We start from the raw sequence: 54,599 nt of genomic DNA on the forward strand, positions 1-54,599 counted from the left end.
GCAGCCGGGGCCCGCCGGAGAGCGGCCCGACCAGCGGCAGGCGTCCGCCTGGGGCGCCGATCCGAGGGTCCCCGCGGACACCCCGTCCCAGCCGGCCGGGCACGCCGCCCGTACCGACGGCACGGCGTCGATCCCGCCGGCCGAGGACGAGCCCGACCCCAGCGGGACCTTCATCTTCCGCCGTCCGGTCCCGGGTCCCGCGGCCGTCCGGGACTCCGGCACCATGACGTTCCGCCAGGTTCCGGGACAGGGGCAGAACCCGGCCCAGGAGCGGAACCCGGGCCAGGGCCGGCAGCCCGGCGGGCCGGCGGCCTCCGGCCCGGACGCGGGCGGTGTCACCGGCACCTCCGGCACGCCTGGTTTCGGCCCGGCTGTCATGGGCCCCGGTGGCCACGCCTCCGGTGCTGCCTCCGGGAGCTTCGGTATCCAGGGGCCGGCCGTGGCGCCGCAGGCGGGGCCGGGAGGTGCCGGTGGGTCCGGTGGCGCGGATGCGCAGGGCCCGGCCTCGGGCCCCGGCTTCGGTGCCGGGAAGGCCGCCGCCGCGCGTGCGGCGGGCGCACAGACCCCGCAGGCGCCCCAGGCCCCGGCAGCCGCGGCCTCTGCCGTACCCCAGCAGTCCGTACCCCAGCAGGCCGCACCCCAGCAGGCCGTACCCCAGCAGGCCGTACCCCAGCAGGCCGTACCCCAGCAGGCCGTACCCCAGCAGGCCGTGCCGCAGCAGTCGGCAGCCCGGCAGCCCGGCGGCTCCGGCACCCCGCTGACCGCCGGGCCCGGTGGCGGCCAGGCCTCCTGGGCGCAGCAGGTGCACCGGCTGGCCGGGGGAGCGGACGAGCAGCCCGTGGCACCGTGGAAGCCGCCGGTCGAGGACCCGTTCCAGGCGGTGGCCCGCCGGCAGTCCGAGGCCCGCCCGGCCGGCCTCGGCAAGCGGTTCGCCGCCCGTCTGATCGACAACCTGGTCCTCGGCGCCGTCACCGCGGCCGCCGCCGTCCCGCTCGGCACCCAGGCGGTCGAGCACATCCAGGACAAGATCGACGAGGCCAAGCTGTCCGGCCGCACCGTCACCGTCTGGCTGATCGACGGCACGACCGGCACCGCGCTCGGCATCGTCCTGGGCGTCCTGCTGGTCTTCGGCGTGCTCTACGAGGTGCTGCCCACCGCCAAGTGGGGCCGCACGCTCGGCAAGAAGCTGTGCGGGATCGAGGTCCGGGACATCGAGGGGCACGAGCCGCCGGGGTTCGGCGCGGCCCTGCGCCGCTGGCTGGTCTACAGCGTTCCCGGTCTGCTCGGTATCGGCCTGCTCGGTGTGCTGTGGTGTCTGTTCGACCGGCCCTGGCGCCAGTGCTGGCACGACAAGGCGGCCCACACCTTCGTCGCGGACTGACGCGGACCGGCGAGGCCCCCGTAACCCGTACGGCCGCCCGCCGGATGCGGAGCCGGTGCGTTCGCGGTCCACTCGGGCACATGAGCAGTGAACCGCCCCCCGGCTCCGGCGCGGAGCCCCCCGAGGACGACCCGTTCAGGAAGCGGCCCCCGTCGGACCAGGGGGCGGGCTCGCCGTACGACAGTCCGTACGGCGACCGCCAGCCCCCACCGCCCGGCGGCGGACAGCCGCCCCCCGGCGAGGGCGGGCAGCCCCCGCCACCCTGGGGAGGACAGCAGCCGCCCCCCTACGGCGGCGGTGAACCCCCCGGTGGCGGCGGCCCCTACGGGGGCGGGCCCTACGGCGCCGGCGGCCCCTACGGCGGCGGCCCGTACGGCGGCCCCGCAGACCCCCTCGCCGGCATGCCCCCGCTCGCGGACAGCGGCAGGCGCACCCTCGCCCGCATCATCGACATGATCCTCGTGGGCATCGTCGTCTGGCTGGTCACCTGGCCCCTGGGGGTGCACCAGTACGACGTGAACGGGAACCGGATGGAGGTCGGCCGGTCCCTCTGGCAGTCCTTCGTCGCCGCCGTCCTCTACGTCGCCTACGACACGATCATGATCGCCAAGTCGGGGCAGACCCTCGGCAAGAAGTGGCTCAAGATGCGGGTGGCCAACCTGAACGACGGTGCCACCCCCTCGACGCAGACCTCGCTGATCCGCGCCCTGGTGCTGTGGCTGCCGTTCGCCTTCTGCTGCGCCTGCGTCTGGACGGTGATCTGCGGCGGCTGGAGCTACTTCGACAAGCCGTACAAGCAGGGCCTGCACGACAAGGCCGCCAAGACGGTGGAGGTCGACACCCGCTGAGGCGCGCGGGGTGCTCGTACGCCGGCGGCGGGTCCGTGGATGCCACGGGCCCGCCGCTCACGTGTGCGCCGTTCAGAGCGTGGTCGGGACCCGCTCGCTCTCCCGCGCGGGCTCGGCGGACCTCACGACGGTGCGCGCCCTGGGCAGGGGCACCGTCATCGCGACGAGCAGCCCGAGGGCGAGCGCGGCCAGGGCGATGAAGGCGATCGCGAGGCCCGAACTCGCCTGCGACAGCAACAGCATGGCGAGTGTCGACAGGATCACGGTGCACGAACCGTAGGCGAGCTGTGCGGCGGTCGGACGAGGCATGGCAATCGTGTCCTCGGAACATCTCGGGGGATTCGGGGTGCCGTTCGACTCTCTTCGCGGTGCATGCCCGAGCAGCGCGCCCGGTAAGCATGACCTAACCCACGGTACCGGTGCACAGGGGGCGCACGGAGTCATGGGGTCCGGGAAGCGGACGGTCCCACGCGCCGTCGAACGACACCCTCGGGCGTTCGTAAAGCGGACCTCGACTCCGCATAGTGCACTTGTCCTGCTCAAGTCAAGGTCTGTATTTTCTTCTAAACCTCTAGTCAAATGACGTCACTTGATACACGCGTTGAACGTGCGCGCACGGAACTCTCCATCAAATGGGAACCCCCTGTCCGTGTGCGCGGCGCGGGGGAGGAACTCAAGTGACCAGCAGACCCTGGACGTTCAGAGCCGCCGCCATAGGTGTGGCGCTCGCGACGGCCTCCGCCACCTACGCGACCTTCGCGGTCGCCGAGGCGAGCACCCAGGCCCCGTCGGCAGCCGCGAACCGGCATGACCCGGCCCCGGTGAAGCAGAAGGCCCACGACCTCGACGGCCCGCTGAGCAAGACGCAGCGCGCCCAGCGTCAGGAGGCCCTGAACCAGCTCATAGCGGGCAAGGCGAAGGCCAAGGACCGCAACGGCTCGAAGGTCGTCCAGCTCAAGAGCAAGAAGGGCGACAGCAAGTACGTCGAGCTGAGCCGGGAGAAGACCGACAAGATCTTCACCATCCTGGTGCAGTTCGGCGACCAGACGGACCCCAAGTACGGCGGCACGGCCGGTCCGCTGCACAACGCGATCGCCAAGCCGGACCGCAAGAAGGACAACTCGACGGCCTGGCAGCAGGACTACAACCAGAAGCACTTCCAGGACCTCTACTTCGGCACCGGCTCGAAGTCGGAGTCGCTGAAGAAGTACTACGAGAAGCAGTCCTCGGGCCGCTACTCGGTCGACGGCGAGGTCTCGGACTGGGTCAAGGTCCCCTACAACGAGGCCCGTTACGGCAACAACGCCTGCGGCCAGACCAACTGCTCCAGCGTGTGGAACGTCGTCCGCGACGGCCTCACCGCCTGGGTCGCCGACCAGAAGAAGGCCGGCAAGTCCGACGCCGACATCAGGGCGGACCTGGCCAAGTACGACCAGTGGGACCGCTACGACCACGACGGCGACGGCAACTTCAACGAGCCCGACGGCTACGTCGACCACTTCCAGCTCGTGCACGCCGGTGAGGACGAGTCCGCGGGCGGCGGCGCCCAGGGCACGGACGCCATCTGGGCGCACCGCTGGTACGCCTTCGGCACCGACGCCGGCGCCACCGGCCCCAGCGACAACAAGCTCGGTGGCACGCAGGTCGGCGACACCGGTGTCTGGGTCGGCGACTACACCATCCAGCCGGAGAACGGTGGCCTCGGTGTCTTCGCCCACGAGTACGGCCACGACCTCGGTCTGCCGGACGAGTACGACACCGCCGGCGGCGACAACTCCACCGGCTTCTGGACGCTGATGTCCTCCGGTTCCTGGCTGGGCACCGGCAAGGAGTCCATCGGCGACATGCCGGGCGACATGAACGCCTGGGACAAGCTGCAGCTGGGCTGGCTGAACTACGACACCGCCAAGGCGGGCGTCAAGTCCTGGCACAAGCTGGGCGTCGCCGAGTACAACACCAAGTACCGCCAGGCGCTGGTCGTCTCGCTGCCGAACAAGGCCGTGAAGACCGAGATCGTCACCCCGGCCGAGGGCGCCACCCAGTGGTGGAGCGGCAGCGGCGACGACCTCAAGAACACGCTGACCCGCTCCGTGGACCTCACGGGCAAGACGTCGGCCGCCCTCACGCTCGACGGCTGGTACGACATCGAGTCCGAGTACGACTACCTCTACACCGAGGTGTCGACCGACGGTGGCTCCAACTGGACCGCCATCGACGGCACGGTGGACGGCCAGGCCATCCCGCGTGACGCCTCCGGCAAGCCTGCCCTGACCGGCTCGGTCGACAGCTACAAGAAGCTGTCGTACTCGCTGGACGCCTACGCCGGCCAGAAGGTGCAGCTGCGCTTCCGCTACCAGACCGACGGCGGCGTGGCCCTGAAGGGCTTCACGGCCGACGAGATCACGGTGACCGCCGACGGCACGCCGGTGTTCTCCGACAACGCCGAGTCCGCGGACGCCGCTTGGACCGCCAACGGCTTCTCCCGTGTCGGCGCGTCCTTCACCAAGGACTACAAGCAGTACTACCTCGCCGAGAACCGCCAGTACGTGTCGTACGACAAGACCCTCAAGGTCGGCCCGTACAACTTCGGCTTCTCGTCGCGCCCGGACTGGGTGGAGCACTACCCGTACCAGAACGGCCTGCTGATCTGGAAGTGGGACACCTCCCAGGCGGACAACAACACCAATGTCAACGGCCACCCGGGCACCGGTCTGATCCTGCCCGTGGACGCGCACTACAAGGCGCTCAAGTGGTCCGACGGCACGCTGCTGCGCAACCGGATCCAGGCCTACGACTCGCCGTTCGGCCTGGACGCCACGGACGGCATCACGCTGCACAAGGCGGACAAGGCGCTCAAGATCAAGTCGCAGAAGGGTGTGCCGGTCTTCAACGACCACACCAGCACCTACTACGACGCGTCGAACCCGACCGGTGGTGTCAAGATCACTGACACCAACACCAAGATCAAGATCGTCAAGCAGGGCCACGGTGGCTCGACGATCGAGCTCGAGGTCGGCCCGGCGGTGAAGTAGCGGATATATCCGCAGGTCAGAAGCGTATCGGCGGTGACCCCCTGGCGGGTCGCCGCCGATCGTGTTTAGGTGCGTCCTGTGGCTCGCTTATTGACACCGACCGAAACGGGGATGTGACCGCATGGCCGCAGGAGGCTTCAGCAAACTACCGAACGGCACGGTGGTGGTGGCACTCAACCTGCCCAGCCCCAGCCCGGCCGGCGGCTCCGCCGGGGTACGCGTCCTGGTGCACGCCCAGAACCGCGCACGAGCCCTGACCAGGCTCCGCAACCTGGGCCTGCGCGCGATCTACCTGCGGGGCAACGCCGCCCCGCCGACCCCGGACGAGATCACGGCGGTGCTGCACCATCCCGACGGCCTGATATGGCGCACGGCACCGGACAACGGTGTCACGGTGACCGAGCTGTGGCATCCCATCCGCGCCCTGCTGCGCGGACCGGCCGTGGCCCAGCGCGGCTGAGCACCCCGGACGGACAGCGGACGGGCGGAGCGACCTGGGGCCTGTCGTCCGGATCGAGCCCGGCCTGATCCGGACGGAAGACCCTAGCCGCCGACCATCGGCTTGCCGGTGAGCTCCACCCCGGCCTCGCGCAGCTCCTCCAGGGCCCGCTCCGTCGTCTCCGGGGCGACGCCCGCGGTCAGGTCCAGGAGGATCTGCGTGCGGAAACCCTCCCGGGCCGCGTCCAGCGCGGTGGCCCGTACGCAGTGGTCGGTGGCTATGCCGACCACGTCCACCTCGTCGATGTGCCGGGCGCGCAGCCACTCGGCCAGCGGGACGCCGTTCTCGTCGGCGCCCTCGAAGCCGCTGTAGGCCGCCGAGTACGCGCCCTTGTCGAACACCGCGTCCACCGCCCCGGAGGCGACGGCCGGTGCGAAGTTCGGGTGGAAGCCGACCCCCTCGGTGCCCGCGACGCAGTGCGCGGGCCAGGAGTGGACGAAGTCGGGGTCGTCGGCGAAGTGACCGCCGGGCGCGATGTGGTGGTCGCGGGTGGCCACCACATGGCGGTACCCGGTGCCCCCCGCCTGCCCGATCAGCTCGGTGACGGCGGCGGCCACGTCGGCGCCGCCGGCCACCGCCAGGCTGCCTCCCTCGCAGAAGTCGTTCTGCACGTCTACGACGATCAAGGCGCGGCGCATGGTGGGTGTCCTTCGACTGTCCGGTTGAGTGATCGAGCCTGGAGACTTCGCGGTCCCCGCGGGAGGGGGTCGACGGGCGGGGGAGCGGGGGCCGTCCTGCTTTAGCTACCCGAGAGACCCTGCGCGTACTCCGTCGGGAGGACGGGCTCGCCCCGGGAGAGCTGCGTCGCGGACAGCGGCAGGGCGGCGCGCGCCGCGATGTGCCGGTCGCGGGGCACGTCCAGCGGCTCGCGCGCGACGACCTCGCCGTCCTCGATCAGCCGCACCAGAAGCTGTTGTCCGGCCAGCTCGTCGGGGACCGGCCCGGTGCCCAGGACCTCGGCCTCCGCGATGCCGTCCCGGTCCAGCCGGCGCGCCGCCCACTTGCGGCCGCCGACGGAGACCTTGCCTCCGGTGGACTTCTTCGCCACCGGCACCATCGGCGCCGCCGGGTCGGCGGAATCGGCCCGCGCGACCAGCTTGTAGACCATCGAGCAGGTCGGGTGACCGGAGCCGGTCACCAGCTGGGTGCCGACGCCGTACGCGTCCACGGGCGCCGCCGCGAGCGAGGCGATGGCGTACTCGTCCAGGTCGGAGGTCACGACGATCTTCGTGTCGGTCGCGCCCAGCTCGTCTAGCTGCTGCCGCACCCGGTGCGCGACCAGCAGCAGGTCCCCGGAGTCGATGCGCACCGCGCCCAGCTCGGGACCGGCCACCTCCACCGCCGTACGGACGGCCTCGGCGACGTCGTAGGTGTCCACCAGGAGCGTGGTGCCCCGGCCGAGGGACTCCACCTGGGCCTGGAAGGCGTCCCGCTCCCGGTCGTGCAGCAGGGTGAAGGCGTGCGCGGAGGTGCCGACGGTCGGGATGCCGTACCGGAAACCGGCCGCGAGGTCGGAGGTGGTCGCGAAGCCGCCGACGTACGCGGCCCGGGAGGCGGCCACGGCGGCCAGCTCGTGGGTGCGGCGGGCGCCCATCTCGATCAGCGGCCGGCCGGCGGCGGCGGAGGCCATCCGGGACGCGGCGGCCGCGATCGCCGAGTCGTGGTTGAGGATGGACAGGATCACGGTCTCCAGCAGCACGCACTCGGCGAAGGAGCCCTCGACCCGCAGGATCGGCGAGCCCGGGAAGTACACCTCGCCCTCCGGGTAGCCCCAGACGTCACCGCTGAAGCGGTAGCCGGCGAGCCACTTCAGGGTCTCCTCGTCGACGATCGCGCGTTCCCGCAGGAAGGCGAGGACGCCCTCGTCGAAGCGGAAGTTCTCGACCGCGTCCAGCACCCGCCCGGTGCCCGCCACCACGCCGTAACGGCGCCCGTGGGGCAGCCGCCGGGTGAAGACCTCGAACACGCTGCGCCGCTCGGCCGTACCGCCCTTCAGGGCGGCCTGCAGCATCGTCAGCTCGTACTGGTCCGTGAAGAGCGCCGTCGAGGGAACGTCCACCGGCAGCCCAATGTCCGCCACGTCCACCACTACCTCCGTCAGCTCGTGACTGCCCGGCTACCCCAGGCCCGGCCGGGGGTCCGGGGATCGGCCCCGGTGTGTGCAGCATGACGATGATGCTACCCCCATTTCGTCAGTGTGACGAATACTGTCGCACGTGGCAGCATGGGCTGTGTGACGTCACCCGCGCCCGTAGAGATCGAACGCACCGAGTCGGCGGAGGAGGTCTTCGCCGTACCCGAGCCCGACGTCCCCTGGGTCACGATCGTGCACAACGACCCGGTCAACCTCATGAGCTATGTGACCTACGTCTTCCAGACCTACTTCGGCTACCCGAAGGACAAGGCCAACAAGCTCATGCTCGATGTCCACCACAAGGGCCGGGCGGTCGTCTCCAGCGGTACCCGCGAGGAGATGGAACGCGACGTGCAGGCGATGCACGGCTACGGACTGTGGGCCACCCTCCAGCAGGACCGGAAGTAGCGATCCCCTCCATGCCCGGAACCTTCGAACCGATTCCCGGTGGCGGCGCGGCCGTCGCACTCGACGACGTCGAGATCTCCATCATCCGGTCGCTGGCCGTGCAGCTCCTGGAGCTCATCGGACCCGGCCCCGCCGAGGACGCCGCCGCCGACCCGCTGGCCGAGCTGTTCGCCGACGGACCGAGCGAGCCGCCCGCCGACCCGGTCCTCAGACGGCTCTTCCCCGACGCCTACAGCGACCCCGAGCGGGCACCCGCCTCGCCGGCCGAGGCGGACGAGCGGCAGGCGCACTCCGCCGAGTTCCGCCGCTACACCGAGAACGACCTGCGCGCCGGCAAGCGGGAGAACGCGCTCGCGGTGATCCGCACCCTGGACGCGCTGAACGCGTCGGACGCGGGCGGGGCGGTCCTCAAGCTGTCCCCGGAGGAGTCGCGCTGGTGGCTCGGCGTCCTCAACGACCTCCGCCTGGCCATCGGCGCCCGGCTGGAGATCGCCGACGAGGACGACACCGAGCTGCTCTACCGGCTGCCGGACGACGACCCGCGCAAGCCGATGGTGATGGCCTATCTGTGGCTGGGCGGGCTCCAGGAAACTCTCGTGACGACCTTGATGCCCTGATCATCCCGATTTGGTGTTCGCTCAAAGGACACTCAAATCCGGATAACGATCGCGTCACCACTGCGGCCGGTTTTCACGCGTTCGAGCGTTCTTTGTCCGCTTCTCCCTGTGTGGTGCGTCACAACCGCCCCCTGCGCTCAATATTGCGGCCGTGATAAATCTTCACGACCGCCCGGCCGACACCACCCATGTCCGGCCGGGTGCGCCACCGAGCCGGCAACCGCCGGCCAGGCACGGGCGGGCTCCCGAAGCCCCGCCCAGCTCCATCAATCCGGGGGGATCGAAACCCGATCCGAGGCCGACGAAAGGCCTGGGTCGGCATGGAGAAAGGCGCACCACACATGGCCTCCGAGAGGGTCACAGAAACCCCCGAAGAGGGGTACGAGCGCGGGCTCGGCAGCCGTCAGGTCCAGATGATCGCCATTGGCGGCGCCATCGGCGTCGGCCTGTTCCTGGGAGCCGGGGCGAACATCGCCAAGGCCGGTCCCAGCCTCATCCTCATGTACGCCCTCGCCGGCGTGATCATCTTCTTCATCATGCGGGCCCTGGGCGAACTGCTGCTCTACCGCCCCGTCTCCGGCTCCTTCGCCGAGTACTCCCGCGAGTTCCTCGGCCCGTTCTTCGGCTACTTCACCGGCTGGACGTACTGGCTGATGTGGGTGGTCACCGGCATGGCCGAGCTGACGGCCGCCGCCATCTACGTCAACTACTGGTTCCCGGGCGTCCCGCAGTGGGTCACGGCCCTGGTCTTCCTCGTGGTCCTGTTCGTGGCCAACCTGATCTCGGTCAAGCTGTTCGGCGAGATCGAGTTCTGGTTCTCCATGGTCAAGGTCACCGCCCTGATCGGCATGATCGTGATCGGCCTTGGCGTGCTCACCTTCGGCTTCAGCGCCGCCGGTGACACCGCGCACGTGGCGAACCTCTGGCAGTTCGACGGCTTCTTCCCGAAGGGCGTCGGCTCCTCGCTGATGACCCTGCAGGGCGTGATGTTCGCCTACCTCGCCGTCGAGCTGGTCGGCGTCACCGCGGGCGAGTCCGAGAACCCGGAGAAGACCCTCCCGAAGGCGATCAACACCCTGCCGTGGCGCATCGCCCTGTTCTACGTCGGTGCCCTCACCGTCATCCTGTGCGTGGTCAAGTGGACCGAGTTCGCCGAGGGCGTCAGTCCCTTCGTGAAGGCGTTCGCGGTCATCGGCATCCCGGCCGGCGCCGGCATCGTCAACTTCGTGGTCCTCACCGCGGCCCTGTCCTCCTGCAACTCGGGCATGTACTCCACCGGCCGCATGCTGCGCACCCTGGCCGACAACGGCGAGGCCCCGCGCGCCTTCGCGAAGCTGTCGGCCACCAAGACCCCCGCGCTCGGCATCACCGTCTCGATGCTGTTCATGGGCATCGGCGTGGTCCTGAACTACGTGGTCCCGGAGAAGGCCTTCGGCTACGTCACCTCCGTCGCCACCGCGGCCGGCATCTGGACCTGGCTGATGATCCTGGTCAGCCACGTCCTCTACCGCCGCGCGGTCGACGCGGGCCGGCTGCCCGCCTCCTCCTTCCCGGCGCCGGGCGGCGCGGTGTGCTCGTACATCGCCATCGTGTTCCTGCTCTTCGTCACCGGCCTGATCGCGTACGACGCCGACTCCCGCGTCTGCCTGTACGTGATGGCGGGCTGGGCGGTCGCGCTCGGCATCGGCTGGATGGTCATGAAGTCCCGCGCCCCGCAGATCACGGACCGCGACGAGCAGGCGTTCGAGAAGGTCGGCTGACCACCGCGGAAAAACCTTCCCCCAGGACGTCCGGCCGCCGGCCACCGCTCAGGACGTCCAGCATGTGGGCCGCCCCGTACCACACCTCGGTACGGGGCGGCCCCTCCGCTTATCCTGACCCCCATGCTGACCATCACCCAGGCCCTGTACGACCAGATCGTCGCCCACGCGCGCGAGGACCACCCCGACGAGGCGTGCGGCGTCGTCGCGGGCCCGGTGGATGCCGGCCGCCCCGAGCGTTTCATCCCGATGCTGAACGCGGCCCGCTCGCCCACCTTCTACGAGTTCGACTCCCAGGACCTGCTCAAGCTCTACCGCGAGATGGACGACCGCGACGAGGAGCCGGTGATCATCTACCACTCCCATACCGCGACCGAGGCCTACCCCTCCCGCACCGACATCGGCTACGCCAACGAACCCGGCGCCCACTACGTCCTCGTCTCCACCGCCGACACCGACGGCCTCGGCGAGTTCCAGTTCCGCTCCTTCCGCATCCTCGACGGCGAGGTCACGGAGGAGGAGGTCAAGGTCGTGCAGGCGTACTGACGGGCGTGCCGGCAGGCACCGGCAGGCGCACCGGCAGGCCGCTGATCTCGGAGGTCTCAGCCAGTGGCTGACGACCATCCGAAGTGTGGGACGACACTCCGAGTGCGGGGGCGGGAATCGATACGATGACCTCATGGTTATCCGAGACGTGAGCGACAAGACGCCGGGCATGCTGCTCGTGGCGCGGCTGCACGTCGACCTGTGCAGGCTGGCCAGCGCCATCTGTTGAGGCAACCCCCTGCCGCCGTCCGGCCGTGAGCCGACGGCGCCCCACCCCGCGTACACGAGACGCCCGCGCTGTCGCGCCCACCGACCTGACTCATTCCGACAGGAGCCCTGACGCCATGGCCATCGAGGTCCGCATCCCGACCATCCTCCGCACGTACACCGACGGCCAGAAGGCCGTGGAGGGCACCGGGGACACCCTCACCGAGCTCTTCGCCGACATCGAGTCCCGGCACCCGGGCATCCAGGCCCGCATCGTGGACGGCGAGCAGCTTCGCCGGTTCGTGAACGTCTACCTGAACGACGAGGACGTGCGCTTCCTCGACGGCATCTCCACCAAGCTGGCCGACGGCGACAGCGTGACGATCCTGCCGGCCGTGGCAGGAGGTTCTGCCGCGGCGAAGCCGCGTCCGGCTGGGGTGGCGGCCGGGCGGCGGGCGGGAACGGCCTGATCCCCCATGCGCTACGACTCCCCGCTGGACGCGGTGGGCAACACCCCTCTGGTGCGCCTGCCGCGGCTCTCGCCGTCCGACGACGTCCGCATCTGGGCCAAGCTGGAGGACCGCAACCCGACCGGCTCGGTCAAGGACCGCCCGGCCCTGCACATGGTCGAGCAGGCGGAGAAGGACGGCCGGCTGACCCCGGGCTGCACCATCCTCGAGCCCACCTCCGGCAACACCGGCATCTCCCTCGCCATGGCCGCCAAGCTCAAGGGCTACCGCATGGTGTGCGTGATGCCGGAGAACACCTCGCAGGAGCGCCGTGACCTGCTCGGCATGTGGGGCGCCGAGATCATCTCCTCCCCGGCCGCGGGCGGCTCCAACACCGCCGTGCGCGTCGCCAAGGAACTCTCCGCCGAGCACCCCGACTGGGTGATGCTCTACCAGTACGGCAACCCGGACAACGCGGGCGCCCACTACGCCACGACCGGCCCGGAGATCCTCGCCGACCTGCCCTCCGTCACCCACTTCGTCGCGGGCCTCGGCACCACCGGCACCCTCATGGGCGTCGGCCGCTACCTGCGCGAGCACAAGCCGGACGTGAAGATCGTCGCCGCCGAACCGCGCTACGACGACCTGGTGTACGGCCTGCGCAACCTCGACGAGGGCTTCGTCCCCGAGCTGTACGACGCCTCCGTCCTCACCACCCGCTTCTCGGTCGGCTCCGCCGACGCGGTCACCCGCACCCGTGAACTCCTGCAGCAGGAGGGCATCTTCGCGGGCGTCTCCACCGGCGCCGCCCTGCACGCGGCGATCGGCGTCGGCAGGAAGGCCGTCAAGGCCGGCGAGAGCGCCGACATCGTCTTCGTCGTGGCCGACGGCGGCTGGAAGTACCTCTCCACCGGCGTCTACACCGCCGCCACCACCGAAGAGGCCATCGAGACCCTGCACGGCCAGCTCTGGGCCTAGGGCCTGTCGTCGAATTCCCGTCTGCCCCGCGACGCCTGGCACGTGCTCTCGCCGCACCGGGCGAAAGCCCGAGTACGTCCAGTACGAGGACTTCCGCCCGGCACGCCGAGAGCACGCACCAGACGCCGCAGGGCCGCCCTTCGGGCGACGACGGGAATTTGACGACAGGCCCCAGGGACCTCTCCGCCTTGCGTGCCTTGCGGGGAATTCCGCCCTCCGTATGCGGGATCCGTCCGCGCCGGTGGTACGTCACATCCGTACCAGCGGCCGGACGGCCGGCCACGGACGAAAGGCGGACCCCATGCGTCGAACGACGACCCTCGCCCTCGCGGCAGCCGCGCTGCTCCTCGCGGGCTGCGGCTCGCAGAGCGGCGGGGACGGCGGGGACGACACCGGGGGCGGCAGCGGCAAGGTGTCACCGTCGGCGAGCGGCTCACCGTCCTCCGGCGCGTGCGTCTCCCACGCCGAGCTGACCGCCGCCGACGACGGACACACCGTCTGCCTGACCAAGGGCGGCGAGCTGCGGCTCACCCTCGACGGCACCAAGGACCGCCCCTGGAAGCCGGTCGCGGCGAGCGGCACCGCCCTGGAGGCGATCAACTCGGGCTTCGTCATCCAGCCGGGCGACGCCACCGCCGCCTACCGTGCGGTGGCCGCCGGCACCACCAGGCTGACGTCCTCCCGGCCGATGTGCCCCGAGCCCACCGCCTCCGGCCAGGTCTCCTGCAAGGGCATCCAGGAGTGGACGGTCACGGTGACGGTCCGCCAGTAGCCGCTCAGCCCGCGAGGTGCCGCACCTGGTCCCACAGGACCGGGTCGACCACGCCCACCCGGCGCCGGAAGTCTCCCACCGGCACCTCCCGCAGTTCGTCGGTCTGCAGGAAGCTGGGCCGCCCGTGCGCGTCGCCGACCGCGCCGGGCGGCAGCGGGATCACCCCGGCACGCTCGTCGTGGTACTTGCTGGTGATCTTCGCGACCGTGGCCCGGTTGCCGCGCACGGCCAGCACCAGGCAGGGGCGGTCCTTGGCCTCCGCCCGGTCCTCGTAGGGCACGTTCGCCCACCAGATGTCCCCGGGATGCGGGCGCGTCAGGGCCCGGTCCCGGGCCCCGGGGCGTCCGGGCGGCCGCAGCCTGCGCCCGCCGGGCCGCCGGCCCCGCCCCCAGCCGTCGACGAGCGTGGCGACCAGCGCGAGCAGTACCACCGCCACGAGCGCCAGCCACCAGGACGTGTCCATGGGGACGACGTTACCGGCGCGCGCCCGGCATTGCGCGCCCTCCTCTGTTCTTGTGCGCTCCTGGTCCAGCCGAACCGGTGACAGCACAGGTGAGTTCGCCCACAACGGCCCCTGGCGGAGGAGCGACCCGCCCTTTTGCGCCTTACGCTCGACGGACCGCACGACCCCCCTTTGCCATGCCCCGGCCCGTTGTGCCGGCTCCCCGCCCGCCGCCTTTCTGCCAACGGAGGTTTCTGCTTCATGAAGCTCACCGTCGTCGGCTGCTCGGGGTCGTTCCCATCCGCGGAATCGGCCTGCTCGAGCTACCTCGTCGAGGCCGACGGCTTCCGGCTGCTTCTCGACATGGGCAACGGCGCCCTCGGCGAGCTGCAGCGCCACTGCGGTCTCTACGACCTCGACGCGATCTTCCTGAGCCATCTGCACGTCGACCACTGCATCGACATGTGCGCCTACTTCGTCGCGCGCTACTACCGCTTCGACGGCGGCCGTTGCGCCCCGATACCGGTCTACGGACCCGAGGGCACCGAGCACCGCCTGACCACGGCCTACGCCGACACCCCCTCCGCCTCCTCCATGAGCGAGGTCTTCGACTTCCACACGGTCAAGCCGTCCACGTTCGAGATCGGCCCGTTCACCGTGCACACCGAGCGGGTGCGGCACCCCGTGGAGGCGTACGGGATCCGGATCGAGCACGGCGGGAAGGTGCTGACGTACTCCGGCGACACGGGCGTCACCGGGACGCTGGACGAGCTGGCCCGGGACGCGGACCTGTTCCTGTGCGAGGCCGCGTTCACGTACGGCAAGGAAGACATCCCGAACCTGCACCTCAACGGCCGTGAGGCCGGCGAGACGGCGGCCCGCGCGAACGCCCGCCACCTGGTCCTCACCCACATCCCGCCCTGGACCGACCCCCAGCTCAACGCGGCCCACGCCCGCGAGGCCTTCACCGGCCGGGTGGACCTGGCGGCGCCGGGGACGACGTACGAGATCTGACGCCGCGCTACACACGAAGAGGCCCCCGGAGCCGAGCGACTCCGGGGGCCTTCGTCATGCCGGGGAGGCTACTTGGCCTCCGCCTTCTGCAGCTCCGCCAGTTCCTCGTCGGACTCACGGCCCGGCGTCGGCAGGTTGAACTTGATGATCGCGAAGCGGAAGACCACGTAGTAGACGACCGCGAAGCACAGGCCGACCAGGACCAGCCCCCAGGGGTTGGTCGCGATGCCCAGGTTCAGGCCGAAGTCGACCACGCCCGCCGAGAACCCGAACCCGTCCTTCATGCCCAGCGCCCAGGTCAGCGCCAGCGAGACGCCGGTGAGGACCGCGTGGATGGCGTACAGGACCGGCGCGATGAACATGAAGGTGAACTCGATCGGCTCGGTCACACCGGTCACGAACGAGGTCAGCGCGATCGAGAACATCATGCCGCCGACGACCTTGCGGCGCTCCGGACGGGCGCAGTGCACGATGGCCAGGCAGGCCGCCGGGAGGCCGAACATCATGATCGGGAAGAAGCCGGTCATGAACTGTCCGGCGGACGGGTCGCCGGCCAGGAATCGGGCGATGTCGCCGCTCTTGCCGTGGTAGTCGCCGGCCTGGAACCAGGGGAACGAGTTGAGCAGGTGGTGCATGCCGATCGGGATCAGCGCGCGGTTGGCCACACCGAAGATGCCGGCGCCGACCGCGCCCGATCCCACGAGCCACTCACCGAAGTTGTGCAGACCCGTGCCCAGGACCGGCCAGATGTAGCCGAACACGATGCCGAGGATCAGACCGGCGAAGGCCGACAGGATCGGGACCAGGCGCCGGCCACCGAAGAAGCCCGCCCAGTCGGGCAGCTTGGTGCGGTGGAAGCGCTGGTAGAGCAGGGCGACCACGATGCCCATCACCACACCGCCGAGGACCTTGGCGTCCACCGGCGCGTCCACCATGACGACCTTGCCGTCGACGGCGGTCGCCACCTTCGGCAGGTTCTTGTCGGTGAACGTGCCCAGTACGTTCTTGAAGACCAGGTAGCCGACGACCGCCGCGAGCGCCGTGGAGCCGTCCGACTTCTTGGCGAAGCCGATGGCGATGCCCACGGCGAACAGCAGCGCCATGTTGTCGAGGATCGCGTTCCCGCCGGCGGCCATGAAGCCCGCTATCTTCGTCAGGAACGTGGGGTACGACGGGCGTCCCAGCATGTCGGTGTTGCCGAGGCGCACCAGGAGGGCGGCGGCCGGCAGGACCGCCACCGGCAGCATGAGGCTGCGGCCGATGCGCTGCAGCACAGCCATCGCGCCGGCGCCCTTCTTCTTCTCAACCGCGGGAGCGGCGCTGGCCGTGGTCACAACTTCCTCCATGTGGGCATGGCGCCGCCCGTGCGTGGGGGAGGGAGGACGGCGGCGTCTCTGGTCTACACCACTCAGTGGTGTAGACCTGTTGTAGCACGATGAAGGCGGTGTAAGGAACCCGCGATTCCCGTTACCGTCGCGCTACTCGCCGTGCCCCTCGAAGGCGTCTATGCCTTGGTGACGTCCTCCACCTCCTCCGCCGGCTCCCGCCCCGGTGTCCTCAGGTCGAACCTGGTGATCGCGAAGCGGAAGACCACGTAGTAGACCGCCGCGAAGCACAACCCGATCGGGATGATGAGCCACGGCTTCGTCGCCAGGTGCCAGTTGATGACGTAGTCGATCAGGCCGGCCGAGAAGGCGAAGCCGTCGTGCACGCCGAGCGCCCACGTCACCGCCATCGAGACCCCCGTCAGCACCGCGTGGATCGCGTACAGCGCGGGCGCGATGAAGAGGAAGGAGTACTCGATCGGCTCGGTGATGCCCGTCACGAACGACGTCAGCGCCACCGACAGCATCAGCCCGCCGACCTCCTTGCGCCGCTCCGGCCGCGCGCAGTGCGTGATGGCCAGCGCGGCCGCCGGCAGCGCGAACATCATGATCGGGAAGAACCCCGAGGTGAACTGCCCCGCGTTCGGATCGCCCGACAGGAACATGTTGATGTCGCCGTGCACCACCGTGCCGTCCGGTTTGGTGTAGCTGCCGAACTGGAACCACAGGGGCACGTTCAGGAACTGGTGCAGCCCGATCACCAGCAGCGCCCGGTTGGCGACGCCGAACAGCCCCGCGCCCCACGGCCCGGCCTCGCGCAGCCAGTGGCCGAAGCTCTCCAGGCCGCTGCCGATCGGCGGCCAGACCCACAGGCACAGGCCCGCGAAGACGATGGCGACGAACGACATGATGATCGGCACCAGCCGGCGGCCGTTGAAGAAGCCCAGCCAGTCCACCAGCCGGGTGCGGTGGAAGCGGGCCCACAAGAAGGCGGTCAGCAGGCCCATCACGATGCCGCCGAAGACGCCCGGGTTCTGGAAGGTGAAGGCCGTCACCGACCCGTCCGTGACCTGGCAGCCGATGTGCTCGATCGCCTTCGAGCCGGCCGGGCAGTCCTCCGGGAACTCGTGCAGCACGCCGTAGTAGACGAGGAAGCCCGCCACCGCCGCGAGCGCCGTGGAGCCGTCGGCCTTCTTGGCCATGCCGATCGCCACGCCCACGCAGAACAGCAGCGGCAGCCCCAGCGAGCCGTCGAGCAGCGCGCCGCCCGCGCCCAGCATCACCTTGGCGACCGCGGTCCAGCCGAGGCCCCCCTCGCCGACCACGCCCGGCTGGGCCAGCCCGATCAGGATGCCCGCGGCCGGCAGCACCGCGATCGGCAGTTGCAGACTGCGGCCCATCTTCTGCAGGCCCTGGTACAGCCGGTGCAGCCGGACGCGCGCGGGGCCGGCCGTGCTGTCGGCGCTGTCGGCGCTCATCGTCGTCCTCCCTGAACCCCTCGACCCGAACCCCGGCCCGGCGGCCGAACCCCTCGGCGCGCAAGCCGGTTTGGCTACTGTCCCGCCGGTGGTGTAGACCAGTCGCCGGACGGTTCCGCTGTGGTGATCGCCATCATTGGGCACGTACCGCACGGCCGCTCGCGAAGATGGGCCAACTGTGGGTTACTGCGACAAAGCGGTTCGGATCAGGGAGAAGCAACATGGCCAGCAAGGCTGAGAAGATCGTCGCCGGCCTCGGCGGCATCGAGAACATCGAGGAGATCGAGGGCTGCATCACCCGGCTCCGCACCGAGGTCACCGACCCCTCGCTCGTCGACGACACCGCCCTGAAGGCCGCCGGCGCCCACGGCGTCGTCAAGATGGGCACCGCCATCCAGGTCGTCATCGGCACCGACGCCGACCCGATCGCCGCGGAGATCGAAGACATGATGTGAGCCTCCCGGTTCACCTGGAAGGGGCACTTCCCGACGCGGGAGGGGCCCCTTCCGCGCGTACGGATAGGCTCGTCCGCATGTCTCGAATCGACGGCCGCACCCCTGAACAGCTCCGCCCGGTCACCATCGAACGCGGCTGGAGCAAGCACGCCGAGGGCTCCGTCCTCGTCTCCTTCGGCGACACCAAGGTCTTCTGCACCGCCTCGGTCACCGAAGGAGTCCCGCGCTGGCGCAAGGGCAGCGGCGAGGGCTGGGTCACCGCGGAGTACGCCATGCTGCCCCGCGCCACCAACACCCGCGGCGACCGCGAGTCCGTCAAGGGCAGGATCGGCGGCCGCACCCACGAGATCTCCCGGCTCATCGGCCGCTCCCTGCGCGCCGTCATCGACTACAAGGCGCTCGGCGAGAACACCATCGTCCTCGACTGCGACGTCCTCCAGGCCGACGGCGGCACCCGCACCGCCGCCATCACCGGCGCCTACGTCGCCCTGGCCGACGCCGTCGCCTGGGCCCAGGGCCGCAAGCTGATCAAGGCCGGCCGGCAGCCGCTCACCGGAACCGTCAGCGCCGTCTCCGTCGGCATCGTCGGCGGGGTGCCCCTCCTCGACCTCCGCTACGAGGAGGACGTGCGCGCCGAGACCGACATGAACGTCGTCTGCACCGGCGACGGCCGCTTCGTCGAGGTCCAGGGCACCGCCGAGGCCGAGCCCTTCGCCCGCGAGGAACTCAACGCCCTGCTCGACCTCGCCGTGGCCGGCTGCGACCAGCTCGCGGTGGCCCAGCGGGCGGCCCTGGCGGCCACCCTCGCACAGTAAAGGGACCGCCAAAAAAGCCGGTCCGCGGGGGCAACCCCCGCATCCTTCCCGACGTCCGTATGGGTACGGGCGCGCGGCCCACCGCCGTGCGCCCGGCCAGCCGTACCAGGGGAGGGACACATCACCATGGCCGCCAGCCGACGCCGAAGCCGGTTCACCGCCGTCGCCCTAGCGACCGCCGCGCTCACCGCCGGCCTCACCACCGGCTGCGACGCCGTGAACAAGGCCCTGGACTGCGTACAGACCGCCGACTCCATCGCCGACAGCGTCACCGACCTCCAGCAGGCCGTGGAGAACGCCGGCGACGACCCCACCCAGGCCGACGCCTCCCTCGACTCCATCGAGAAGAACCTGGACAAGATCGGCGACAAGACAGACGACGCCGACGTCAACAAGGCCGTCGACGACCTCTCCAAGGCCGTCGACAACGTCCGCGCCGCCATCAGGAACGGCGACCGGACCCCCGACGTCAGCCCCGTCACGGACGCCGCGGGCGAACTGACCAAGGTCTGCACCTCGTAGACGCGGACCACCGCGGCCGGGGGAGTGCGCTCAGCACCCCTTCCGGCGCCCTGACGTGACCCGAACGACAGGCCCTACTCCCGCCCCCGGTCCTCGCGTCGCGCCCGGTGCAGTTCGTGCCGGGCCTCCCTGCGCTCCAGCCGCTCCTGCCGGCGCCGCTCCTTCAGCCGCTGCCGCTCGGCCCGCGTCACCTTGCGCTCGACGCCCACCCCGCCCCAGAAGGCGAAGCCGCCGATGATCACCCGCGGGGCGCCCGGCTCCGGCGGACCGTCGTCCCTCGGATGCTCGAAACCGCCCATCACGCCGATGCCCCGAACCACCACCTCGACGCCCGGGGGCACGATCACCTGCACCCCGCCCATGACCGCCACGCAGTTGATCTCGACCTCGCGGTCCGCGAAGTTCGCCTCCCGGAGGTCGATCTCGCCGCCGCCCATGAAGGCGAAGCAGTTGAACCGCTTCGGCACCGTCCAGCGGCCCCTGCGTTCGAACCCCGACAGCACCGCGAACCCGCCCGCCGAGGAACCCTCACCTCCGACGATCCGGCCCGCCCAGCCACCCTGCTCGGCGGGCGCCTTCGAGAAGGAGACGGGAGCGGGCGCCGCCACACCGCCGGCCGGCAGATCACGGGTGATCGGCGTCAGCTCACCGTACGTACGCGCCTGGTACGTCGCCTCCAGCCGCTCCTCGAACTCCCCCATGTCCAGGCGCCCTTCGGCCAGGGCGTCCCGCAGGACCTCGGCGATCCGTTCACGGTCGGCGTCGGACGCCCGGAGGTCCGGACTTGCGTCGTCGGTCATGGCAGCAGCCTACGAGACCGCCTTCTCGGCGTACATCTTCGCGATGACCGCCTCGATGTCCGGCTCCCGCACCGACAGGTCCACCAGCGGGTACTCGGCCGCGATGTGCGCCACCAGCGGCGCCGCCGACTGCCCGGCCGGGAACGCCAGCCACTGCCGCGGCCCCGCCACCCGCACCACCCGGCACGACGGCGCCTCGATCGGCGGCAACTCCCGCTCCAGATCCACCACCAGCGTCCGCTCGCCCTCCCCCGCCTCGTGCAGCCCGGCCAAAGCACCGTCGTACATCAGCCGTCCGTGGTCGATCACCATCACCCGCGAGCACAACTGCTCGATGTCCTGCAGGTCGTGCGTCGTCAGCAGCACCGTCGTACCGCTCCCGGCGTTCAGCTCCTTCAGGAAGCCCCGCACCTTGGCCTTGGACACCACGTCCAGACCGATCGTCGGCTCGTCCAGATACAGCACCTCCGGATCGTGCAGCAGCGCCGCCGCGATGTCCCCTCGCATCCGCTGCCCCAGCGACAACTGCCGCACCGGCACGTCCAACAACTCGCCCAGCTCCAGCAGTTCGACACAGCGGTCCAGATTCTCCCGGTAACGGGCGTCCGGGATCCGGTACATGCGGTGCGCCAGCCGGTAGGAGTCGATCAGCGGCAGGTCCCACCACAGCGTCGTCCGCTGCCCGAACACCACACCGATCCGGCGCGCCAGCCGGGTCCGCTCCCGCGACGGATCGATCCCCGCCACCCGCAGCCGGCCGGCGCTCGGCGTGAGGATCCCGGTCAGCATCTTGATCGTCGTCGACTTACCGGCCCCGTTCGGGCCGATGTAACCGACCATCTCGCCGCGCGCCACGGTGAACGAGATCGAGTCCACCGCCCGCACCTGCCGCCGCTCCCGCCTCATGAACCCGGTCTTCCGGCGCACCTCGAAGACCTTCTCGACCCTGTCCACCTCGATGAACGCGTCCACCGCTAACTCCCTGTACTCCGATACGACCGAAGGCCCGCCCGCCACGCAAGCCCCGCCGCCGCGCAGCACACCACCGCCACCAGCGGCGGCGCGAAGGCCGCCCACTGCGGCAGCCCGACCAGCGGATACGGCCGCCCCAGCACATAGGCGGCCGGCACCCAGTTGACGAAGGCCAGCGGGAACATGAAGGTCACCCCCCGCACCAGCTCCTTGCCGAACACCGTCGGCGGGTACTGCAGCAACGTCTGGCCGCCATACGTGAACGCGCTCTGCACCTCGGACGCGTCCTGCGCCACGAACTGGAAGGCCGCCCCCGCCACGAACACCGCTGAGAAGATCACCCCACCGCAGACCAGCATCCCCGGCAGCATCAGCGCCTTGACCGGTGTCCAGGCGATGTCCGACGCGATGAGCGCGTAGCCCAGCACCAGTGATCCCTGGGCGATCCGGCCGATCCGGCGCAGCGCGAACCGGTCGGCGGCGACCTGCGCCAGCACCGGCGCGGGCCGCACCAGCAGGGTGTCGAGCGTGCCGTCCCGCACCCGCCTGCCCAGCCGGTCGGCCGAACCGATCGCCAGGTCCGCGAGACCGAAGGACGTCGCCGACAGCCCGTACAGGAACGCGACCTCGGGCAGCGAGTAGCCGCCGAGGACGTCGACCCGAGAGAACATCAGCATGATCGTCACGAAGTCGAGGCCGGTCACCACCAGCCCGCCCAACGCCGTCATCGCGAACGACACCCGGTAGGTCAGCGTCGAGCGGACCCACATCCCGGCGATCAGCCGGTAGGCGCGCAGCCCCTCGGCCAGCGGCTTGTACTCACCCACCCTGAACCACCACCCGCCGGGCCGCCGCCGACTGCACCAGCCGCCCCACCGCCAGCAGCACCACCGCCCACGCAGCCTGGAAGAGGAAGGAGGGCAGCGGGTCGGCCGTCCCCATCAGCACATCCGCGGGCACCTGGACCTGCGCCGCCCACGGCAGCGCCCGTACGACCTCACCGAGCGTCCCCGGAAAGGCGTTCAGCGGCAGAGTCATCCCCGAGCAGAAGATCCCGGTGACCATCAGCGCCTGCAACGCCCCCGTGCCGTCCATCAGCCAGAACCCGGTCAGCGCCACCAGGTAGCGGATACCGAAGCTGACGATCATCGCGAGCGCCACGGAGACCAGGAACGCCAGCCACGTCCCCACCTCGTCGGGCAACGCCGTCGGAAAGACCAGCGCCCCGAACATGAACGGGATCACCCCACGCCCGAGCAACTGGAACAGAGCCCGGCCCAAATCGTTCGCCAGCCACCACACTTGGAGGTCCGCCGGCCGGTACAGGTCGATCGCGACCTCACCCGTACGGATGCGTTCCATGAACTCGGTTTCGAAGCCGCCCCCCTGGATCGCCAAGGTCGCGTACAGAGCCTGTCCCAGCCACACGAACGTGACGGCCTGCGCCTGGTCATAGCCCCCGAGATGCGGGTTCTCCTCCCACAACGCCAGATAGGTGTAGACGAGGATCAGCCCGAAGACCGTGTTCGTGAACACCCCTGCCGCGGTAGCCGCCCGATACGTCGCGTACCGTCTGAATCCCCCCGTCGCGACGGCGGCGTACAACCGTCCCGCGCCCACGTCAGTCAACCTCCCCGGACCGCTCGACACCGAAGCGCAGGAGCCTAGTCCGGAGACCCGGCGGCCGGCGACGCATTTTCGCGCCGGAAGCGTGCCGGATTCCGGGAACGGATCGCCAGGTGCGAGAGTCTTCAAACTGGGGGCCGCAGAAGGCGTACGAGGCGTACCGGAAACGTACGACGCGAAACAGGAGTCCGTGCACGACATGAGCGACGAGCCGCAGCCGCAGCAGCCGAACAAGGGCGGGGCACCGGAACAACCGCTGCCGGCTGCAGGGCCCGCACAACCCGGTGAGGCCGCCGGCGGTGCCACCGGAGACACCCGCCCCGGGGACGGCGACGACCGTGACCGGGGCAGCGGCAAGGACCGGCCGGGTTCGAATCACGGCCAGGGCCAGGGCCAGGGCCGGGGCCGGGGCCGGGACGGTTCGGCCCCCGGGTCGGCTCGAGGTGGCCAGGAGGAGAAGGCCGCGTCACCGGCCGACGGCACCTCCGGCGGTCAGTCGTCGCCGGGTGCCGGCGTGGACCAGGCCGCCCGGGCCCGCCGCGCGGCCCTGGCCGCCCAGATGGGCCGCGCCGCCCGCGCGGGCGACGGAAGCACGGGGGCCGCGGCACCCCGTAAGCCCCAGGACGGCCTGCCCGCCCAGCAGGCCGGACAGCCCCGGGAACCCGGAAAGCCCGAGGGCGCCGAGGGCCAGGCGGCCGACCCCCAGCGCCCCGGCGTGCCTGCGCAGGCACCCGGTAAGGGCGAGGGACCCCGGAAGCCGGGGGCCGACGAAGCGCAGCGCCCCGGCGTGCCTCAGCAGTCGGGGAAGTCGCAGAGCTCGGGGAAGTCCGACGGCTCCGAGGGGCAGACCGCCGAGCGTTCCGCCGGATCTCCGCGTCCCGGCGTGCCTCAGCAGTCGGGACAGCCGCAGACGCCGGGGAAGTCCGGCCAGGCGGGACAGCCGTCACAACCGCCCACGAAGTCATCGGACTCCGAAGCGCCGGCGGCCGAGCGGCCGGCCGGACCCCAGCATCCCGGGGTGCCTGCGCAGGCACCCGGCAAGGGCGACGGTTCCCGGAAGCCGGCGACCGGGCGGTCCGAAGGGGCTCAACGGCCCGGCGTGCCGCAGCAGTCGGGGAAGTCCCAGAGGCCCGGGAAGCCCGAGGGCTCCGAGCAGCAGGCGGCCGAGCGTTCCGTCACGCCTCGGCGCCCCGGGGTGCCCGGCCAGGCCGGGGAGTCGCAGGGTTCCGCGAAGTCCGACGAAACCCGGAACCCGACGGCCGAGCGGCCCGCCACCACCCGACGCCCCGGGGTACCCGGCCAGGCCGCGCCGTCGCAGGCGTCCGCCAAGCCGCGGGACCCGGAGAAGCCCGAGGCCGAGGAGCCCAACGCGGCCGAGAGCACCCAGGTGCTCCGGCGCGTCAACACACCCCGCGCCTCCGCCGCCGGCCAGGAGGCTCAAGCGGCCCCCAAGGGCGACGACGGGAAGCCGTCCGGCGGCCCGCAGGGATCCAGGGACGCACAGGTACCCGAGACGACCCAGGTCCTCCGCAAGATCAAGACCCCCACCACATCCGAGCCGGCCCGGCCGGGCAACGGCACCACCGCCGCGAAGGGCGCCCCGGCGGCCACGCCGGGTGGCGCCGGCAAGGGCACCCGGGCAACCACGGCCGGCAGTGCGGCCAAGACGGCTCAGGCTGCCACGGGTAGCGGCACGGCCAAGGCCGCCCAGGCCGCCCAGGCCGCGATGGCCAGCGGCGGCGCGGCCAAGGCCGGCACTGCCGCAGCCCGCGCCGCCACCACCGGGAACACCACCGCCAACACCACTGCCACCGAACCCCCCGGCTCCGCCACCGCCACCGCCAACGCGGACAGCGGCGGCGGAGCCGGAGGCGGCGGCAAGGGCAAGAAGCCCAAGCGGCCCAAGCGGACCGGATGGCGCCGCCTCATCCCCACCTGGCGCATGCTGCTCAGCACCTTCGTGATCGGCGTCATGCTGATCATCGGCCTGTTCTTCCTCGGCTACTCGCTCGTGCAGATCCCGTCCGCCAACGCCCTCGCCACCAAGCAGAGCAACGTCTACCTCTACGCCGACGGCTCCCAACTCGCCCGCGACACCCGCGACAGCAAGGTCAACCGCGAGAACGTCAGCCTCACCCGCGTCTCCAAGGCCGCCCAGCACGCCGTACTGGCCGCAGAGGACCGCGACTTCTACTCCGAGTCCGCCGTCGACCCCAAAGCCATGCTCCGCGCCGGCTGGAACACCGCCCTGGGCAAGGGCAAGCAGTCCGGATCGACGATCACCCAGCAGTACGTGAAGAACTACTACCTGGGCCAGGAACAAACCGTCACCCGCAAGGCCAAAGAGTTCTTCATCTCGATGAAGCTGGACCGCGAGAAATCCAAGGACGACATCCTCGAGGGCTACCTCAACACCAGCTACTTCGGCCGCAGCGCCTACGGCATCCAGGCCGCCGCACAGGCCTACTACGGCAAGGACGCCGCAGACCTCGACCCGGCACGCGCCGCCTACATCGCCGCCCTCGTCAACGCCCCCAGCGAGTACGACGTCGTCGCGCACCCCGAGAACAAACCCGCCGCCGTCGCCCGCTGGAACTACGTCCTGGACGGCATGGTCAAGGAGGGCTGGCTCGGCAAGGGCGAGCGCACCGGCCTGAAATTCCCCACCCCCAAGGAACAGACCCTCCCCAACGGCCTGTCCGGCCAGCGCGGCTACCTCGTCGACGCGGCCAGGCAATACCTGATCAGCAACGACATCGTCACCTCCGACCAACTCGAGGCCGGCGGCTACCGCATCACCACCACCATCCAGAAGCACCGGCAGGACGCCTTCGTCAAGGCCGTCGACGACCAGCTCATCTCCAAGCTCGACAAGAAGAACCGCAAGGCCGACAACTACGTCCGCGCCGGCGGCGCCTCCGTCGACCCCAAGACCGGCAAGATCGTCGCCATGTACGGCGGCATCGACTACGTGAAGCAGTACACCAACGGCGCCACCCGAGGAGACTTCCAGGTCGGCTCCACCTTCAAGCCCTTCGTGTTCACCTCGGCCGTCCAGAACAGCTCCACCACACAGGACAGCCGCCCCATCACCCCGAACACCATCTACGACGGCACCAGCAGGCGCCCCGTGCAGGGCTGGACCGGCGGCGGCTACAACCCCGCCAACGAGGACGAGAAGTCGTACGGCGACATCCCCGTCCGCAAGGCCACCGACCTCTCGGTCAACGCCGTCTACGCCCAGATGGCCGTCGACGTCGGCCCCGCCAAGGTCAAACAGACCGCCGTCGACCTCGGCATCCCCGAGGGCACCAAAGACCTCCAGCCCTACCCCTCCATCGCCCTCGGCACCGCCACCGCCAGCGTCCTCGACATGGCGGAGGCGTACGCCACACTCGCCAACCACGGTCAGCGCGCCACGTACACCATGGTCGAGAAGGTCACCAAGGACGGCACCCAGCAGATCGAACTGCCCGAGCGGCAGACCGAGCGGGCCGTCACCCGCGAAGCCGCCGACACGACCACCTCGATCCTGCAGAGCGTCGTCGACAACGGCACCGCCGTCGCCGCCCAGGCCGCGGGCCGCCCCGCAGCCGGCAAGACCGGCACCGCGGAGGAGGACACCGCCGCCTGGTTCGCCGGCTACACCCCCGACCTCGCCACCGTCGTCTCCGTCATGGGCCAGGATCCGGTCACCGCGGACCACAAGTCGCTGTACTACGCCCTGGGCCAGCCCCGTATGAACGGCGGCGGCCCACCCACCGCCATCTGGGCCCAGTACACCCGCGACGCCCTGAAGGGAAAACCGGTCACCGACTTCGACCTCCAGCTCCAGCCGGGCGCAGACCAGACCCAGGCCCCCATCGACCCCTCCGGTGATCCGAGCACCGGCTCCCAGAACGACGGCGGCACCACCGGCACGCCCACCAACGGCGGCACCACCGGCAGCACCCCCACCACCGACGGCGGCACCACGACCGGCGGCACCCCCACCACCGGCGGAGGCACCACCGGCGGAGGCACCACGACCGGCGGCACCCCCACCACCGACGGAGGAACCACCGACGGCGGCGGAACCACCACGGGCGGGGGCACGAACGGTGACCCGACCACCGGCGGAGGCACGGACACCGGCGGCGGCACACCCGGCGGCACCACCGGAGGCCTCGACACAGGCGGCGGCACCGACACCGGGGCCACCGGAGGCCAACCGTAGGACCGCCCGTCAGTGACCGCTGGTCGCCTTGAGCCCCACCACGGCGACCAGCAGCAGACAGACGAAGAAAATCCGGGCGGCGGTGACCGGCTCACCCAGCACCACCATGCCGAGCACCGCCGCCCCGGCCGCCCCGATCCCCACCCACACGCCGTACGCCGTACCGATCGGCAACGACTTCGCGGCATAGGACAGCAGCACCATGCTGGCCACGATCCCGGCACCCGTGAACACACTCGGCACGAGCCGGGTGAACCCCTCGGTGTACTTCATCCCCACCGACCAGGCCACCTCGAGCAGACCGGCGACAACCAGCAGAACCCACGCCACGACGACACACCTCCGGCAGACGAACCCATTCCCGGTGCGTCGTCTTTGCCTGCATCCCGGTACGGCGCGTCTCGTCGGGCTCCTCCGAACATAGCAAAGCAACGGCAAAAGGGCTGGTGACCGCAGTCACCAGCCCTTTCGCCACCACCAAATCCAGCGCTGTCCGGTACCTCAGAGGTACAGACCCGTGGAATCCTCCGCGCCCTCGAACCGGTCCGCGGCCACCGCGTGCAGATCCCGCTCCCGCATCAACACGTACGCCACGCCCCGCACCTCGACCTCGGCCCGATCCTCCGGGTCGAACAGAACCCGGTCACCCGGCTCCACGGTCCGCACGTTCTGACCCACCGCGACCACCTCGGCCCAAGCCAGCCGACGCCCGACCGCCGCCGTGGCGGGAATCAGAATGCCGCCGCCCGACCGTCGCTCACCCTCACCCGTCTCCTGCCTGACCAGCACCCGGTCATGCAGCATCCGAATGGGCAGCTTGTCGTGATGAGGGGTGCTCTGCACGTTTCTGTTGGCGCTCACGCTTCGAACCTACCTGCCTTCGGCGCGCCCGTACGAGCCCGGGTCACCGAGCCGCTCAGCGGCCCCGCCGCCGCACACCCAGCGCGAGCAGCCCCACCAGCCCCACCGCGACCAGCGCCACCGGCACCACCCGCTCCAGGCGCGGCGCGCCCTCCTCGTCCACGAACTGCGCCCTGACGTCACTCACCACCCGGTTGACCTGGACATAAGCCCGTCCAACCGTGTGATCGAGATTGGCGACGACCTTGGCCTTGGCGTCCCCGACGATCGTCTTCGGGTGCACCCGCACCCCGATCTCGTCGAGCGTCTCCGCCAGTACTTCGCGGCGGCGCCTGATGTCCGCCTCGATCTCTGCCGGGGTTCTGGTGTCCGACGTGTCCGCCACCGTACGGCCTCCGAAATCTCCTGATGCTGTCCTGGACAGTCTGTCAGTTCCCAGCCAGGCCGCACCGCAACGCCCCCCGTTACGCTGGACCGATGAGCGAGCGACTCCAGCCCGGCGACGTGGCCCCCGCCTTCACCCTCCCCGACGCCGACGGCAACCAGGTGTCCCTGTCGGGCCGCAAGGGCCGCAAGGTCATCGTCTACTTCTACCCCGCGGCGCTGACCCCTGGCTGCACCAAGCAGGCCTGCGACTTCACGGACAACCTCTCCGTCCTGGCCGACGCCGGCTACGACGTCATCGGCATCTCCCCGGACCAGCCGGAGAAGCTGGCCAAGTTCCGCGAGAAGGAGTCCCTGAAGATCACCCTCCTCGCCGACCCCGACAAGAAGACCACCGAGGCCTACGGCGCCTACGGCGAGAAGAAGAACTACGGCAAGACCTACATGGGCGTCATCCGCTCCACGATCATCGTCGACGAGGAGGGCAAGGTCGACCGCGCCCTCTACAACGTCCGCGCCACGGGCCATGTGGCCAAGATCATCAAGGACCTGGGGATCTGACCCCGATGGGCGTCCCGGGGCGCCCTGAGTACGCTTTCCCGCTGCCCTGGCGGCCCGCAACGGAGCTTCCGTTGCGGGCCGTTCGCGTTCCTAGTGCTCAACTAGCGATCCAAACGCCCCACTTCACTCGTCGGCCACAGCAAACTCTTTGACCTCCGGTTGGGTCCGTGCTTAGGGTGCGTACCAAGTTCGGCCCGCCTGACCAGGCATGACCGGGCATCATCGACGACCGGGGGAACACGTCGCCATGGGGGTTTGCATCGTCACGCCTCCCCGTAGGTCGAGTTCACGGACGCCGTTCCGAGCCGAACCGTTCTGCTGACACTCCACCACGCAAAGGGGAAAAAGATGCGCAAGATCATGCGTGCCGTCCTGACCGGCGGCGTGGCCGCCGGCATCGCTCTGACGTCCACCGCCGCCTACGCCGACACCACCTACACCGAGTACGCGGCGCCCGGCTGTGGAGCCAAGTCCGTCTTCAAGACGTACGGCGACCACCTGTACATCACGGACACCGAGGCCGACGGTCACTCCGCCGTGGGTGTCATCGAGAGCGGCACCAAGTACTTCTACTGGAACTCGAACGGCAACGGCACGACCCGTCACGTCGATCTCGACCTGCCCGAGAACATCGCGATCGCCCTCGGCGCGATGACCGGTGACTGGCAGGGCACCCCGACCGGCGGATTGGACTTTTCCTGCCTCAGCACGCAGACGATCATGACTTCGTGACGACGCGATGAGGGCACGACGCCTCGCGCTGCTGGGGAGCCTGATCGCGACGCCCTTCCTGCTGGCGGCCTGCGCCACGCACGATCCGGGCACGGCGGAAGAGAGCCGTGCGCCGATGCCCACCATGGACTCGGCCGTCGGTGAGAAGCTCACGAAGGGCATCGAGGGCGCCAAGAAGGCCGGCCTGGGTGTCACGTTCATCGACACGACGGACCGGCACCGGTCCATCGACCTGGAATCCGCGGCCCGCTACACGATCTGCTCCCAGCGGCCGGACCCCGCGATGCGGGCCGTGAAGTTCTACGTCGTACCGAGTTCCAGCCGGTGCCCCAGCGGCACCGGTGGCGCCGGATAGCGGTCCCGGACCCCCCGTCGCGCGGCCCTGAACACCTGCCGCGCACGGGGCGGACGGCGCACGGCGCGGCACAGTAAAGTAGGCCGCGCCTCAGGCGGCCGTGATGGAACTGGCAGTCATGCTGGGTTTAGGTCCCAGTGGGTTCACACCCGTGTGGGTTCGAATCCCACCGGCCGCACCGCCCCCCACCTTCGAATCGAAGGCGGGGGGCGTTTCGCATGTCAGCCCAGCAGCTCCCGGACGACCGGCACCAGCGCCCGGAACGCCTTCCCCCGGTGGCTGATCGCGTTCTTCTCGTCGGGGCTCAGCTCCGCGCAGGTGCGGCTCTCGCCGTCCGGCTGCAGGATCGGGTCGTAGCCGAAGCCGTTCGGGCCGGCCGGGGCGTGCCGCAGGATGCCCCTGAGCTGTCCTTCGACCACCCGCTCCGTGCCGTCCGGCAGGGCCAGCGCCGCCGCGCAGGCGAAGTGCGCGCCCCGGTGTTCCTCCGCGATGTCGGAGATCTGGGCCAGCAGGAGGTCCAGGTTGGCCTTGTCGTCGCCGTGGGCGCCTGCCCAGCGGGCGGAGAAGATGCCGGGGGCGCCGTTCAGGACGTCGACGCAGAGGCCGGAGTCGTCGGCGACGGCGGGGAGGCCGGTTGCCTGGGCGAGCGTGTGGGCCTTGAGGAGGGCGTTCTCCGCGAAGGTGACGCCGGTTTCCCGGACGTCGGGGATGTCGGGGTAGGCGTCGGCGCCGATCAGCTCGTGGGGGAGGCCTGCTTCGGCGAGGATGGCCCTCAGTTCGGTGATCTTTCCGGTGTTTCGGGTGGCGAGGATCAGGCGGGTCATGGGGGCCAGTATCCCTTGACGGACCTGGCCCCCGGAGTCCGGCTGCAGGGATGCCGGGCCCCGGGGGCCTTGTCTGTCACGGGCGCTGACAGTGGAGGGCGGCGACCGCTGTCAGGGCCTGCTGGCCGCGGGCGGTGCCGAGGGCCCCTGGGTGCCGCGGGCCGGGCGCGTTGCCGCCTTGGCCTTGCTCGCGGCCGCGGTCAGCGGGCGGGCGATGTCCTCGAGGGACCGGCGTTCGGCGTTCACGGCGAGGAACGCGGCGACGAGACCGGCGGCGCACATCAGCCCGGCGCCGATCTGGAAGGCCAGGACGGTGTCGCCGATCTTGCCGGTGTTGGTGAGGTCGGCGAAGAGCAGCGGGCCGCTGATGCCGCCGGCGGCGGTGCCGAGGGCGTAGAAGAAGGCGATGGACATGGCCCGGGTCTCCATCGGGAAGATCTCGGAGACGGTCAGGTAGGCGCTGGAGGCGCCGGCGGAGGCGAAGAAGAGTACGGCGCACCAGCAGGCGGTGAGGGTGCCGGCGCTGAGGGAGCCGCGGTCGAAGAGCCAGGCGGTGCCGAAGAGCAGCAGGCCGGACAGCAGGTACGTCGAGGAGATCATGACGCGGCGGCCGACGCTGTCGAAGAGGTGGCCGAGCAGCAGCGGTCCGCAGAAGTTGCCGATGGCGATGACGGCGAAGTAGTAGCCGGTGTGGTCGGCCGGTACGTCGAAGAACTTGGTGAGGATGGCGCCGAAGCCGAAGGTGATGGCGTTGTAGAGGAACGCCTGGCCGATGAAGAGGGAGAAGCCGAGGACGGCGCGCTTGCGGTACCGGCCGAAGACGGTGTGGGCGATCTCCATGAAGGTGACGGTCTTGCGCTGGTGGATCTCGAGTTCGCCCTCGGGCTCGGCGAGGGGTTCGCCCTTCTCCGCCTGTACCTGGCGTTCGATGCCGGTGACGATTTCCTCGGCTTCTCGGTCGCGGCCGTGGATGAGCAGCCAGCGTGGGCTCTCGGGGACGTGCCTGCGGACGAGGAGGATGACCAGGGCGAGGACGGCGCCGAGCGCGAAGGTGAGGCGCCAGCCGACGTTGGCCGGGAGCAGGTCGGTGTTGAGGGCGAGGATGGAGAGCAGGGAGCCGCCGACGGCGCCGAGCCAGAAGCTGCCGTTGATGATGAGGTCGACGCGGCCGCGGTAGTTGGCGGGGATGAGTTCGTCGATGGCGCTGTTGATGGCCGCGTATTCGCCGCCGATGCCGAAGCCGGTGAGGAACCGGAAGAGGAAGAACCACCAGGCTTCGGTGGACACCGCGGTGAGGGCGGTGGCGGCGAGGTACACCGCGAGGGTGATCATGAACAGGTTTTTGCGGCCGAAGCGGTCGGTGAGCCGGCCCCAGAACAGGGCGCCGACGCAGGCGCCTGCCACGTAGAGCGCGGCGGCGAGGCCGGTGATCTGTCCGGAGCTGATGCTCAGGCCGCTGCCGGGTTCGGAGAGGCGGCCGGCGATGTTGCCGACGACGGTGACCTCGAGGCCGTCGAGGATCCATACGGTGCCCAGGCCGATGACGATCGACCAGTGCCACCGGGACCAGGGCAGGCGGTCGAGCCGGGCGGGGATGTTCGTGGTGATGGTCCGGCCGCTCTGCGGTGCCGGTGCTGCGGCTGTGCTCATGGGCTCCCCTCAACGCCGAAAGACGGGGTACGGGTGCCCTCGTGGCGCTGGAGTAGGCCCGGGGCGGGTCGGGGGCGGGCCTGGGGGAGGTTCGGCGGCGGGTGCGGGACAGGTGGGGGGTGGGCGGGTCTCAGGCGCCGACGGCGCGGGTGACGACGTAGATGAGCAGGCCGGCCAGTGAGCCGACGACGGTGCCGTTGATGCGGATGAACTGCAGGTCGCGGCCGATGTGGGCCTCGATCTTGCGGGTGGTGTGCTCGGCGTCCCAGCCGGCGACGGTGTCGGTGATCAGGGAGGTGATCTCCTTGCGGTAGGTGGTGACGACGTGCACGGCGGCGCCTTCGACCCAGCCGTCGACCTTCTGCTGCATTTTCGGTTCGCTCGCCATCCGGGTGCCGAGTGAGAGCAGGGCGGCGCGCACTCGTTGCCGCAGTTCGCTGCGTTCGTCCTCGGCCGCCGCGACGATCATGGAGCGTACGGCGGTCCAGGCGGAGGCGATCAGGTCCTGCACTTCGCCGCGGCCGAGGATGTCGCCCTTGAGTCGTTCCACCCGACCGCGGGTGTCGGTATCGGACTGGAGGTCGGAGGCGAAGTCGGTGAGGAAGCGGTCGAGGGCGCCGCGGGCCGGGTGGGAGGGCATGTCGCGCATTTCGGTGACGAAGCGCAGCAGTTCTTTGTAGACGCGGTCGCCGATCTTCTTGTCGACGAAGCGCGGGGTCCAGCCGGGTGCTCCGCCCTCGACGGCGCTCATCACGTCGGCGCGGTGCAGTTCCAGCCAGTCGTGGGCGCGGGCGACGACGAGGTCTACGACGCGTTTGTGACCGCCGTCGGCGACGATTCGTTCGAGCATCTTGCCGAGGCCGGGCGCGATCTCCTGGATGTCGGCGCGTCGGGTGACGGCCTCGGTGACGACGGCTTGGACGTCGCGGTCGCGCATGACGGTGAGGGTGCCGCGCAGTGCGGTGGCGAGTTCGGCGGTGACCCGGTCGGCGTGTTCGGGCCGGGCGAGCCAGGTGCCGAGCCGGCTGCCGATGCCGACGGCGCGCAGTCGTTGCCGTACGACGTCCTGGGAGAGGAAGTTCTCGCCGACGAACTCGCCGAGGGAGACGCCGAGCTGGTCTTTTTTGGTGGGGATGATCGCGGTGTGTGGGATGGGTAGCCCGAGGGGGTGTCGGAAGAGGGCGGTGACGGCGAACCAGTCGGCGAGTGCGCCGACCATGCCGGCCTCGGCCGCGGCGGCTACGTAGCCTGCCCAGGGGCCCGCGCCCTGGTGGGTGGCGAGTCTGGCGAGCACGTAGACGAGGGCGACGAGCAGCAGCAGTCCGGTCGCGGTGAGTTTCATGCGTCGTACGCCCCGTTGCCGTTCCTCGTCGGCGGGGGTGAAGGCGTTCATGGTTCGGTGCGACGGGGTCTGCTGCGTCGTCGTTCGGTCCGTTGTTCGTGTCTCGGTGTGTTCCATCAGCTCCACCCGTACTCGGCCTGCGCGGTGATCCCGCGCACAATTGTCCCTTCCTGACCGACTACCGGAACGAAACAGGAGTTCCCGGCGTCTGTCTGTAGGGGGTTTCGGGCAGGGTCCTGTCAGGTCTCCCGGGCCCATGACGCATCATGGGTTCATCAAGATCGGAGCCTCGGGCTCCCATCTCCCGAGGAGAACAACGCAAGCATGACCAAGCGTCATGTGGGGGGCGCGGGGGCTTCCCCCGCAAAACCCCGTGCCGTGCTGAGTGCGCTGGTCGCACTGGTCGTGGCCGTGTGTGCGGCCGTCTACGTCACGGTGGCCGCGGACGACGGCACCCCCAGCAGCACCTTCGCCGGCAGTCGCCCGCGCCATGGTTCCTCCGTCGCTCCCGCGTCGACCGGTACCTGGGTGGGTGCCTGGTCCACGGCGCCCGTGGGTGGTGAGCCGGGCACCGAGACGACCGGTCTTGCCGGCCGTTCGGTGCGCAACGTCGTGCACGCGAGCACTGCGGGAACGAGTGCCCGCATCACGCTGTCCAACCTCTACGGCCAGTCTCCGCTGACCATCACGCATGCCTCGCTGGCTGTGGCGTTGGGTCACGACACCGCTGAGGCCAGTGCGGAGTCGATGCGGCGGCTGACGTTCAACGGTGCCACGAGCGTCGTGATCCCGGCCGGTGGCCAGGTGCTCAGTGACGCCGTGCGCGTGGTCGTCCCGCACGACTCGGACGTGCTGGTCACCACGTACTCGCCGACCGCGTCGGGCCCGGTGACCTATCACCCGCATGCGCAGCAGATGTCGTACGTAGCCCAGGGCGACCGCACGGAGGACGCGACGGGCGCCGCGTACACCGAACAGACGCCGTTCTGGCGCTATGTGACGGCGCTTGACGTGCTGAGCAACGAGGCGACGGGGACGGTGGTCGTCTTCGGTGACTCGATCACCGACGGCATAACGTCCACGGTCGGTGCCAACCGCCGCTGGACCGATGTCCTCGCGGGCCGGCTGCACACGGCGGTGGCGGGCGGTGGCGCTCTGCCGCGCTACGGCATCGTCAACGAGGGCATCAGCGGCAACCAGGTGCTCGCCGACGGGCTGGGTCGTCCGGCGGAGAACCAGAGCGGCCTCGGCCGCTTCGGCCGGGACACGTTGTCCCGGACCGCTGTGAAGGTCGTCGTCATCGACCTCGGCATCAACGACATCATCCGCAACCCGGCCCTCGCCGACCCGGACAGGATCACCGAGGGCCTGCGCACCCTGGTGCGCCAGGCCCACGCCCGCGGGCTGAGGGTGGTCGGTGCGACCCTCATGCCGTTCCGTGGCCATCGCGGCTGGACGCCGGCCCGTGAGGCGGTGCGGCAGCAGGTCAACGCGGAGATCCGGTCCGGCCGGGTCTACGACTCGGTCGTCGACTTCGACCGGGCCCTGCGGGACCCGTACGACGCGCGCCGGCTGCGCCCCGAGTACGACTCCGGTGACCATCTGCACCCCAGTGACCTGGGCTTCGCCAAGATGGGCGACGTCTTCGACCTGGGCGCGCTGAAGGGCGCGGGTCAGGCGGAGCTGTGAGGGGCGGCCGTCAGTGGTCGGTGAGGTCCACGATCACGTCGCAGTGCGGATCGTCGGAGGGCCGATGCAGATGCTCGTTCGCCAGGAACGCCGGGGAAACCAGAGCTCCGGACAGGCCGGGACCCGTGTGGCTGCTCAGTACGTCCACACCGTAGGTGCGGTCCCGCTCGGGTGAACGGAAGTAGAGGCGCACGCGGTCGTCGCCCGTGATGACCGCCCCGATGAACAGCGGCTTCCACGGCACATGCTCGGTGATGAAGGAGCGGGCGAGGTCGAGCAGACGGCCGGTGGCCGCCTGCTCGACTGCTGGATCGGGTGAGTGCACCTGTCAGCCGCGTCGGTCGGCGACGGCCCAGGAGGCCAGGGCGACGGCGCCCGCGACGCCGAGGACGGAGGGCCAGGCGCCGACCTTCTTGGCCAGCGGATGCGATCCGGCGAACGCGGCGACGTACGCGGCGGTCAGCGCGCCGGCGGCCGTCCCGCCCGCCTGCCTGCGCCACCGCTGCGCGGCGGCGGCCCCCGCGGTGGCCAGGACGACCCCGCCGAGCTGCCGCTTCCCGGTCCAGCGGGCGACGCCGTAGCCGCCGACGAGTCCGGTCGCGGCGACCACCGCGCTGGGAACCCTGGCCATGAGCTGCCTCCATCTACGTCGATACGTCTTGGTCTGCTTCGTCTGCCTTTGTTGCCTGGTCCGAGGCTAACGCGCGTCCTCTCGGCTCCACCAAGCTGAGTCGAGGCTTGTCAACTTTCCGGCTCCGAGCTATATAAGTATGCCGAAGGGCATCGCACCCAGCACCTGACGAGAGGAGTGAGCCGTGATGCTCATGCGTACGGACCCGTTCCGTGAATTCGACCGACTCGCGCAGCAGGTCTTCGGTACCGCGAACGCCACCGCCGGCCGACCGTCGGCCATGCCGATGGACGCCTACCGCTCCGGTGACGACTTCCTGGTCCACTTCGACCTTCCCGGCATCGACCCCGAGACGATCGAGCTGGACGTCGAGCGCAACGTTCTCACCGTCCGCGCCGAGCGCCGCGGCCCCGCGCCGGAGGGCGCCGAGATGATCGTCTCCGAGCGTCCCACGGGCACCTTCACCCGTCAGCTCTTCCTCGGCGACACCCTCGACACCGAGCGCATCGACGCCTCGTACGAGGCCGGCGTCCTGACCCTGCGCATCCCGGTGGCCGAACAGGCCAAGCCGCGCCGGATCCCGATCAGTGGCGGCGACAGCGGCCGTAAGCAGATCACCGGCTGACCGCACCCAGGTCGCCTTCTCCGCGCCCCGTGGCCCCGAGCGGGGGCCCGGGGTGAGGCCGTTCCCCCGCCCGCGCCCGCCCGCCGCGCCCGGGCGGGTGCCGCCACACGAGCCGCATGGGTTGCACGGGCCGCATGCCACCACATGCCGCACTTTGGCCGAATTCCCGCTCATGCGCGTCGCATAACGGGGTACCGGGCTCCCGGTGCCCGAAGTGTCCCGAGGAGGATCCACCACGATGACCGTGACGACCCCGCAGCCGAGAATGACCATCCCCGCCCCTGCCCCCGCGGCAGGCCCGTCGCTGCGCCCGCTCGCCCCCGAGGCCGGCGCCGACACCGCGCGCTGGGAGGCACTCACCGAGGCGGTGCGCGAGGCCGGTCAGTACTCGACGGCGGCCGAGGCCGAGCGCGTCACCCGTACCGTCCTCACCGCCCTGGGCGGCCATGTGACCGGCGAGGAACGAGTCGCCCTCGCCCAGGCCCTGCCCAGGGATGCGGGCACCCTGCTCGCGTCCCAGATTCCCGCGAACACCCCGCTGTCCGCACGGGAGTTCGTCGAGTCCGTGGCGAGCCACCTCGAGGGCGCCACCCCGGACACGGCCCGCTGGGACGTCAGCTCGGTCCTCGGCGTCGTGGCGGGCACCGTCGGCGAGCCCCTCACGACCCGTGTCCTGACCCAACTCCCGCCGGGATACGCCCTGCTGTTCGGCCGCGCGGACCTGGCGACGACGGCATAGGACTCCGCCCCCGCCCCGCCCCGCTTCCGGGCGCCGCACGCATCCCGCCGTCGTCCATCAGGCGACTGCCGACGGCGGCGCCCGGCACCACCCGGACGGTCAGACGGCCGGCCGGCCGGTGAGTAGGACGGTCAAACCCGTTCGAGTGCCCGGTGAGGCCCGTCGGGCAGCTCCACGGAGATCGCGTCCCCGGCGCGCACGACGCCCCCCACCCTCACCACACCCATGACCCCGGCCCGGTACCGGACGCGCCCGTCCGTATCGCGCCCGACGACCTGCTTCAGCAGCCCCCGTTGGAAGTTGTCGATCTGGAGGCACGGATTGCGCAGCCCGGTGACCTCCACGACGGCCTCGTCCCCGATCCGCAGCAGCGCCCCGGTGGGCAGGCCCAGCAGGTCGATCCCCCGGGTGGTGACATTCTCGCCCAGCTCCCCGGCCGCCACCCGGAACCCGCTCTCCCCGACCTCCTGGAACAGCTCCTCATGAATGAGGTGCACCTGCCGCAGGTTCGGCCGGGTCGGGTCCTGGGCGACGCGTGACCGGTGCTTCACGGTCACCCCGGCATGCACGTCCCCCTCGACCCCGAGGCCGGCGAGCAGGGTGATCCGCTCCCGGTTGGGCTTGGTGAAGGAGTACTCGCCGTTGCTGCTGACGGCAGTGACAGTCGCGCTCATCGCGAACCCCTCGTATCGGCTCTTCGTCGCAAGATCCACCGAGAGCCTAGCGGCAGCCCGACTGCCCCTCCGTAAGGCGTACTTCACGCCTCAAGCCCTGCGACGGACCCTGGGCCTCCGCCCCGAAGCACCCCCGGGCCACCGAGTTCGTCCGCCTACCTGACACGGGCACGGGTACCCGCATCGGAGCACGTCCCATGACCGAGTCCGGCATGAGGTGACAGTAACGGAGACCCAGATGCAGGCCAGCCGATCAGCAGCCCCGCCGCCCCCCGCGCCGGTCACAGCGGAACCGTGGTCCGCTCATGTCCTGACCGGACGCTACCGGTTGGGCGCGAGAATCGGATCGGGAGGCATGGCCGACGTCTACGAGGGCGTCGACACGCGCCTCGGGCGGCCCGTCGCCGTCAAGGTGTTCCGGCCGGGCCCGGGCCCGCAGACCGAGGACCGTCTCACCGCCGAGGCCGTCCTCCTCGCCGGCCTCCAGCACCCCGGACTGGTCACGGTCTACGACTCCGGCCGCGAGGACGACCGCACCTACCTGGTCATGCAACTGGTCGAAGGCCCCACGCTGCACGGCCTCCTGGAAAGCGGGCCTCTGCCCGAGCGACGCGTGGCGGCCCTGGGCGCCGCCCTCGCGCGGGCGCTCGCCCACGTCCACCGGGCCGACATCGTGCACCGCGACGTCAAACCGTCGAACGTCCTGCTCGACCCGGCCGGCGACCCCCACCTGGCCGACTTCGGCATAGCGCGCCTGGCGGACGCCACCCGCCAGACGGCACCCGACGTGCTGACCGGCACCGCCGCGTATCTGGCGCCCGAGCAGGTCGAGGGTGGGTACGTCGGACCGCCCACCGATATCTACGCGCTCGGCCTGGTCCTGCTGGAGTGCCTGAAAGGGGGACTGGAATACCCGGGCACCGCACTGGAGGCCGCGGTGGCCCGCCTCCTGCGCGCACCCGAGATCCCCACCTGGATCTCCCCGGACCTGGCGACCCTGCTCCGCCTCATGACCGCCAAGGACCCCGAGGCCCGCCCCGACGCGGAACAGTGCGCGCAGACCCTGGCGGCCTTGAACGCGCCCAGCGCCCCGCACTCCCTCCCGCTCACGGCACCCGCGGGGACGCGGGAACCGGCGGCGACCCGCCCCGCCCGTACGGAAGGGCTGAGGACGGCAGCAGCGATCCGGCCCGCCCGCGCCGCCGGCGGACCGGCGGCTGTCCCGGGTCACGCCCGTACCGACCGTCCCCCGCACAGCCGCCGCCTGGCGGTGGGCACCGCCCTGGCCGCCCTCTCCGTGGCCCTCGGCACGACCCTCGCCCTCGCCCCGGGCACCAGCGGAACCGGCGACGACCGCGCCGACACGGCCTCCGCCGCCACGACCCCCGATCACCCGCCGGCCAGCGAGGCGATACCCGGCGACAAGGCCGGCACCGCCCCGCCGGCCGGCGCCGCCCGCACCCAGGCCACCTCCAGGACGTCCGGCTCACCGGCTCCGGAAGCCACACCGGCCGGCTTCCACGGCCAGCCCATCTCCAGGCGGCTGCCCTCCTCCACCCAAGCGACCCCGAAGCCCCACACCCCGCCCGGCCACAAGGGCACCACCCCCCACAGCCACTCCGCACGCCACCCCCGCGACGCGGAACACCCGCCCCACGCCACCCGGAACGCCCCCAGCCAGAGCAACAAGCCTGCGCAGCACAAGGCGCCGGACAACGAGGAGTGAGGCCGGCCCGTCAAGCCGCCCCACCTGGATTGTCAGCGCAGCCCGAAACCGTTCCTAGCGATTTGCCAGGTCAAGCAGCAGTACATCGTGAAGATCCGCACCCTTCCACGGCCGGGCCTCGCCGATTTTGCGGTAACCCCAGGCCAGGTAAGCGGCGGAAGCGGCCTTGCTGTCAGGGTGCACGTTCAGAAGCACTCGTTGCGCCTCAAGGCCATCGAGCAGAACTCCGTGCAGGCGCTGTGCGATGCCCCGTCGGCGCCACGGGCGTCGTACGGCGAGTTCCATGAGGCCGAAGGTGCGGTGTCCGTCTTCACGCCGCATGGCGTCCGGCACCGGCTCGGTCAACTGGTCCCACCAGCCGGTATCCGGGCCGAGGGGATAGCCGTACGCCATCCCGACCGGCTCGCCGACACGTTCCGCACGAGCAAGGACGCCGCGAAAGCTGACTTTGCGGGTCTGAGAGCGAAAGCGTCGGAAGGCGGCATCGACGTCGCCGTCCTTCTCGTTGTAGGGCGGTTCCGAGAACGCCTCGGCGTAGACCATCCGGAACGCCTCTTCGGCCGTTGCGGAGGCTCGTCCATCCAAGCTCTGCACGGTGATGGCCTCTTGTTCCGTCATGTCGCACTCCCTTGGGCGGTTGTCCGGATCTGCTCGGCGCACTCGCGGGCTACAACGCTGTCGACCTTGACCACCGCTTGTCGGAAGTCTCTGATCTTGTTCGTCAGCCGTGGCGATGAGATGCCCCTGCACGCGCCCAGCGCCGCACTCATCTCCGCGCACGCTTCATCGACTTCCCCGGCACTGAGGAGGACGTCTGCGAGCCTGACGCGGTAGGAAGCGCTATTGCGAGCGAGGCCGTCACCGATGCTGCGGACGGTGGCTCGTAGGAACGGCACGGCACGCTTCGGCTGGTCGGCCCGTACATACATGTCCGCGGTGGCGTAATCGACTTCGAAAGGCCCCACGAAACTGGCCCATTTGGGTACGTCAATGTCCAGATCCATGCGCCCCTGGTGCATGACGGCTCGGCTCAGGGCACGTCGTGCTCCGGACAGGTCTCCCAAGTGCGTCGCCACATTGGCGGCCCGGAGCGCGATCACCAAGTGCACCGAATGCCCGGCACCGGCACGCGAGGCGAGACGGTGCGCGTTCTCTGCCGCGCTCACCGCCTCCCACGTCCGGTCTGCCTTGATCGCGAGGAGTACGAGAGTCTCCAGCGCGGAGACTTGAAGCATCGGGTCATCGACGAGCTGAGCCGCCGCCAGAGCTTCCATACAGGCCCCGCGGCCGTGGTCGATGCGTCCACCGTCGTAGCCATACCAAGCCTGGTGACCGTGCATTTCAGCAAGCATCGTCTGTAACTCGCGGCCGACGCGGCTGGTGTACGACGCGTCTCTGAGAGCGGTCGTGATCGCCTGTTCGATCACTTGTGCCTGCGTTATGGCCGGCACGCTGCCTGCGGAGTGATCTGTCTGGTACAGGCCGTCCAATCGGCCCCGCAGCTGGGCCACCTCGGCCGCACCTATACGCACCCCGGAACGTCCAGGGATCAGGGCGGCGGCGGCCAACAGCCCCGCATCGGCGACGAAGGTCCTACGCTTCACCCTTCCAGGGTCGCTGATGGGTGTCGATACCGACATGCGGTGGTCGGGGACGTCGAAGCCCATCTCGGCGAGGGGTACGCCGAACAGCGTCTCCAGCACCATCTGCTGAGCCGGATGCGGAAGTGGTGGAGGCGTCTCGCGTTCCCATCGGCGCAACTGCCGCACGCTCACTGCGGAGTCGATTCCTAGGCGGGCGGCCTCCTCCGTGAAAGCCACTGATAGAGACTCCTGCGTATGTCCTGCTGCGCGTCGCAACCGCGTCAGTGCGCTCGTCACCGAGTCGGCCATGGTGTCCCCCTATGACAGCTCCTGTCGGCCTCAAGGTAATGACTTGGCAGGAACACCCAGGGTCAAAAGGTCCGCCTGAACGTCCGGTCGCTCTTAGCCCGCCCTGCCTCCAGAGCCGGTGCACTGGTCCTGCAACGCCTCACGACCGCTACGAGCCGTGGACAGGACATAACCCCTATGAGCATGACGATGCGCGTATACGACGTTGACAGCAAGACGGGCATGGTCGTCCGCGTACGAACCAGCGTGACCGTGCGGCCCCCGGACGGGATCCGCCCCGCTCCGCCGCTGTCCAGTGCGTATCCCCCGTGTCGGTGCCCCGTTTGCCGGGACTGCGGGAATGACCGCGGGCGGTGAAGGCCGACTGCGCCGATTGCGACGGCCTGCGCCATGAGCGAGCCGCGCAGATCCGAACGGGCAAGGGGGATCTCGGCGACCTTCTCACCCGTACCGCCCTGCACGAAGCGATCGAGCATCGCGAGAAGATGCCGGCATCACGACGCCTCGCAGAGGGAGCACAAGAGAACGCATGAGCAATCGGCCCGCCTCTAAGCAAGTCATCCTGGTTCGCCCTTGGGGCGTCGGCCCGCTGGTGAAACCCAATGGACACGGCTTCCGCGTGCGTCCTAGCCTCACCGAGGTTCCGAAGATCCGTACGTCCGGATGAGGTGCATTTGATGACGGTCCAGGCAACGGCGGCCAGCCTCGACCCGCCGTCCCCGCGCATGCCATGACCTCATCGGACACAAGGAACCCCAACAGTGGATCTTCCACGTGAATTCACCATCCGCGAGAGCAGTCACCGCATCCACAACCCGTTCACCAGCGAGAAGCTGGCTACCCTCGGGCAGGCGCTGCACTTGGCCCCCGGGACGCGCCTGCTCGACCTCGCCAGTGGATCGGGCGAGATGCTGTGCACCTGGGCGCACGCCCACCGCATTGTCGGGACCGGGGTGGACATCAGCACCGAGTTCACGGCCAAGGCCCGTGCCAGGGCTGCCGAGCTCGGCGTTACTGACCAGGTGGACTTCATCCACGGCGACGCGTCCGGCTACGTCGCGGACGAACCCGTCGACCTTGCCGCGTGCATCGGCGCGACCTGGATCGGCGACGGAGTGGTCGGCACGATCGATCTGCTGCGCAGCAGCCTCCGTCCCGGTGGCATGCTGCTGATCGGCGAGCCGTACTGGCGTCACGAACCCCCGGACCAGAACAGCGTCGAAGCGTGCCACGCCAGCGCCAAAGAGGACTACCGACTGCTGCCGGAGCTCATCGAGCAGTTCGGTGAACTGGGCTACGACGTCGTCGAAATGGTGCTCGCTGATCAGGACAGCTGGGACCGGTATCGGGCCGCTCAGTGGCTCAACATCCGACGCTGGCTCGACCGGAATCCCGATGACGAGTTGGCCGCCGAATTGAGAGCCGATCTTTCCCGAGAACCAGTCCGCTATGCCAGGTACGAGCGTGAGTACCTCGGTTGGGGTGTCTTCGCCCTCATGGGCCGCTGACGGTCACGTCGAGGCCGGGGCCGGCAGGATGCTGCCGGCCCCGGCTGCCCAGGTGACTCCGCGGCGAGACGAGCCTGGCCGGTTAGCGGTTCAGCCGGGTCATCAGCCGCTCCTCCTGCCAGTTGGCCGCGCCGTGGCTTACCCGGTGGCGACTGCCGAATAGGTCCAAACGTCCGCTGGAAGGTCGTGCTTCAAGCGCCAGGTGATCGCCATCGGCTTGCTGCCGGTGTGGCTCTCGTAGGTGGCCGGGCCGAGGAGCATCCACGGCTGGGACTTGCCTATGTCGGTGTCCTTGTAGCGGCGCATGAACAGCAGGACGTGGCTTCCGCGCTGCTTGTGCTGCCGATACCGCAGGCCGGTACGGGAGTTCTCCGCCGTCGAGTTCTGGGACTCCCAGTGGAACAGCGTCGGGCTCAGCGCGTAGTCCTTGTAGCGGACGGTGGGTGAGAAGTCCTTCTCGTTCTTCTCCAGCGTGATGAGCAGGGCGTCCGTCTGCAGCTCCTCGACCCACTGCACACCCTGTGCGAAGGTTCGCGGCATCTGCCCGCCGATGCGGGCCACTCCGAGGGCAGCGAGGATTTCGGAACGGTTGTACGCGCTGTGGACCCTCAGCGGAACATGGCTGAGACGGCCGGACAGCGGGATCGGGAAGTGGTCCGCCTGCTCCATGACATGTGACAGCACCTGCCGCAGCTCATCGCGGAACGCCCGGTGAGCGCGCAGCGATTCAAGGCCCTCCTGGTAGCTGGTGAACCCGCCCGCGTTGTCCCACAGGTTGAAGAACAGCATGCGGGCGTACGGCTGATCGGTCGGAGGCAGTTCCTCGTACGGCGGAGTGCCGTCTTCCAGGAGCCGGAGATAGGCCGCGGCGCGCTCCGGGTCGTCGACGTGGAGGAACGCGTGGACCCGCTTGAGTAGTGCCGCCTCTCCCGGTGCCGAGGCCTCTTCGATCAGGGCGGCTCGCCGAAGGACGGTAGTCCAGGAGTTCGCACTCTTGTAGAGCTCCTTGATCTCCCGGCGGCTCTCGCGAAGGTAGTCGGCGAGACGGGGGGTGCTGTACGCCTTGACCTCGTTCACCAGTGTCTTCACGGTGGCGCCCAGCTGCGTGCGGACGTTGTCCAGGACAAGGTTCTTGGACTTGCCCTCCAGGATGATCTGGCAGCCGGACGGCAGCTGCGGGAAGTCGTGCTCGATGTGATCGACGAGCCGGTTCCGCGAGAGGTTGGTCAGAGCCCGGAACTGCTCCTCGAAGCGGAACTCAGCCCGGTGCTGCCCGATGAAGTCGAGGACGGTCAGCACGGGCTTCGTCTCGGTGCGCCTCAGACCTCGCCCCAACTGCTGGAGGAAGACGGTGGCACTGCTGGTGGGGCGGAGGAGGAGCAGAGTGTCAACGTCGGGGATGTCCAGCCCCTCGTTGAACAGGTCGACCGAGAAGATCACCTGAAGCTTCCCCTCGCGCAGCTCGGAGAGGGCCCGGGCGCGCACCTCGGCGGCAGAGTCACTGTCGAGCGCTATGGCCTGGAAACCTGCCTGGCGGAAGAAGTCCGCCATGAAGTGGGCGTGCGCCTTCGTGACGCAGAAACCCAGTGCCCTCATGGCGCCGGGGTTGGAGACCTTGTCCCGGATCTGCTTCACCACGATCCGGGCACGGGCGTGGTTGCCCGTGTAGAGGTTGCCTAGTTCCTGGTCGGCGTACGCGCCCTTCTGCCAGCCAAGGTTCGTCAGATCTGTACCGTCCGGAATGCCGAAGTAGTGGAAGGGGCAGAGCAGGTCGTTTTCCAGGGCCTCCCACAGCCGCATTTCGGCGGCGATCCGGCCGTCGAAGAACTCGTCCTGGACGTTTCGCCCGTCCATCCGCTCGGGCGTTGCGGTGAGGCCCAGCAGCTCCCGCGGAGTGAAGTGGTCGATGACCCGCCGGTACGTGGCGGCAGTGGCGTGGTGGAACTCGTCGATGACGATGATGTCGAAGTGATCGGGCGCCAGTTGCTCAAGCCTTGAGACGTTGAGTGACTGGACGCTCGCGAACACGTGCTCCCAGGACCGGGGTTCCGTGCCGGCGTGCAGCAGCTCGCCGAACGAGGCGTCGTCCAAGACCTCCCGATAGGTGCGCAGCGACTGCCGAAGAATCTCCTTGCGGTGGGCCACGAACAGCAGCCTCGGCCGACCCCTTTTCGACGTTCCGCAAAGGCTCCGGTAGTCCAGGGCTGCCATCACGGTCTTGCCGGTGCCGGTCGCCGCGACCAGCAGGTTCCGGTGCCGCCCTCGGATCTCCCGTTCGACGGTGAGCCGCTCCAGCATGTCCCGCTGATGCGGGAAGGGCCGCACCTGAAGGCCGGAAAGGTTGATCTTCAGGTCGGTGGAGGACGTACTGCCGCCTGCCTGGGCCAGTGCTCCGTCGAGGCGCTCACCATGCAGATCGGGGTCGTACGTCTCGAAGGCCGTGTCGTTCCAGTACGCGTCGAAGGTCGCTTCGAACTTGTCCAGCACCGCGGGTGTCGCGATCGAGGACAGACGGACGTTCCACTCCAGGCCGTCGAGTAGTGCGGCTCTGGAGAGGTTCGAGCTGCCGACGTACGCCGTGTCGAAGCCCGTCCTGCGCCGGAACAGCCACGCCTTGGCGTGCAGGCGGGTGGAGCGGATCTCGTAGTTCACCTTGACGGTGGCACCGAAGTCGCGGACCAGGCGGTCGAGCGCGTGGCGGTCGGTGGCGCCCATGTACGTGGTCGTGATGACCCGGATCGGTACGCCTCGCTCCTTGGCGGCACGCAGAGCGTCCTCGAGGACCCGGATGCCGTACCACTTCACGAAGGCGCAGAGCAGATCGATGCGATCGGCCGTGGCGAGCTCGGCCCGCAGCTCCGAGCCCAGACTGAGGTCTTCCGGCGAGTTCGTGAGCAGCGATGTCTCGGAGAGTGGGGTGAGCGGCCGGATCGCGTAGGCCCCGGGCGCCTCCTGCTTGGCCAGGGCGAGCAACTGACGGGGGCCTTCTGCGACCGTGCTGACCGGCTCGGGTTCGCCGTGCTCAGGAGTAGCAGTACTCAGGGACGTCAGGATCTGGTTGGCGAATCGAACCTGCTGGGCGGGCGGGAGTTGATTGAGCCTGCGAGCGACCACCTCGCCGATGTGACGGGCAAGCACGTGGGGTGCCGACTCGGCGCTGACTTCCGCGTCGACTGCCTTCCACCCCATGGCCTCTAGCTGTCCCAGCGCCTCACTCACGTTCTCGGTGATCAGCTGCTCGTACACGCCAGCGACCGGCTGCATCTGTCCCCCCGGCTCCGCCACCTTGACCCCCTCGGCCACTTTCAATGTGCATTTGTTTTAACAGGGGGCACTGACAGAAGTCCTCGGCTACATAAGGGAGAAAACTCCCAGACCCACACCGAACGCCATGGAAAACACACACCACACCAGGTTCGCGGTAGGCGAGTACGACTTGGCCGTGCGGACCACCACCGCGCGTCGTGGGTCCTCCGGGTCGTAGCGCAGGATGACCGGGGTGCCGCGGTAGAGGGCGTTCGGGGAGTCGGGGTTCAGGGGGACCTGGCGGTAGGTCTGGGTGGTGGGGGCCGTGGGGTCGCCTGGGGGTGGGGCCTGGTAGCGGATCTGGGGTGGGTGGTAGGACGTGCCGACGCGGCGGGGGGAGTTGGCCACCTCGCCCCGCGTCCGGACGCCCCGCACGCCGAGCTGGTTCAGGGACCGGCGGGCGCGCAGGGCGGCGTGGGTGCCGTGGGCGCCGATGAACGTCCAGAAGGCGGCGAAGAGGAGGGAGACGGTGAGCCAGGGTTGGGACATGGCCGGCTCCGCCCCCCTCCGCCTCGTTCTGTTGGGTCCAGCCCTTTAGACGGCTGCCGCGGGGTCCGGCGTTCCGTGGCAGTCGCCGTAGCTGTGGCCCGAGCCGCACCAGCAGTGTGCTGTGCGCTGCGGGGGCCAGGCCACGGCGCGGCCGCGGGCCGCGAGGGTCGTCGCGTACTGGGGCAGGAGGGTCGCGTCGGACGGGCTCGAGCCCTCCGAGGCGGCGAAGGCCTCGTAGGACGGGACCGTGCCGGTGACGATGCCCAGGTTGGGCGTGCCCGAGGACGCCAGTTCGCGGAGGGAGGTCTCTATGGTCGCCAGGTGGGCGTCGTGGGAGGGGTACTCCGCCGCCAGGCCGGCGTAGGCCGCGAGCAGTTCCGTCAGCTCGGAGGACGGCCAGTGCAGGACCGCCACCGGGAACGGGCGGGAGAGGGCCTCTCGGTAGGCGCCCAGCTCGGCGTTGAGGCGGGAGATCTCCGCGGCCAGCTCCGCCGGGTTGTCCGAGCCCAGGGACCAGACCCGCTTCGGGTCGTGGAGTTCGTCCAGGGAGACCGGGGAGGCGTGGAGGGTGTCCGCGAGGGTGTCCCAGTCGTCGTGGGGCAGGCCCAGCATGCGGCGGACGCGGTGACGGCCGTAGAGGAGGGGGTGCGCGCCGTACGGGGGCTCCGTACCGTTCGGCAGGAGGAGGGTCGCCGCCTGCGTGAAGGTCTGCTCCGCCGCCTCCAGCTCGTCGTGCGACTCCAGGGACTCGGCGACGATCACCCAGGGGGCCGGGTCACGGGGCGCCGACGCGCGGATGCCGTCGATGATCGCCCTGGCCTCCGCCTCGTGGTCGTACTCCCACAGGTTCGAGGCCTTCAGGGCGCGGACGAGGTGGGGGTTCTCCAGGCCGTCGGCGGAGGACAGCAGACGGTCGTAGAGCGTCGTCGCGGCGGGGCGGTCGCCGGACAGTTCCAGATGTGCCGCGGCGCGCAGGAGCAGGGCCTCGGCGTCCTCGGGGTACAGGCCGGCGGTCCGCTCCAGGCGTGCCGCTTCGGCGGTGTGGTCGACGTTCTCGGCAGGCGTGTCGGGGCGCATGGGTGACACCGTACTGCCGACCGGTGACACAGGTGGAGTACGCGGTTTCCCGGCGGGCGCGGCCCTCCTCACATTCCGGTCATGCCGCCACCTGTGAGGGTCGGGGACAGCGCCGGAACCCAGAAGACGGCGACGGCCAGCGCGAGCGAGGCGACACCCACGGCACGGGCCACCAGGTGGCCGGCCGGGGCCAGCTTCTCGATGGAGATCACGGCGGCCAGGACCACCATGGCCCACAGGTTCATCACACCGAAGGCCGCCAGCACCACCATCAGCGACCAGCAGCACGCCAGGCAGAAGGCCCCGTGGTGGAGTCCGGCACGCAGATCGCGCGAGGGTGCCGGGTACGAGGCGTAGCGCAGCATCATCCCGATCGGCGAGCGGCATCTCGCCAGGCAGCGGTCCTTGAGAGGCGTGAGCTGGTAGACGCCGTTCACCGCGAAGACCGCCGCGGCCACAACGGTCCCCGCCATGGCGGGGAGGCTCGTCACCCGGCCCAGGGCGGCGGCCAGACCGTAGGCCGGCAGCCCGGCCGCGGCCCAGACAAGCAGGTAGGCGACGGTGAAGACGACCATGCGCGGCGCCCGGTGAACGGTGATGGTGCGCGCGTACAGCCCGGCGACGGGCGCCGTGGCGGGCAGCATCATGGCCGCCATCATCAGCGTCCACACGGCGAGAAAGCCGGGCAGGCCCACACCCATGGTTCCGGGCATCGCCTGCGTGCCGCCCCAGCGTGTCACCATCCAGACCCAGGCGGCGGCCGCCGCGACCAACAGCAGTCCAGCGGGCCCCGCGCTGCGGCGGACGGCGACCGGCCGACCGGTCACGCGGACCACGTGAAGGGCGCCGAGTGGCCGTTGCCGCCGGAGAAGTCCCAGGACCGGCCGTAGACGCCGTTGCCCGTCGCGCGGTTGGACCGGGCAATGGTCAGCGTGCTGTTCACCGGGTGGAACATGCCGGTCAGGCCCATCACGGGGCCGTCCGCGCCGAACTGCGGCGCGACCTGGTCCTCGATCTCGATGTCGATGGCGTCGCCCACCCGCGCGGCGTGGCGGCGGCCGTCGTCGCGGTACTCGATGGGGACGCGCTCCACTCCGAGGACCTCGCCGATGAGCGGGGTCAGCGCCGCCATCGGCCCGCCGGCCTGACCGGAGAAGACCTTGCCCAGCGCCTCCGCCTGGCCGTCGTCGGCCGAGGCGTCGAGATAGAGCGCCACCTGCCAGCCGCCGTCGGCCATGACCCGGGGCGCGTCGATGAACACGGCGGCGTTGCGGCCGGCGACGTCCACCCCGTCCACGTTCCCGCTGTCCACGTGGAACGCGAAGGTCACCTGACAGCGCTCGTGGTCGGCCGGTGCGGTGAGGCCCGAGGTGGTGCAGGGGCACACCACGTCGCAGTTGCAGCTCTCCAGATACGTGCCGTTCAGATTCCAGGGCATGGCTTTCGCCTCCCTCGTCACGTCCCCCTCGGTTCTACGTCCCCCGGTGGACTGCGTCAGGAGGGCCCGTTCGGTCGCGGGGCCACTCTCCTCCCAGGCTATTCCCGAGGGCCCCCGCCCCGCATATCCGCTGTCGGTCCGCAGGCCCGTTCCGCCAGTGCGGAACCAATGTGGGCAGCGCGGGCGTTGTGATGATGAGGGGTCGGGTACCGGTCCCGGCAGGGGAGACAGGGGGTGCCGTGATCAGCCGCAGCCGCAGCCGCAGCCGCAGCCGCAGCCGCGTCGTGCGTCCCGCTCCCGTCGCCCTCCTGCTGGTCCTGGTGCATCTGTTCATGCTCCAGGCCGCGCTCCTCGACACCGGCAGCCTGTCCGCCGCCGTCGCCCTCGCCGCGACGGCCGCCGCCGGTTCCGCGCTGGCCGCCTGCTCGCTGCTCGCCGGCCGCTGCGCGCCCGCCGTCCCGTCCCACCGGGTCCGCACCGCGATACGCGACCGGGCCCGCCGTACGGCCTTCCTGCCCCAGCGCGATCCCGACGCCCCGGGGCGCCGCCGGCCCCGGGCACCCGGACACGCCCTCGCGACGATCCGCGCGTAGGGCACTCCTTCACCTTCACCGACGAGACCGCCGGTCCCCACCGGTGCCCTCGCGCGGGTCGTCATGCCGCCCTGCCCACTCCGGTCACACCGGCACCGACGCACCCCGTCCCGAAGGGTCCACCCATGTCCGTCTTCGCCCGCCTCGTCGAGCAGCTCGCCGACCTGCTCCAGCCGCTCTTCCACGCCTCCGCCGCGGCCGCCGCGATCGTCCTGTTCACCGCACTCGTACGGCTGCTCGTCCACCCGTTGTCCCGAGCCGCCGCCCGTGGCCAGCGCGCCCGCGCCGAACTCCAGCCGCGGATCGCCGAGCTGCGTGAGAAGCACGCCAAGGACCCGCAGCGGCTGCGGAAGGCGGTAATGGAGCTGCACGCCGAGGAAAAGGTGTCGCCGCTCTCCGGCTGTCTGCCCAGCCTGCTCCAGCTGCCCGCCTTCTTCCTCCTCTACCACCTGTTCTCGAACACCTCGATCGGCGGCGGGAGCAACGAGCTGCTGACGCACTCACTGCTCGCAGCGCCGCTCGGCGGCCGCTGGGCCGACGCCGTCGCCGGTGGCGGGGTGTTCGGGCCGGCCGGGCTCGTCTACCTCGGTCTCTTCGTCCTCGTCGCGGCCGTCGCCGCCTTCAACTACCGGCGCACCAAGCTGATGGCGGCGAAGAACCCGGTCACGGTGGCCGCCGGCGACGGCGGGCGGGTGCCGGGGCTCGCGGCGGTCGGCAAGGTGATGCCGTTCATGTCCTTCTTCACGCTCGTCACCGTGGCGGTCGTACCGCTCGCGGCGGCGCTGTACGTCGTCACCAGCACGGCCTGGAGCGCTCTGGAGCGGGCCGCGCTGTACCGGTGAGCCGGGGCGCGGTGCGGGTCGGGTTGCGGTCCAGTACGTGAACAGGGTCTTGTGGACTGGACAGGGGACTTGGAGGATCGACCAGTCCCGCGATGGCCGCACCCATTCGCCGGGCGCCCGCGATCGAGGGAGATGGTGACCATGAAGCTGCTGCGAGTCGGTACGGCCGGAGCGGAGCGCCCGGCGCTGCTCGACGCCCAGGGAACCCTGCGGGACCTGTCGGGGATCGTGGACGACATCGATGGCGCGCTGCTCGCCGACGACGGCGCGCTCGGCCGCGTCCGGGCGGCGGCCGAGGCCGGTGAGCTGCCCGCGCTGGACGCGGCGGGGTTGCGGATCGGGCCTCCGCTCGGCCGGATCGGCAAGATCGTGTGCATCGGGCTCAACTACCACGACCACGCCCGGGAGACCGGCGCGGAGCCGCCCACCGAGCCCGTGATCTTCTTCAAGGCCCCGGACACGGTCGTCGGGCCGAACGACACCGTGCTGGTGCCGCGTGGGTCCAGCAAGACCGACTGGGAGGTGGAGCTGGCCGTCGTCGTAGGACGTACGGCCCGCTACCTGGAGTCGGCCGAGGACGGGCTCGCGCACGTCGCCGGATACGCGGTGGCGCACGACGTGTCCGAGCGGGAGTTCCAGATCGAGCGGGGCGGCACCTGGGACAAGGGGAAGAACTGCGAGACGTTCAACCCGCTGGGCCCCTGGCTGGTGACGGCGGACGAGGTCCCGGATCCGCAGGCGCTCGCGCTGAAGCTGTGGGTCAACGGCGAGCTGAAGCAGGACGGGACCACGGCCGAGCAGATCTTCCCGGTGGGGGAAGTGGTGTGCTACGTCAGCCAGTTCATGACGCTGTACCCCGGGGACGTCATCAACACCGGAACCCCGGCCGGGGTCGCCCTGGGCCGGCCCGACCCGAAGCCGTTCCTGCGGGCCGGGGACGTGGTGGAGCTGGAGGTCGAGGGGCTGGGGCGGCAGCGGCAGGAACTGCAGAACGCGTAGGCGCTCCGCTGGGGGGGGTGGGGGACTGTGGTTGTGGGTCTGCTGCGGGTGGTTCGTGGTTGGGCGCGCAGTTCTCCGCGCCCCTTTGGGGGTGCCGAGGTTGGAGGTTGGCCTCGGGTGTTCCGTGGCTGGTCGCGCAGTTCCCCGCGCCCCTTGCGGGGCGCTGAGGTTGGACGTGCACCTTGCGGGGTGCCGCGGTCAGCGCAGTAGGTCGGACAGTCGGCGCCATGCTTCGCGGGGGAGGTTGTCCCGGTCGCCGCCGTCGACGATCTGGAGGGCTACGTGGTCGGCGCCTGCCTCGTGGAAGGCGGTGATCCGGCTGCGGATGCGGTCTTCGGGGCCCCAGGCGTAGAGGGCGTCGATCAGGCGGTCGCTGCCGCCTGCGGTCAGGTCGTCCTCGGCGAAGCCCAGGCGCTGGAAGTTGTTGGTGTAGTTGGGCAGCGCCAGGTACATCGCCAGATGCTCGCGGGCCAGGGTGCGGGCCTTGGCCGGGTCCGTCTCCAGTACGACCTTGAACTCCGGTGCCAGCAGCGGCTCTTCGCCCAGGATCTCGCGGGCCCGGGCGGTGTGCTCGGGGGTGACGAGGTAGGGGACCGAGCCCGCCGCCCGGTCGCGGGACAGCTCCAGGGTCTTCGGGCCGAGGGCCGCCAGGACCCGGCGCCCGGCCGGGACACCGGCTTTGTCCAGCGCGTCGAGGTAGGCGACCAGCGCGGAGTACGGGCGCCGGTACTGCTCCGCGAGCTTGGCGTGGCTCACGCCGAGCCCGAGCAGGAAGCGGCCGGGATGGGCCGACTCCACCTCGGCGAAGGCGGCCGCGCTCTCCTCGGCCTCGTACTGCCAGATGCTCTGGATGCTCGTGCCGACGGCCAGCCGGGACGTCGTCTCGAGGAGCGGGAGGGCGTGCCGGGGCGCGCTGCTGCCGCCCAGCCAGGCTGCCCCGTACCCGAGTTGTTCCAGTTCCGCGGCGGCCTCGGCGATCTCGCCGCGCAGGGCCGGGGCCTCCGAACGCAGGCCCACGCTCCAGACGCCGTACCGGCCGACGGCCTCCTTGGCGGTGCTCGCGCCGTTCGTCGACTCGCTCATCGGGTCACTTCCCTCCGGATGGGTGGCGTGCCGTGATCATCGTGCACGTCGGTCCCAACCGGAGGGAGCCGCGCGGTAATCCCACCGACGGGCTATTGGCCGAGGAACTGCTCCAGCGCCTCCACGACGAACCGGTGGTCCTGGAGCTGGGGCAGTCCGGAGACCGTCACCGTGCCGATGACGCCCACGTTCTCGACGTTGATCGGGAAGGCGCCGCCGTGCGCCGCGTAGGCGTCGGCATCCAGGCGGGAGGCCTCCTCGAACGTCGTGCCCTTGGCCCGGAAGCGGGCGCCGACCAGGTACGACGAGGCGCCGTAGCGCTCCACCACCCGGCGCTTGCGAAGGATCCAGGCGTCGTTGTCGGGCGTGGAGCCGGGCAGGGCCGCGTGGAAGAGCTGCTGGCCGGCGCGGTGGATGTCGATGGCGACCGGGGCCTGGCGCTCCCGGGCCAGCTCGACCAGGAGCGAGCCGAGCGCCCACGCGTCGTCGTAGGTGAACTGCCGGAAGACCAGGCGGCGTTCCTGCGCCTCCAGTTCCTCCACGCTCGGGGTGATCTCGGGGGCGAACTTCGGGGTGATCTTGGGGTGGTGCATCAGAGGGTCACCGTCACCTTGTCGCGGGCGGACCGGCGGGCCGCCTCCAGTACGTCCAGGGCCGCGGCCGCCTCGAGGGCGGGCACCGGGTTGGGTCCCGCGCCGTTCAGGGCCGCCGCCACGGCCGCGTAGTAGGCGGGGTAGTCGCCGGAGAGGGTCGGTACGGGGCGGCCGCCGCCGGTCACCGGGGACTCTCCCCCGGAGGGGGGACCCCCAACACCGAGCCGGCCCCACAGGGACTCGGGCTCCGTGCCCCAGTCGGCGCTCGTGCCGGGGCGTTCGTTCGCGCGCAGGGCCGCCTCCTGGGGGTCGAGGCCGTACTTGACGAAGCCGGCCTGCGAGCCCAGGACCCGGAAGCGCGGGCCGAGTTGGGCCGTGGTCGCGGAGACGTAGAGGTGGGAGCGGACACCGCCCGCGTGGGTGAGCGCGATGAAGGTGTCGTCGTCGGTCTCCGCGCCCGGGCGGCGGATGTCCGTCTCGGCGTAGACCTCGGTGACCGGGCCGAAGAGGACCAGGGCCTGGTCGACGACATGGCTGCCGAGGTCGTAGAGCAGACCGCCGATCTCCGCCGGGTCGCCGGACTCGCGCCAGCCGCCCTTCGGACGCGGGCGCCACCGCTCGAAGCGGGACTCGAAGCGCCAGACGTCGCCCAGCTCCCCCTTCTCCAGCAGGGCCCGCAGGGTCAGGAAG

General features: G+C 70.4%; 58 protein-coding genes, 1 tRNA gene and 1 riboswitch (2 of these 60 cut by a window edge). Of the genes, 30 read left to right on the forward strand and 29 right to left on the reverse strand.

What is annotated here, in order from left to right; genetic code table 11:
* Positions 1–1,381, forward strand: the 3' portion of a protein-coding gene (locus tag ACFVVO_RS15230) for an RDD family protein (RefSeq protein ID WP_390055061.1). The gene continues 224 nt to the left of window position 1, outside the view; the window shows 1,381 of its 1,605 coding nt (coding positions 225–1,605); the start codon falls outside the window, past its left edge; the stop codon is at positions 1,379–1,381.
* An 80-nt stretch (positions 1,382–1,461) separates the two neighbouring features.
* On the forward strand, positions 1,462–2,229 hold the full coding sequence (locus tag ACFVVO_RS15235) for an RDD family protein (protein WP_390055063.1): 768 nt from the start codon (positions 1,462–1,464) through the stop codon (positions 2,227–2,229).
* A 72-nt stretch (positions 2,230–2,301) separates the two neighbouring features.
* On the opposite strand, the gene ACFVVO_RS15240 is transcribed toward ACFVVO_RS15235, so the two are convergent.
* Complete coding sequence (locus tag ACFVVO_RS15240; RefSeq protein ID WP_390055064.1) at positions 2,302–2,538, reverse strand: hypothetical protein; 237 nt, start codon at positions 2,536–2,538, stop codon at positions 2,302–2,304.
* 368 nt (positions 2,539–2,906) lie between these two features.
* On the opposite strand from ACFVVO_RS15240, the gene ACFVVO_RS15245 reads away from it, so the two are divergent.
* Positions 2,907–5,261 carry an immune inhibitor A domain-containing protein gene (locus ACFVVO_RS15245; RefSeq protein WP_390055066.1) on the forward strand — a complete coding sequence of 785 codons (2,355 nt, stop codon included), beginning with the start codon at positions 2,907–2,909 and terminating at the stop codon, positions 5,259–5,261.
* A 121-nt stretch (positions 5,262–5,382) separates the two neighbouring features.
* Positions 5,383–5,721 (forward strand): hypothetical protein, encoded by a 339-nt coding sequence (locus ACFVVO_RS15250; RefSeq protein ID WP_390055067.1) that lies wholly within the window; start codon positions 5,383–5,385, stop codon positions 5,719–5,721.
* An 83-nt stretch (positions 5,722–5,804) separates the two neighbouring features.
* On the opposite strand, the gene ACFVVO_RS15255 is transcribed toward ACFVVO_RS15250, so the two are convergent.
* Both ACFVVO_RS15255 and ACFVVO_RS15260 read right to left on the reverse strand, forming a co-directional pair.
* Positions 5,805–6,398, reverse strand: coding sequence for an isochorismatase family protein (locus ACFVVO_RS15255; protein ID WP_390055069.1), 594 nt, complete (start codon positions 6,396–6,398; stop codon positions 5,805–5,807).
* Between the two features lie 101 nt (positions 6,399–6,499).
* Positions 6,500–7,846: a nicotinate phosphoribosyltransferase gene (locus ACFVVO_RS15260; RefSeq protein WP_390055070.1), complete on the reverse strand. Its 1,347-nt coding sequence runs from the start codon at positions 7,844–7,846 to the stop codon at positions 6,500–6,502.
* A gap of 138 nt (positions 7,847–7,984) precedes the next feature.
* On the opposite strand from ACFVVO_RS15260, the gene clpS reads away from it, so the two are divergent.
* From clpS to ACFVVO_RS15300, 8 genes are all read left to right on the forward strand, one after another.
* Positions 7,985–8,302, forward strand: coding sequence for an ATP-dependent Clp protease adapter ClpS (gene clpS / locus ACFVVO_RS15265; protein WP_390055072.1), 318 nt, complete (start codon positions 7,985–7,987; stop codon positions 8,300–8,302).
* Positions 8,303–8,313: 11 nt separating this feature from the next.
* Entirely contained in the window at positions 8,314–8,919 is a 606-nt protein-coding gene (locus ACFVVO_RS15270; protein ID WP_390055074.1) for a DUF2017 domain-containing protein, read from the forward strand.
* Between the two features lie 341 nt (positions 8,920–9,260).
* Positions 9,261–10,679, forward strand: coding sequence for an amino acid permease (locus ACFVVO_RS15275; RefSeq protein WP_390055075.1), 1,419 nt, complete (start codon positions 9,261–9,263; stop codon positions 10,677–10,679).
* Positions 10,680–10,802: 123 nt separating this feature from the next.
* The gene (locus tag ACFVVO_RS15280; RefSeq protein WP_390055076.1) at positions 10,803–11,225 is read left to right on the forward strand and encodes a Mov34/MPN/PAD-1 family protein; all 423 of its coding nucleotides are present in this window, start codon (positions 10,803–10,805) and stop codon (positions 11,223–11,225) included.
* A gap of 133 nt (positions 11,226–11,358) precedes the next feature.
* Positions 11,359–11,454, forward strand: a complete 96-nt coding sequence (locus ACFVVO_RS15285; RefSeq protein ID WP_351665262.1) for a putative leader peptide — start codon at positions 11,359–11,361, stop codon at positions 11,452–11,454.
* Between the two features lie 115 nt (positions 11,455–11,569).
* Positions 11,570–11,902 (forward strand): MoaD/ThiS family protein, encoded by a 333-nt coding sequence (locus ACFVVO_RS15290; protein WP_390055078.1) that lies wholly within the window; start codon positions 11,570–11,572, stop codon positions 11,900–11,902.
* A 6-nt stretch (positions 11,903–11,908) separates the two neighbouring features.
* Positions 11,909–12,859 carry a PLP-dependent cysteine synthase family protein gene (locus ACFVVO_RS15295; protein ID WP_390055080.1) on the forward strand — a complete coding sequence of 317 codons (951 nt, stop codon included), beginning with the start codon at positions 11,909–11,911 and terminating at the stop codon, positions 12,857–12,859.
* Between the two features lie 301 nt (positions 12,860–13,160).
* On the forward strand, positions 13,161–13,631 hold the full coding sequence (locus ACFVVO_RS15300; RefSeq protein ID WP_390055082.1) for a hypothetical protein: 471 nt from the start codon (positions 13,161–13,163) through the stop codon (positions 13,629–13,631).
* Between the two features lie 4 nt (positions 13,632–13,635).
* Here the strand turns inward: ACFVVO_RS15300 and ACFVVO_RS15305 are convergent, their stop codons facing one another.
* Positions 13,636–14,094, reverse strand: a complete 459-nt coding sequence (locus tag ACFVVO_RS15305) for a type II toxin-antitoxin system PemK/MazF family toxin (RefSeq protein ID WP_390055083.1) — start codon at positions 14,092–14,094, stop codon at positions 13,636–13,638.
* A 240-nt stretch (positions 14,095–14,334) separates the two neighbouring features.
* Here ACFVVO_RS15305 and ACFVVO_RS15310 point away from each other — a divergent pair, with 240 nt between their 5' ends.
* On the forward strand, positions 14,335–15,087 hold the full coding sequence (locus ACFVVO_RS15310; protein ID WP_390055085.1) for an MBL fold metallo-hydrolase: 753 nt from the start codon (positions 14,335–14,337) through the stop codon (positions 15,085–15,087).
* 68 nt (positions 15,088–15,155) lie between these two features.
* On the opposite strand, the gene ACFVVO_RS15315 is transcribed toward ACFVVO_RS15310, so the two are convergent.
* Positions 15,156–16,421 carry a PTS transporter subunit EIIC gene (locus ACFVVO_RS15315; protein ID WP_390055086.1) on the reverse strand — a complete coding sequence of 422 codons (1,266 nt, stop codon included), beginning with the start codon at positions 16,419–16,421 and terminating at the stop codon, positions 15,156–15,158.
* 170 nt (positions 16,422–16,591) lie between these two features.
* A complete protein-coding gene (locus tag ACFVVO_RS15320; RefSeq protein WP_390055087.1) occupies positions 16,592–17,890 on the reverse strand; it encodes a PTS transporter subunit EIIC in 1,299 nt (432 codons plus the stop codon).
* Between the two features lie 221 nt (positions 17,891–18,111).
* On the opposite strand from ACFVVO_RS15320, the gene ACFVVO_RS15325 reads away from it, so the two are divergent.
* From ACFVVO_RS15325 to ACFVVO_RS15335, 3 genes are all read left to right on the forward strand, one after another.
* Positions 18,112–18,345: a glucose PTS transporter subunit EIIB gene (locus ACFVVO_RS15325; RefSeq protein WP_390055088.1), complete on the forward strand. Its 234-nt coding sequence runs from the start codon at positions 18,112–18,114 to the stop codon at positions 18,343–18,345.
* A 77-nt stretch (positions 18,346–18,422) separates the two neighbouring features.
* Positions 18,423–19,160, forward strand: coding sequence for a ribonuclease PH (rph, locus tag ACFVVO_RS15330; protein WP_390055089.1), 738 nt, complete (start codon positions 18,423–18,425; stop codon positions 19,158–19,160).
* 126 nt (positions 19,161–19,286) lie between these two features.
* On the forward strand, positions 19,287–19,682 hold the full coding sequence (locus ACFVVO_RS15335) for a hypothetical protein (protein WP_390055091.1): 396 nt from the start codon (positions 19,287–19,289) through the stop codon (positions 19,680–19,682).
* Positions 19,683–19,756: 74 nt separating this feature from the next.
* Here the strand turns inward: ACFVVO_RS15335 and ACFVVO_RS15340 are convergent, their stop codons facing one another.
* From ACFVVO_RS15340 to ACFVVO_RS15355, 4 genes are read right to left on the reverse strand one after another with little or no spacing between them, the layout of a single operon-like run.
* Positions 19,757–20,482 (reverse strand): DUF1707 domain-containing protein, encoded by a 726-nt coding sequence (locus ACFVVO_RS15340; RefSeq protein WP_390055092.1) that lies wholly within the window; start codon positions 20,480–20,482, stop codon positions 19,757–19,759.
* Between the two features lie 9 nt (positions 20,483–20,491).
* Positions 20,492–21,499, reverse strand: coding sequence for an ATP-binding cassette domain-containing protein (locus ACFVVO_RS15345; protein WP_390055094.1), 1,008 nt, complete (start codon positions 21,497–21,499; stop codon positions 20,492–20,494).
* Positions 21,457–22,224 carry an ABC transporter permease gene (locus tag ACFVVO_RS15350; RefSeq protein ID WP_390055581.1) on the reverse strand — a complete coding sequence of 256 codons (768 nt, stop codon included), beginning with the start codon at positions 22,222–22,224 and terminating at the stop codon, positions 21,457–21,459. Before ACFVVO_RS15350 ends, ACFVVO_RS15345 begins: the two co-directional genes overlap by 43 nt.
* 49 nt (positions 22,225–22,273) lie before the next feature.
* Positions 22,274–23,074: an ABC transporter permease gene (locus ACFVVO_RS15355; RefSeq protein WP_390055096.1), complete on the reverse strand. Its 801-nt coding sequence runs from the start codon at positions 23,072–23,074 to the stop codon at positions 22,274–22,276.
* Positions 23,075–24,467: 1,393 nt separating this feature from the next.
* On the opposite strand from ACFVVO_RS15355, the gene ACFVVO_RS15360 reads away from it, so the two are divergent.
* On the forward strand, positions 24,468–27,296 hold the full coding sequence (locus tag ACFVVO_RS15360) for a transglycosylase domain-containing protein (RefSeq protein WP_390055583.1): 2,829 nt from the start codon (positions 24,468–24,470) through the stop codon (positions 27,294–27,296).
* A 9-nt stretch (positions 27,297–27,305) separates the two neighbouring features.
* Here ACFVVO_RS15360 and sugE read toward each other — a convergent pair whose 3' ends face one another.
* From sugE to ACFVVO_RS15375, 3 genes are all read right to left on the reverse strand, one after another.
* Positions 27,306–27,626 (reverse strand): quaternary ammonium compound efflux SMR transporter SugE, encoded by a 321-nt coding sequence (gene sugE / locus ACFVVO_RS15365; RefSeq protein ID WP_390055098.1) that lies wholly within the window; start codon positions 27,624–27,626, stop codon positions 27,306–27,308.
* A 33-nt stretch (positions 27,627–27,659) separates the two neighbouring features.
* Positions 27,660–27,730: riboswitch (guanidine-III (ykkC-III) riboswitch) on the reverse strand.
* A gap of 67 nt (positions 27,731–27,797) precedes the next feature.
* Positions 27,798–28,100 (reverse strand): co-chaperone GroES, encoded by a 303-nt coding sequence (locus ACFVVO_RS15370; protein ID WP_250400707.1) that lies wholly within the window; start codon positions 28,098–28,100, stop codon positions 27,798–27,800.
* A gap of 112 nt (positions 28,101–28,212) precedes the next feature.
* Positions 28,213–28,542, reverse strand: a complete 330-nt coding sequence (locus tag ACFVVO_RS15375; protein WP_199210710.1) for a DUF3618 domain-containing protein — start codon at positions 28,540–28,542, stop codon at positions 28,213–28,215.
* 92 nt (positions 28,543–28,634) lie between these two features.
* Between ACFVVO_RS15375 and bcp the strand changes: the two genes are divergently transcribed.
* The 4 genes from bcp to ACFVVO_RS15395 all read left to right on the forward strand — a co-directional run bounded on the left by bcp (position 28,635) and on the right by ACFVVO_RS15395 (position 30,367).
* Positions 28,635–29,102 (forward strand): thioredoxin-dependent thiol peroxidase, encoded by a 468-nt coding sequence (bcp, locus tag ACFVVO_RS15380; RefSeq protein WP_390055100.1) that lies wholly within the window; start codon positions 28,635–28,637, stop codon positions 29,100–29,102.
* A 348-nt stretch (positions 29,103–29,450) separates the two neighbouring features.
* Positions 29,451–29,834 carry a hypothetical protein gene (locus ACFVVO_RS15385; protein WP_199210708.1) on the forward strand — a complete coding sequence of 128 codons (384 nt, stop codon included), beginning with the start codon at positions 29,451–29,453 and terminating at the stop codon, positions 29,832–29,834.
* A 7-nt stretch (positions 29,835–29,841) separates the two neighbouring features.
* Positions 29,842–30,189, forward strand: coding sequence for a hypothetical protein (locus tag ACFVVO_RS15390; protein ID WP_390055102.1), 348 nt, complete (start codon positions 29,842–29,844; stop codon positions 30,187–30,189).
* A 94-nt stretch (positions 30,190–30,283) separates the two neighbouring features.
* Positions 30,284–30,367: transfer RNA gene (locus ACFVVO_RS15395), tRNA-Leu, on the forward strand.
* A 43-nt stretch (positions 30,368–30,410) separates the two neighbouring features.
* Here the strand turns inward: ACFVVO_RS15395 and rdgB are convergent.
* The 3 genes from rdgB to ACFVVO_RS15410 all read right to left on the reverse strand — a co-directional run bounded on the left by rdgB (position 30,411) and on the right by ACFVVO_RS15410 (position 34,056).
* Entirely contained in the window at positions 30,411–31,013 is a 603-nt protein-coding gene (rdgB, locus tag ACFVVO_RS15400; protein ID WP_390055104.1) for an RdgB/HAM1 family non-canonical purine NTP pyrophosphatase, read from the reverse strand.
* A 111-nt stretch (positions 31,014–31,124) separates the two neighbouring features.
* Positions 31,125–32,663: an MFS transporter gene (locus tag ACFVVO_RS15405; protein WP_390055106.1), complete on the reverse strand. Its 1,539-nt coding sequence runs from the start codon at positions 32,661–32,663 to the stop codon at positions 31,125–31,127.
* 130 nt (positions 32,664–32,793) lie between these two features.
* Positions 32,794–34,056: a DUF445 domain-containing protein gene (locus tag ACFVVO_RS15410; RefSeq protein WP_390055108.1), complete on the reverse strand. Its 1,263-nt coding sequence runs from the start codon at positions 34,054–34,056 to the stop codon at positions 32,794–32,796.
* A gap of 273 nt (positions 34,057–34,329) precedes the next feature.
* Between ACFVVO_RS15410 and ACFVVO_RS15415 the strand changes: the two genes are divergently transcribed.
* Positions 34,330–35,694 carry an SGNH/GDSL hydrolase family protein gene (locus ACFVVO_RS15415; protein ID WP_390055110.1) on the forward strand — a complete coding sequence of 455 codons (1,365 nt, stop codon included), beginning with the start codon at positions 34,330–34,332 and terminating at the stop codon, positions 35,692–35,694.
* A gap of 10 nt (positions 35,695–35,704) precedes the next feature.
* On the opposite strand, the gene ACFVVO_RS15420 is transcribed toward ACFVVO_RS15415, so the two are convergent.
* Both ACFVVO_RS15420 and ACFVVO_RS15425 read right to left on the reverse strand, forming a co-directional pair.
* Positions 35,705–36,019 carry a hypothetical protein gene (locus ACFVVO_RS15420; protein ID WP_390055111.1) on the reverse strand — a complete coding sequence of 105 codons (315 nt, stop codon included), beginning with the start codon at positions 36,017–36,019 and terminating at the stop codon, positions 35,705–35,707.
* A gap of 3 nt (positions 36,020–36,022) precedes the next feature.
* Entirely contained in the window at positions 36,023–36,325 is a 303-nt protein-coding gene (locus ACFVVO_RS15425; protein ID WP_390055113.1) for a hypothetical protein, read from the reverse strand.
* 187 nt (positions 36,326–36,512) lie between these two features.
* Here ACFVVO_RS15425 and ACFVVO_RS15430 point away from each other — a divergent pair, with 187 nt between their 5' ends.
* On the forward strand, positions 36,513–36,950 hold the full coding sequence (locus ACFVVO_RS15430; RefSeq protein ID WP_390055115.1) for an Hsp20/alpha crystallin family protein: 438 nt from the start codon (positions 36,513–36,515) through the stop codon (positions 36,948–36,950).
* A 238-nt stretch (positions 36,951–37,188) separates the two neighbouring features.
* Complete coding sequence (locus ACFVVO_RS15435; protein ID WP_390055117.1) at positions 37,189–37,689, forward strand: DUF2267 domain-containing protein; 501 nt, start codon at positions 37,189–37,191, stop codon at positions 37,687–37,689.
* 131 nt (positions 37,690–37,820) lie between these two features.
* Here the strand turns inward: ACFVVO_RS15435 and ACFVVO_RS15440 are convergent, their stop codons facing one another.
* On the reverse strand, positions 37,821–38,363 hold the full coding sequence (locus ACFVVO_RS15440) for an MOSC domain-containing protein (protein WP_390055119.1): 543 nt from the start codon (positions 38,361–38,363) through the stop codon (positions 37,821–37,823).
* 238 nt (positions 38,364–38,601) lie between these two features.
* Between ACFVVO_RS15440 and ACFVVO_RS15445 the strand changes: the two genes are divergently transcribed.
* Positions 38,602–40,089 (forward strand): protein kinase, encoded by a 1,488-nt coding sequence (locus ACFVVO_RS15445; protein ID WP_390055120.1) that lies wholly within the window; start codon positions 38,602–38,604, stop codon positions 40,087–40,089.
* A gap of 54 nt (positions 40,090–40,143) precedes the next feature.
* Here the strand turns inward: ACFVVO_RS15445 and ACFVVO_RS15450 are convergent, their stop codons facing one another.
* Entirely contained in the window at positions 40,144–40,707 is a 564-nt protein-coding gene (locus tag ACFVVO_RS15450) for a GNAT family N-acetyltransferase (protein WP_390055122.1), read from the reverse strand.
* On the reverse strand, positions 40,704–41,909 hold the full coding sequence (locus ACFVVO_RS15455) for a hypothetical protein (RefSeq protein ID WP_390055124.1): 1,206 nt from the start codon (positions 41,907–41,909) through the stop codon (positions 40,704–40,706). Before ACFVVO_RS15455 ends, ACFVVO_RS15450 begins: the two co-directional genes overlap by 4 nt.
* A 425-nt stretch (positions 41,910–42,334) precedes the next feature.
* Here ACFVVO_RS15455 and ACFVVO_RS15460 point away from each other — a divergent pair, with 425 nt between their 5' ends.
* Complete coding sequence (locus ACFVVO_RS15460) at positions 42,335–42,514, forward strand: hypothetical protein (protein WP_390055125.1); 180 nt, start codon at positions 42,335–42,337, stop codon at positions 42,512–42,514.
* Positions 42,515–42,742: 228 nt separating this feature from the next.
* Positions 42,743–43,489 carry an SAM-dependent methyltransferase gene (locus ACFVVO_RS15465; RefSeq protein WP_390055127.1) on the forward strand — a complete coding sequence of 249 codons (747 nt, stop codon included), beginning with the start codon at positions 42,743–42,745 and terminating at the stop codon, positions 43,487–43,489.
* Between the two features lie 138 nt (positions 43,490–43,627).
* On the opposite strand, the gene ACFVVO_RS15470 is transcribed toward ACFVVO_RS15465, so the two are convergent.
* The 5 genes from ACFVVO_RS15470 to ACFVVO_RS15490 form a co-directional block, all read right to left on the reverse strand.
* Positions 43,628–46,753, reverse strand: a complete 3,126-nt coding sequence (locus ACFVVO_RS15470) for a DUF3427 domain-containing protein (RefSeq protein WP_390055128.1) — start codon at positions 46,751–46,753, stop codon at positions 43,628–43,630.
* 87 nt (positions 46,754–46,840) lie between these two features.
* Positions 46,841–47,284, reverse strand: coding sequence for a DUF3592 domain-containing protein (locus ACFVVO_RS15475; RefSeq protein ID WP_390055129.1), 444 nt, complete (start codon positions 47,282–47,284; stop codon positions 46,841–46,843).
* A 45-nt stretch (positions 47,285–47,329) separates the two neighbouring features.
* Entirely contained in the window at positions 47,330–48,361 is a 1,032-nt protein-coding gene (locus ACFVVO_RS15480; protein ID WP_390055130.1) for an SEC-C domain-containing protein, read from the reverse strand.
* Between the two features lie 68 nt (positions 48,362–48,429).
* Entirely contained in the window at positions 48,430–49,188 is a 759-nt protein-coding gene (locus ACFVVO_RS15485; protein ID WP_390055132.1) for a DUF2182 domain-containing protein, read from the reverse strand.
* Positions 49,185–49,799 carry a DUF1326 domain-containing protein gene (locus ACFVVO_RS15490; protein ID WP_390055134.1) on the reverse strand — a complete coding sequence of 205 codons (615 nt, stop codon included), beginning with the start codon at positions 49,797–49,799 and terminating at the stop codon, positions 49,185–49,187. The genes ACFVVO_RS15485 and ACFVVO_RS15490 overlap by 4 nt, the downstream gene beginning before the upstream one ends.
* Positions 49,800–50,131: 332 nt before the next feature.
* Here ACFVVO_RS15490 and ACFVVO_RS15495 point away from each other — a divergent pair, with 332 nt between their 5' ends.
* The 3 genes from ACFVVO_RS15495 to ACFVVO_RS15505 all read left to right on the forward strand — a co-directional run bounded on the left by ACFVVO_RS15495 (position 50,132) and on the right by ACFVVO_RS15505 (position 52,233).
* Positions 50,132–50,392, forward strand: a complete 261-nt coding sequence (locus ACFVVO_RS15495; protein ID WP_390055585.1) for a DUF6412 domain-containing protein — start codon at positions 50,132–50,134, stop codon at positions 50,390–50,392.
* A gap of 125 nt (positions 50,393–50,517) precedes the next feature.
* Complete coding sequence (locus ACFVVO_RS15500; RefSeq protein WP_390055135.1) at positions 50,518–51,234, forward strand: YidC/Oxa1 family membrane protein insertase; 717 nt, start codon at positions 50,518–50,520, stop codon at positions 51,232–51,234.
* A 141-nt stretch (positions 51,235–51,375) separates the two neighbouring features.
* Positions 51,376–52,233 (forward strand): fumarylacetoacetate hydrolase family protein, encoded by an 858-nt coding sequence (locus tag ACFVVO_RS15505; RefSeq protein WP_390055136.1) that lies wholly within the window; start codon positions 51,376–51,378, stop codon positions 52,231–52,233.
* A 198-nt stretch (positions 52,234–52,431) separates the two neighbouring features.
* Here ACFVVO_RS15505 and ACFVVO_RS15510 read toward each other — a convergent pair whose 3' ends face one another.
* From ACFVVO_RS15510 to ACFVVO_RS15520, 3 genes are all read right to left on the reverse strand, one after another.
* On the reverse strand, positions 52,432–53,316 hold the full coding sequence (locus tag ACFVVO_RS15510; RefSeq protein ID WP_390055137.1) for an LLM class F420-dependent oxidoreductase: 885 nt from the start codon (positions 53,314–53,316) through the stop codon (positions 52,432–52,434).
* 92 nt (positions 53,317–53,408) lie between these two features.
* The gene (locus ACFVVO_RS15515) at positions 53,409–53,909 is read right to left on the reverse strand and encodes a heme-degrading domain-containing protein (protein WP_390055138.1); all 501 of its coding nucleotides are present in this window, start codon (positions 53,907–53,909) and stop codon (positions 53,409–53,411) included.
* Positions 53,909–54,599 carry the 3' portion of a Gfo/Idh/MocA family oxidoreductase gene (locus ACFVVO_RS15520; RefSeq protein WP_390055140.1) on the reverse strand. Its footprint extends 401 nt past the window's final position, so only the last 691 of its 1,092 coding nucleotides appear in the window; the start codon falls outside the window, past its right edge; its stop codon occupies positions 53,909–53,911. The genes ACFVVO_RS15515 and ACFVVO_RS15520 overlap by 1 nt, the downstream gene beginning before the upstream one ends.

Origin of the sequence: Streptomyces sp. NPDC058145, assembly GCF_042884245.1 — a bacterium.
Lineage (GTDB): Bacteria > Actinomycetota > Actinomycetes > Streptomycetales > Streptomycetaceae > Streptomyces.

Bases quoted from the DNA above. Each gene is read 5' to 3' on its own strand.
- ACFVVO_RS15235 (WP_390055063.1), top strand. From the start codon at position 1,462: ATGAGCAGTGAACCGCCCCCCGGCTCCGGCGCGGAGCCCCCCGAGGAC.
- ACFVVO_RS15240 (WP_390055064.1), bottom strand. From the start codon at position 2,538: ATGCCTCGTCCGACCGCCGCACAGCTCGCCTACGGTTCGTGCACCGTG.
- ACFVVO_RS15250 (WP_390055067.1), top strand. From the start codon at position 5,383: ATGGCCGCAGGAGGCTTCAGCAAACTACCGAACGGCACGGTGGTGGTG.
- ACFVVO_RS15255 (WP_390055069.1), bottom strand. From the start codon at position 6,398: ATGCGCCGCGCCTTGATCGTCGTAGACGTGCAGAACGACTTCTGCGAG.
- clpS (WP_390055072.1), top strand. From the start codon at position 7,985: ATGGGCTGTGTGACGTCACCCGCGCCCGTAGAGATCGAACGCACCGAG.
- ACFVVO_RS15270 (WP_390055074.1), top strand. From the start codon at position 8,314: ATGCCCGGAACCTTCGAACCGATTCCCGGTGGCGGCGCGGCCGTCGCA.
- ACFVVO_RS15275 (WP_390055075.1), top strand. From the start codon at position 9,261: ATGGCCTCCGAGAGGGTCACAGAAACCCCCGAAGAGGGGTACGAGCGC.
- ACFVVO_RS15280 (WP_390055076.1), top strand. From the start codon at position 10,803: ATGCTGACCATCACCCAGGCCCTGTACGACCAGATCGTCGCCCACGCG.
- ACFVVO_RS15285 (WP_351665262.1), top strand. From the start codon at position 11,359: ATGGTTATCCGAGACGTGAGCGACAAGACGCCGGGCATGCTGCTCGTG.
- ACFVVO_RS15290 (WP_390055078.1), top strand. From the start codon at position 11,570: ATGGCCATCGAGGTCCGCATCCCGACCATCCTCCGCACGTACACCGAC.
- ACFVVO_RS15295 (WP_390055080.1), top strand. From the start codon at position 11,909: ATGCGCTACGACTCCCCGCTGGACGCGGTGGGCAACACCCCTCTGGTG.
- ACFVVO_RS15300 (WP_390055082.1), top strand. From the start codon at position 13,161: ATGCGTCGAACGACGACCCTCGCCCTCGCGGCAGCCGCGCTGCTCCTC.
- ACFVVO_RS15305 (WP_390055083.1), bottom strand. From the start codon at position 14,094: ATGGACACGTCCTGGTGGCTGGCGCTCGTGGCGGTGGTACTGCTCGCG.
- ACFVVO_RS15310 (WP_390055085.1), top strand. From the start codon at position 14,335: ATGAAGCTCACCGTCGTCGGCTGCTCGGGGTCGTTCCCATCCGCGGAA.
- ACFVVO_RS15320 (WP_390055087.1), bottom strand. From the start codon at position 17,890: ATGAGCGCCGACAGCGCCGACAGCACGGCCGGCCCCGCGCGCGTCCGG.
- ACFVVO_RS15325 (WP_390055088.1), top strand. From the start codon at position 18,112: ATGGCCAGCAAGGCTGAGAAGATCGTCGCCGGCCTCGGCGGCATCGAG.
- rph (WP_390055089.1), top strand. From the start codon at position 18,423: ATGTCTCGAATCGACGGCCGCACCCCTGAACAGCTCCGCCCGGTCACC.
- ACFVVO_RS15335 (WP_390055091.1), top strand. From the start codon at position 19,287: ATGGCCGCCAGCCGACGCCGAAGCCGGTTCACCGCCGTCGCCCTAGCG.
- ACFVVO_RS15340 (WP_390055092.1), bottom strand. From the start codon at position 20,482: ATGACCGACGACGCAAGTCCGGACCTCCGGGCGTCCGACGCCGACCGT.
- ACFVVO_RS15350 (WP_390055581.1), bottom strand. From the start codon at position 22,224: ATGTGGGTCCGCTCGACGCTGACCTACCGGGTGTCGTTCGCGATGACG.
- ACFVVO_RS15370 (WP_250400707.1), bottom strand. From the start codon at position 28,100: ATGCTGCATGACCGGGTGCTGGTCAGGCAGGAGACGGGTGAGGGTGAG.
- bcp (WP_390055100.1), top strand. From the start codon at position 28,635: ATGAGCGAGCGACTCCAGCCCGGCGACGTGGCCCCCGCCTTCACCCTC.
- ACFVVO_RS15385 (WP_199210708.1), top strand. From the start codon at position 29,451: ATGCGCAAGATCATGCGTGCCGTCCTGACCGGCGGCGTGGCCGCCGGC.
- ACFVVO_RS15390 (WP_390055102.1), top strand. From the start codon at position 29,842: ATGAGGGCACGACGCCTCGCGCTGCTGGGGAGCCTGATCGCGACGCCC.
- rdgB (WP_390055104.1), bottom strand. From the start codon at position 31,013: ATGACCCGCCTGATCCTCGCCACCCGAAACACCGGAAAGATCACCGAA.
- ACFVVO_RS15405 (WP_390055106.1), bottom strand. From the start codon at position 32,663: ATGAGCACAGCCGCAGCACCGGCACCGCAGAGCGGCCGGACCATCACC.
- ACFVVO_RS15410 (WP_390055108.1), bottom strand. From the start codon at position 34,056: ATGAACGCCTTCACCCCCGCCGACGAGGAACGGCAACGGGGCGTACGA.
- ACFVVO_RS15415 (WP_390055110.1), top strand. From the start codon at position 34,330: ATGACCAAGCGTCATGTGGGGGGCGCGGGGGCTTCCCCCGCAAAACCC.
- ACFVVO_RS15425 (WP_390055113.1), bottom strand. From the start codon at position 36,325: ATGGCCAGGGTTCCCAGCGCGGTGGTCGCCGCGACCGGACTCGTCGGC.
- ACFVVO_RS15430 (WP_390055115.1), top strand. From the start codon at position 36,513: ATGCTCATGCGTACGGACCCGTTCCGTGAATTCGACCGACTCGCGCAG.
- ACFVVO_RS15435 (WP_390055117.1), top strand. From the start codon at position 37,189: ATGACCGTGACGACCCCGCAGCCGAGAATGACCATCCCCGCCCCTGCC.
- ACFVVO_RS15440 (WP_390055119.1), bottom strand. From the start codon at position 38,363: ATGAGCGCGACTGTCACTGCCGTCAGCAGCAACGGCGAGTACTCCTTC.
- ACFVVO_RS15445 (WP_390055120.1), top strand. From the start codon at position 38,602: ATGCAGGCCAGCCGATCAGCAGCCCCGCCGCCCCCCGCGCCGGTCACA.
- ACFVVO_RS15450 (WP_390055122.1), bottom strand. From the start codon at position 40,707: ATGACGGAACAAGAGGCCATCACCGTGCAGAGCTTGGATGGACGAGCC.
- ACFVVO_RS15470 (WP_390055128.1), bottom strand. From the start codon at position 46,753: ATGCAGCCGGTCGCTGGCGTGTACGAGCAGCTGATCACCGAGAACGTG.
- ACFVVO_RS15475 (WP_390055129.1), bottom strand. From the start codon at position 47,284: ATGTCCCAACCCTGGCTCACCGTCTCCCTCCTCTTCGCCGCCTTCTGG.
- ACFVVO_RS15480 (WP_390055130.1), bottom strand. From the start codon at position 48,361: ATGCGCCCCGACACGCCTGCCGAGAACGTCGACCACACCGCCGAAGCG.
- ACFVVO_RS15490 (WP_390055134.1), bottom strand. From the start codon at position 49,799: ATGCCCTGGAATCTGAACGGCACGTATCTGGAGAGCTGCAACTGCGAC.
- ACFVVO_RS15495 (WP_390055585.1), top strand. From the start codon at position 50,132: ATGCTCCAGGCCGCGCTCCTCGACACCGGCAGCCTGTCCGCCGCCGTC.
- ACFVVO_RS15500 (WP_390055135.1), top strand. From the start codon at position 50,518: ATGTCCGTCTTCGCCCGCCTCGTCGAGCAGCTCGCCGACCTGCTCCAG.
- ACFVVO_RS15505 (WP_390055136.1), top strand. From the start codon at position 51,376: ATGAAGCTGCTGCGAGTCGGTACGGCCGGAGCGGAGCGCCCGGCGCTG.
- ACFVVO_RS15510 (WP_390055137.1), bottom strand. From the start codon at position 53,316: ATGAGCGAGTCGACGAACGGCGCGAGCACCGCCAAGGAGGCCGTCGGC.
- ACFVVO_RS15515 (WP_390055138.1), bottom strand. From the start codon at position 53,909: ATGCACCACCCCAAGATCACCCCGAAGTTCGCCCCCGAGATCACCCCG.